53 protein-coding genes, 2 tRNA genes and 3 pseudogenes (2 of these 58 running past the window's edge) are annotated in these 56608 nt (G+C 69.7%); 30 read left to right on the forward strand and 28 right to left on the reverse strand.

The window, feature by feature from the left end; all coding sequences use genetic code 11:
- From AB0H86_RS20655 to AB0H86_RS20685, 7 genes are all read left to right on the forward strand, one after another.
- Window positions 1-464 carry the 3' end of a LacI family DNA-binding transcriptional regulator gene (locus AB0H86_RS20655; RefSeq protein ID WP_362440331.1) on the forward strand. The gene continues 553 nt to the left of window position 1, outside the view, so 464 of the gene's 1017 nt are visible here — the last part of the coding sequence; its start codon lies beyond the left edge, outside the window; it ends in the stop codon at window positions 462-464.
- Window positions 461-1471 carry a 2-hydroxyacid dehydrogenase gene (locus tag AB0H86_RS20660; RefSeq protein ID WP_362440334.1) on the forward strand — a complete coding sequence of 337 codons (1011 nt, stop codon included), beginning with the start codon at window positions 461-463 and terminating at the stop codon, window positions 1469-1471. The genes AB0H86_RS20655 and AB0H86_RS20660 overlap by 4 nt, the downstream gene beginning before the upstream one ends.
- Window positions 1468-2697 (forward strand): D-mannonate dehydratase ManD, encoded by a 1230-nt coding sequence (manD, locus tag AB0H86_RS20665; protein WP_362440337.1) that lies wholly within the window; start codon window positions 1468-1470, stop codon window positions 2695-2697. Before AB0H86_RS20660 ends, manD begins: the two co-directional genes overlap by 4 nt.
- A gap of 1 nt (window position 2698) precedes the next feature.
- Window positions 2699-4222 carry a mannitol dehydrogenase family protein gene (locus AB0H86_RS20670; RefSeq protein ID WP_362440340.1) on the forward strand — a complete coding sequence of 508 codons (1524 nt, stop codon included), beginning with the start codon at window positions 2699-2701 and terminating at the stop codon, window positions 4220-4222.
- 35 nt (window positions 4223-4257) lie between these two features.
- The gene (locus AB0H86_RS20675; RefSeq protein WP_362440343.1) at window positions 4258-4923 is read left to right on the forward strand and encodes an alcohol dehydrogenase catalytic domain-containing protein; all 666 of its coding nucleotides are present in this window, start codon (window positions 4258-4260) and stop codon (window positions 4921-4923) included.
- On the forward strand, window positions 4924-5307 hold the full coding sequence (locus AB0H86_RS20680; RefSeq protein WP_362440346.1) for a hypothetical protein: 384 nt from the start codon (window positions 4924-4926) through the stop codon (window positions 5305-5307).
- Window positions 5308-5459: 152 nt separating this feature from the next.
- On the forward strand, window positions 5460-6284 hold the full coding sequence (locus AB0H86_RS20685) for a hypothetical protein (protein ID WP_362440349.1): 825 nt from the start codon (window positions 5460-5462) through the stop codon (window positions 6282-6284).
- Between the two features lie 129 nt (window positions 6285-6413).
- Here AB0H86_RS20685 and AB0H86_RS20690 read toward each other — a convergent pair whose 3' ends face one another.
- Window positions 6414-7571 carry a nuclear transport factor 2 family protein gene (locus AB0H86_RS20690; protein ID WP_362440352.1) on the reverse strand — a complete coding sequence of 386 codons (1158 nt, stop codon included), beginning with the start codon at window positions 7569-7571 and terminating at the stop codon, window positions 6414-6416.
- A gap of 95 nt (window positions 7572-7666) precedes the next feature.
- Between AB0H86_RS20690 and AB0H86_RS20695 the strand changes: the two are divergent.
- Window positions 7667-8627: pseudogene (locus AB0H86_RS20695) on the forward strand (LysR family transcriptional regulator).
- A gap of 102 nt (window positions 8628-8729) precedes the next feature.
- Window positions 8730-9053 (forward strand): annotated as a pseudogene (locus tag AB0H86_RS20700) (LysR family transcriptional regulator); the annotation flags it as partial.
- Window positions 9054-9190: 137 nt separating this feature from the next.
- Here the strand turns inward: AB0H86_RS20700 and AB0H86_RS20705 are convergent.
- From AB0H86_RS20705 to galU, 7 genes are all read right to left on the reverse strand, one after another.
- A tRNA-Ala gene (locus tag AB0H86_RS20705) sits at window positions 9191-9264 on the reverse strand.
- A gap of 103 nt (window positions 9265-9367) precedes the next feature.
- Entirely contained in the window at window positions 9368-10657 is a 1290-nt protein-coding gene (gene glpR, locus AB0H86_RS20710) for a gephyrin-like molybdotransferase receptor GlpR (RefSeq protein WP_362440355.1), read from the reverse strand.
- A gap of 248 nt (window positions 10658-10905) precedes the next feature.
- Window positions 10906-11544, reverse strand: a complete 639-nt coding sequence (locus tag AB0H86_RS20715; RefSeq protein WP_362440681.1) for a GNAT family protein — start codon at window positions 11542-11544, stop codon at window positions 10906-10908.
- A complete protein-coding gene (locus tag AB0H86_RS20720) occupies window positions 11541-12047 on the reverse strand; it encodes a MogA/MoaB family molybdenum cofactor biosynthesis protein (protein WP_362440358.1) in 507 nt (168 codons plus the stop codon). Before AB0H86_RS20720 ends, AB0H86_RS20715 begins: the two co-directional genes overlap by 4 nt.
- Entirely contained in the window at window positions 12044-12556 is a 513-nt protein-coding gene (gene moaC, locus AB0H86_RS20725; RefSeq protein WP_362440361.1) for a cyclic pyranopterin monophosphate synthase MoaC, read from the reverse strand. Before moaC ends, AB0H86_RS20720 begins: the two co-directional genes overlap by 4 nt.
- 97 nt (window positions 12557-12653) lie before the next feature.
- Window positions 12654-13976, reverse strand: coding sequence for a gephyrin-like molybdotransferase Glp (gene glp, locus AB0H86_RS20730; protein WP_362440364.1), 1323 nt, complete (start codon window positions 13974-13976; stop codon window positions 12654-12656).
- A gap of 5 nt (window positions 13977-13981) precedes the next feature.
- Window positions 13982-14884 (reverse strand): UTP--glucose-1-phosphate uridylyltransferase GalU, encoded by a 903-nt coding sequence (gene galU / locus AB0H86_RS20735; RefSeq protein WP_362440367.1) that lies wholly within the window; start codon window positions 14882-14884, stop codon window positions 13982-13984.
- Between the two features lie 92 nt (window positions 14885-14976).
- Between galU and AB0H86_RS20740 the strand changes: the two genes are divergently transcribed.
- On the forward strand, window positions 14977-15597 hold the full coding sequence (locus AB0H86_RS20740; protein ID WP_362440370.1) for a 5-formyltetrahydrofolate cyclo-ligase: 621 nt from the start codon (window positions 14977-14979) through the stop codon (window positions 15595-15597).
- A gap of 94 nt (window positions 15598-15691) precedes the next feature.
- Here AB0H86_RS20740 and AB0H86_RS20745 read toward each other — a convergent pair whose 3' ends face one another.
- The gene (locus AB0H86_RS20745; protein WP_362440373.1) at window positions 15692-18493 is read right to left on the reverse strand and encodes a penicillin acylase family protein; all 2802 of its coding nucleotides are present in this window, start codon (window positions 18491-18493) and stop codon (window positions 15692-15694) included.
- A gap of 269 nt (window positions 18494-18762) precedes the next feature.
- Here AB0H86_RS20745 and AB0H86_RS20750 point away from each other — a divergent pair, with 269 nt between their 5' ends.
- From AB0H86_RS20750 to mscL, 6 genes are all read left to right on the forward strand, one after another.
- On the forward strand, window positions 18763-20271 hold the full coding sequence (locus tag AB0H86_RS20750) for a potassium/proton antiporter (RefSeq protein ID WP_362440684.1): 1509 nt from the start codon (window positions 18763-18765) through the stop codon (window positions 20269-20271).
- A 273-nt stretch (window positions 20272-20544) separates the two neighbouring features.
- On the forward strand, window positions 20545-21807 hold the full coding sequence (locus AB0H86_RS20755; RefSeq protein ID WP_362440376.1) for an MFS transporter: 1263 nt from the start codon (window positions 20545-20547) through the stop codon (window positions 21805-21807).
- Between the two features lie 68 nt (window positions 21808-21875).
- Window positions 21876-22232, forward strand: a complete 357-nt coding sequence (locus AB0H86_RS20760) for an FmdB family zinc ribbon protein (RefSeq protein ID WP_362440379.1) — start codon at window positions 21876-21878, stop codon at window positions 22230-22232.
- A gap of 101 nt (window positions 22233-22333) precedes the next feature.
- Window positions 22334-23176, forward strand: coding sequence for an S-methyl-5'-thioadenosine phosphorylase (locus AB0H86_RS20765; RefSeq protein ID WP_362440382.1), 843 nt, complete (start codon window positions 22334-22336; stop codon window positions 23174-23176).
- A 203-nt stretch (window positions 23177-23379) separates the two neighbouring features.
- Window positions 23380-23970 (forward strand): hypothetical protein, encoded by a 591-nt coding sequence (locus tag AB0H86_RS20770; RefSeq protein ID WP_362440385.1) that lies wholly within the window; start codon window positions 23380-23382, stop codon window positions 23968-23970.
- A gap of 153 nt (window positions 23971-24123) precedes the next feature.
- On the forward strand, window positions 24124-24606 hold the full coding sequence (mscL, locus tag AB0H86_RS20775) for a large conductance mechanosensitive channel protein MscL (RefSeq protein WP_362440388.1): 483 nt from the start codon (window positions 24124-24126) through the stop codon (window positions 24604-24606).
- Window positions 24607-24634: 28 nt separating this feature from the next.
- Here the strand turns inward: mscL and AB0H86_RS20780 are convergent, their stop codons facing one another.
- Window positions 24635-24817 (reverse strand): hypothetical protein, encoded by a 183-nt coding sequence (locus tag AB0H86_RS20780; protein ID WP_362440391.1) that lies wholly within the window; start codon window positions 24815-24817, stop codon window positions 24635-24637.
- Window positions 24818-24903: 86 nt separating this feature from the next.
- Between AB0H86_RS20780 and AB0H86_RS20785 the strand changes: the two genes are divergently transcribed.
- From AB0H86_RS20785 to AB0H86_RS20800, 4 genes are all read left to right on the forward strand, one after another.
- Window positions 24904-26160, forward strand: a complete 1257-nt coding sequence (locus tag AB0H86_RS20785; protein ID WP_362440394.1) for a low temperature requirement protein A — start codon at window positions 24904-24906, stop codon at window positions 26158-26160.
- Window positions 26161-26363: 203 nt separating this feature from the next.
- Window positions 26364-27392, forward strand: a complete 1029-nt coding sequence (locus AB0H86_RS20790; protein WP_362440397.1) for a P1 family peptidase — start codon at window positions 26364-26366, stop codon at window positions 27390-27392.
- Window positions 27393-27567: 175 nt separating this feature from the next.
- A complete protein-coding gene (locus AB0H86_RS20795; protein ID WP_362440400.1) occupies window positions 27568-28779 on the forward strand; it encodes an Ig-like domain-containing protein in 1212 nt (403 codons plus the stop codon).
- 187 nt (window positions 28780-28966) lie between these two features.
- Entirely contained in the window at window positions 28967-29713 is a 747-nt protein-coding gene (locus AB0H86_RS20800; protein WP_362440403.1) for a DUF6227 family protein, read from the forward strand.
- A 73-nt stretch (window positions 29714-29786) separates the two neighbouring features.
- On the opposite strand, the gene AB0H86_RS20805 is transcribed toward AB0H86_RS20800, so the two are convergent.
- From AB0H86_RS20805 to AB0H86_RS20825, 5 genes are all read right to left on the reverse strand, one after another.
- Window positions 29787-30038: a hypothetical protein gene (locus tag AB0H86_RS20805; RefSeq protein WP_362440406.1), complete on the reverse strand. Its 252-nt coding sequence runs from the start codon at window positions 30036-30038 to the stop codon at window positions 29787-29789.
- Between the two features lie 123 nt (window positions 30039-30161).
- Window positions 30162-32261, reverse strand: coding sequence for a fructose-specific PTS transporter subunit EIIC (locus AB0H86_RS20810; RefSeq protein WP_362440409.1), 2100 nt, complete (start codon window positions 32259-32261; stop codon window positions 30162-30164).
- A 301-nt stretch (window positions 32262-32562) separates the two neighbouring features.
- Window positions 32563-33510: a 1-phosphofructokinase gene (gene pfkB / locus AB0H86_RS20815; RefSeq protein ID WP_362440412.1), complete on the reverse strand. Its 948-nt coding sequence runs from the start codon at window positions 33508-33510 to the stop codon at window positions 32563-32565.
- Window positions 33507-34268, reverse strand: coding sequence for a DeoR/GlpR family DNA-binding transcription regulator (locus AB0H86_RS20820; RefSeq protein ID WP_362440414.1), 762 nt, complete (start codon window positions 34266-34268; stop codon window positions 33507-33509). The genes pfkB and AB0H86_RS20820 overlap by 4 nt, the downstream gene beginning before the upstream one ends.
- 252 nt (window positions 34269-34520) lie before the next feature.
- Window positions 34521-36029, reverse strand: a complete 1509-nt coding sequence (locus AB0H86_RS20825) for an MFS transporter (RefSeq protein ID WP_362440417.1) — start codon at window positions 36027-36029, stop codon at window positions 34521-34523.
- 63 nt (window positions 36030-36092) lie between these two features.
- On the opposite strand from AB0H86_RS20825, the gene AB0H86_RS20830 reads away from it, so the two are divergent.
- Window positions 36093-37097 carry a YafY family protein gene (locus tag AB0H86_RS20830; protein ID WP_362440420.1) on the forward strand — a complete coding sequence of 335 codons (1005 nt, stop codon included), beginning with the start codon at window positions 36093-36095 and terminating at the stop codon, window positions 37095-37097.
- 75 nt (window positions 37098-37172) lie between these two features.
- On the opposite strand, the gene AB0H86_RS20835 is transcribed toward AB0H86_RS20830, so the two are convergent.
- Together AB0H86_RS20835 and AB0H86_RS20840 are read right to left on the reverse strand one after the other, a co-directional pair.
- Entirely contained in the window at window positions 37173-37301 is a 129-nt protein-coding gene (locus tag AB0H86_RS20835; protein ID WP_362440423.1) for a hypothetical protein, read from the reverse strand.
- A 410-nt stretch (window positions 37302-37711) separates the two neighbouring features.
- Window positions 37712-38707 carry a sigma-70 family RNA polymerase sigma factor gene (locus tag AB0H86_RS20840; RefSeq protein WP_362440426.1) on the reverse strand — a complete coding sequence of 332 codons (996 nt, stop codon included), beginning with the start codon at window positions 38705-38707 and terminating at the stop codon, window positions 37712-37714.
- A 170-nt stretch (window positions 38708-38877) separates the two neighbouring features.
- Here AB0H86_RS20840 and AB0H86_RS20845 point away from each other — a divergent pair, with 170 nt between their 5' ends.
- Window positions 38878-39408 carry an N-acetyltransferase family protein gene (locus AB0H86_RS20845; protein WP_362440429.1) on the forward strand — a complete coding sequence of 177 codons (531 nt, stop codon included), beginning with the start codon at window positions 38878-38880 and terminating at the stop codon, window positions 39406-39408.
- A gap of 13 nt (window positions 39409-39421) precedes the next feature.
- Here AB0H86_RS20845 and AB0H86_RS20850 read toward each other — a convergent pair whose 3' ends face one another.
- Window positions 39422-40237 (reverse strand): class III extradiol ring-cleavage dioxygenase, encoded by an 816-nt coding sequence (locus AB0H86_RS20850; protein ID WP_362440432.1) that lies wholly within the window; start codon window positions 40235-40237, stop codon window positions 39422-39424.
- A 111-nt stretch (window positions 40238-40348) separates the two neighbouring features.
- Here AB0H86_RS20850 and AB0H86_RS20855 point away from each other — a divergent pair, with 111 nt between their 5' ends.
- The gene (locus tag AB0H86_RS20855) at window positions 40349-40864 is read left to right on the forward strand and encodes a MarR family transcriptional regulator (RefSeq protein ID WP_362440434.1); all 516 of its coding nucleotides are present in this window, start codon (window positions 40349-40351) and stop codon (window positions 40862-40864) included.
- Between the two features lie 91 nt (window positions 40865-40955).
- On the opposite strand, the gene AB0H86_RS20860 is transcribed toward AB0H86_RS20855, so the two are convergent.
- Window positions 40956-42485 (reverse strand): MFS transporter, encoded by a 1530-nt coding sequence (locus AB0H86_RS20860; RefSeq protein ID WP_362440437.1) that lies wholly within the window; start codon window positions 42483-42485, stop codon window positions 40956-40958.
- Window positions 42486-42705: 220 nt separating this feature from the next.
- Window positions 42706-43350 carry a helix-turn-helix domain-containing protein gene (locus tag AB0H86_RS20865; RefSeq protein WP_362440440.1) on the reverse strand — a complete coding sequence of 215 codons (645 nt, stop codon included), beginning with the start codon at window positions 43348-43350 and terminating at the stop codon, window positions 42706-42708.
- 428 nt (window positions 43351-43778) lie between these two features.
- On the opposite strand from AB0H86_RS20865, the gene AB0H86_RS20870 reads away from it, so the two are divergent.
- A complete protein-coding gene (locus AB0H86_RS20870) occupies window positions 43779-45023 on the forward strand; it encodes a M6 family metalloprotease domain-containing protein (protein WP_362440443.1) in 1245 nt (414 codons plus the stop codon).
- A 167-nt stretch (window positions 45024-45190) separates the two neighbouring features.
- Window positions 45191-46891: an IclR family transcriptional regulator C-terminal domain-containing protein gene (locus AB0H86_RS20875; RefSeq protein ID WP_362440446.1), complete on the forward strand. Its 1701-nt coding sequence runs from the start codon at window positions 45191-45193 to the stop codon at window positions 46889-46891.
- Window positions 46892-46948: 57 nt separating this feature from the next.
- On the opposite strand, the gene AB0H86_RS20880 is transcribed toward AB0H86_RS20875, so the two are convergent.
- On the reverse strand, window positions 46949-47560 hold the full coding sequence (locus AB0H86_RS20880) for an NAD(P)H-dependent oxidoreductase (RefSeq protein ID WP_362440449.1): 612 nt from the start codon (window positions 47558-47560) through the stop codon (window positions 46949-46951).
- Window positions 47561-47604: 44 nt separating this feature from the next.
- Window positions 47605-48438 carry a trimeric intracellular cation channel family protein gene (locus tag AB0H86_RS20885; protein WP_362440452.1) on the reverse strand — a complete coding sequence of 278 codons (834 nt, stop codon included), beginning with the start codon at window positions 48436-48438 and terminating at the stop codon, window positions 47605-47607.
- A gap of 693 nt (window positions 48439-49131) precedes the next feature.
- On the opposite strand from AB0H86_RS20885, the gene AB0H86_RS20890 reads away from it, so the two are divergent.
- Window positions 49132-49207: transfer RNA gene (locus AB0H86_RS20890), tRNA-Arg, on the forward strand.
- A gap of 68 nt (window positions 49208-49275) precedes the next feature.
- Here the strand turns inward: AB0H86_RS20890 and AB0H86_RS20895 are convergent.
- Window positions 49276-50028 (reverse strand): class I SAM-dependent methyltransferase, encoded by a 753-nt coding sequence (locus AB0H86_RS20895; protein ID WP_362440456.1) that lies wholly within the window; start codon window positions 50026-50028, stop codon window positions 49276-49278.
- Window positions 50025-50426 carry a hypothetical protein gene (locus AB0H86_RS20900; protein WP_362440459.1) on the reverse strand — a complete coding sequence of 134 codons (402 nt, stop codon included), beginning with the start codon at window positions 50424-50426 and terminating at the stop codon, window positions 50025-50027. The genes AB0H86_RS20895 and AB0H86_RS20900 overlap by 4 nt, the downstream gene beginning before the upstream one ends.
- 32 nt (window positions 50427-50458) lie before the next feature.
- Between AB0H86_RS20900 and AB0H86_RS20905 the strand changes: the two genes are divergently transcribed.
- The 3 genes and pseudogenes from AB0H86_RS20905 to AB0H86_RS20915 all read left to right on the forward strand — a co-directional run.
- On the forward strand, window positions 50459-50683 hold the full coding sequence (locus tag AB0H86_RS20905) for a cold shock domain-containing protein (RefSeq protein WP_362440462.1): 225 nt from the start codon (window positions 50459-50461) through the stop codon (window positions 50681-50683).
- 573 nt (window positions 50684-51256) lie between these two features.
- On the forward strand, window positions 51257-51589 hold the full coding sequence (locus AB0H86_RS20910) for a hypothetical protein (RefSeq protein WP_362440464.1): 333 nt from the start codon (window positions 51257-51259) through the stop codon (window positions 51587-51589).
- 39 nt (window positions 51590-51628) lie between these two features.
- A pseudogene (locus AB0H86_RS20915) lies at window positions 51629-51849 on the forward strand (transposase); the annotation flags it as partial.
- A gap of 994 nt (window positions 51850-52843) precedes the next feature.
- On the opposite strand, the gene AB0H86_RS20920 reads toward AB0H86_RS20915, so the two are convergent.
- The 4 genes from AB0H86_RS20920 to AB0H86_RS20935 form a co-directional block, all read right to left on the reverse strand.
- Window positions 52844-53254 (reverse strand): hypothetical protein, encoded by a 411-nt coding sequence (locus AB0H86_RS20920; RefSeq protein ID WP_362440467.1) that lies wholly within the window; start codon window positions 53252-53254, stop codon window positions 52844-52846.
- A 96-nt stretch (window positions 53255-53350) separates the two neighbouring features.
- Entirely contained in the window at window positions 53351-53923 is a 573-nt protein-coding gene (locus AB0H86_RS20925; protein WP_362440471.1) for a hypothetical protein, read from the reverse strand.
- A gap of 64 nt (window positions 53924-53987) precedes the next feature.
- Window positions 53988-54545, reverse strand: coding sequence for a hypothetical protein (locus AB0H86_RS20930; RefSeq protein WP_362440474.1), 558 nt, complete (start codon window positions 54543-54545; stop codon window positions 53988-53990).
- A 227-nt stretch (window positions 54546-54772) separates the two neighbouring features.
- Entirely contained in the window at window positions 54773-56056 is a 1284-nt protein-coding gene (locus AB0H86_RS20935) for a DNA sulfur modification protein DndB (protein WP_362440477.1), read from the reverse strand.
- A gap of 312 nt (window positions 56057-56368) precedes the next feature.
- On the opposite strand from AB0H86_RS20935, the gene AB0H86_RS20940 reads away from it, so the two are divergent.
- A protein-coding gene (locus AB0H86_RS20940) for an N-6 DNA methylase (protein ID WP_362440480.1) crosses the window boundary here: on the forward strand, window positions 56369-56608 show its 5' portion. It continues 1998 nt past the right edge of the window; the window shows 240 of its 2238 coding nt (coding positions 1-240); its start codon is at window positions 56369-56371; the stop codon falls past the right edge of the window.

Raw genomic sequence — 56608 nt, forward strand, 5'->3', positions numbered from 1 at the left:
CCTGGTCCAACAGTCACCGCGTCGACCTGGCCCGGGCGCAGGCCGAGGGGTCGGGGGTGCGACTCGACGTCCTGGGCTGGCAGTCCGAGACGGTGGCCGGCGGTACCGCGGCCGCGGCCGGTGTGATCGCCTCCGGCGCGTCCGCCGTCATCGCGCACAACGACCTCGTGGCGCTCGGGGTGATCGCCGGAGCGCGTCAGCTCGGGGTACGGGTGCCGGACGACCTCAGTGTCATGGGCATCGATGACATGCCGCTCGCCGCGACCGCGCACCCGTCCTTGACCACCATCGCGGTCCCGATGGACCGAGCCGGCTCACTCAGCCTGGAACTGCTCACCCAGTCCATGTCCGGCGAGCGCCAGGAACCGCGCACGCTGCGGCTGCCCACCCAACTCGTCGTCCGCGGATCCACCGGCCCGGTCGTCGGCCACGCCCGTTCCGTCGCGAGGGAGCAGCACGCATGACCGACCAGAACCCAGTGATCGAGACCGCGAACACCGACGGCCTGACCGTGGTCGTCAGCGATCCTCATCTCCTCAGGTTCCGCGAGCAGTTCGAGGCCGCTCTGCCGGCCGAAACCACCGTGCGCTGGCTCGCCGCCGGGGACCGCGACACCCTCGTGGCCGCCCTCGGCGACGCCGATGTGCTGGTGTCGGGGGCCTGTCCCGCGGAGGTGGCCGCCGCCGGGAAGAGCCTGCGACTCGTGCACGCCGCCGGTGCGGGCATCGACGGGATCGATGTCGCCGCTCTGCCGCCGGGCACCCTCGTCGCCAACACCTTCCACCACGAGGACGCGATCGCCGAGTACATCGTGGCCTCCGCGGTGCTGCTGCGCCGCGGCTTGCTGCGCCAGGACACGGCCCTGCGCAAGGGCGTGTGGGAGCCGCCGGCGTACCCCGGACTCCTCGGCGAGGCCGTCGTGGGCTTCGTCGGCTTCGGACACATCGGTTCCCGGGCCTGGCAGCTGTTGCGCGCGTTCGGCGCGCGCGGCGTGGCCGTCACCCGCCGCGGCAGCGTGGACGCCGTGGCGGAGCGGCTGATCTGGGCCGGGGCCCTCGACGACCTGGATGCCCTGTTGGAGATGGCGGACGTCATCGTGGTGTCAGTACCTCTCACCGAACAGACCACCGGACTGATCGGCGCGGTGGAACTGGCCTCGATGGGGGAATCGAGTGTGCTGATCAACGTGGGCCGCGGCCCGGTCGTCGACGAGGACGCGCTGTTCGCGGCGCTGCGGGACGGTGTGATCGGGGGCGCGGCCCTTGATGTCTGGTACGACTACCCGTCAGGTGGTCGCACCGGCAGGCCCAGCCGGCACCCCTTCCACTCGTTGCCCGATGTGCTGATGACGCCCCACTCATCCGGGCTGTCCCGGAGCACCTTCGCCCGGCGTTCGGACGACATCACCACCAACATCCGTCGACTCGCCGCCGGTCAGGGGCTCGACAACATCGTGGCGGTGGCGCGATGAGCAAGCCGGACACCATCGTCGCCGCGGACGTCATCGTCACGAGCCCCGGCCGCAATTTCGTGGCTCTCAAGATCACCACCGAACAGGGGCTGACCGGCTGGGGCGACGCCACCCTCAACGGCCGTGAACTCGCCGTCGCCTCCTACCTGCGTGACCATGTCGCGCCGCTCCTCGTGGGCCGGGACCCCGCACGGATCGAGGACACCTGGCAGTACCTGTACCGCGGTGTCTACTGGCGGCGCGGCCCGGTCACCATGACCGCCGTCGGCGCGGTGGACCTGGCCCTCTGGGACATCAAGGGCAAGGTCACCGGGCAGCCCGTGCACCAGCTCCTCGGCGGCCCGGTCCGTGACCGCGTCCTGACGTACACGCACGCCACCGGTTGGGACGTGCCGGAACTGCTGGAGTCCGTGGACGCACAGCGCGAGCGCGGCTTCCTGGCGGTCCGGGCGCAGTCGGGCGTGCCCGGTCTGGACACGGTCTACGGGGTGAACAGGACGGCCGTGGGGGCGAGTTACGAACCCGCCGGGCGGGGCGCCACGCCGAGCGTGGAGGTCTGGGACACGGCCGCCTACCTGCGACACGCGCCCGCCGCGCTCACCGCGGTCCGGGAGCACGTCGGCCCCGAACTGCACCTTCTCCACGACGCCCACCACCGGCTCACCCCGAACGAGGCCGCGCGCCTCGGGAAGGCGCTGGAGGAGGTGGACCTGTTCTGGCTCGAGGACGTCACTCCGGCGGAGAACCAGGAAGTGCTGCGGCACACCCGCCGGCACACCACGACTCCGCTCGCGATCGGCGAGGTGTTCAACACCGTCTGGGAATGCCAGTCGCTCATCACCGAGCAGCTGATCGACTACGTACGGACGTGTGTCACACACGCCGGCGGGATCAGCCATCTGCGGCGCATCGCCGCGCTGGCCGAGGTCTGGCAGGTCAAACTCGGGCCGCACGGGCCCTCCGACGTCTCCCCGGTGGCGCTCGCGGCGTCACTGCACGTCGGCCTGTCCACGCCCAACTTCGCCATTCAGGAGTACATGGGTTACGACCCTCTGGTGCACGAGGTGTTCCGGCACGACTGGAGGTACGCCGACGGGTATCTGCATCCGGGCGACGCCCCCGGCCTCGGCGTCGAGGTCGACGAGGCCCTGGCCGCGCGCTTCCCGTACGAACCCGCCTACCTGCCGGTGGCCCGCCGCCGCGACGGCTCGATGACGGACTGGTGAGATGACGACCACGACCTCGCTGCCCCGCCTGGGATCCGGCACCGTCCCGGAGCACGCGCTGCTTCACCGTCGCGCGGTCACCGAGACCGGCATCGTGCACCTCGGGCTGGGCAACTTCCATCGCGCTCATCAGGCCGTCTACACCGCCGCCGCGTTGGCACACACCGACGGCCCCTGGGGAATCCTCGGCGTGGCGAGCCGTTCCGCCGCCGTCGCCGACGCGCTGCGCGCACAGGCCCACCGTTACTCCGTGGTCGAGATATCCCCGGAAGGAGAGCGGCTCACCGTACCGGCCGTGCACACCGGCGTGCTCGTCGCGGCGCACGACCCGGACGCCGTCGTCACCGCCATCGCGGCCCCGCGCACCCGGATCGTCTCCCTCACGGTGACCGAGCACGGCTACACCTTCTCGCCGCGCACCGGACACCTCGATCTCGACCACGACGGCGTACGGGCCGATCTGCGCGGTGACGCTTCCCCGCGCACCCCGATCGGCCAGGTGGTCCGCGGCCTGCAACGCCGCCTGCGCTCGTCCACGGCCCCAGTGACCGTGCTGAGCTGCGACAACCTGGCAGCCAACGGTTCCCAGGTCGCGCGGCTGGTAAGGGAGTTCGTCCAGGAACTGCCTCCGGCCGAGCGGGACGAGCTGGCCCCGTGGCTGGACGAGAGCGTGGCGTTCCCGAACACCATGGTGGACCGGATCGTGCCGGCCACCACGGACACCTACCGGGCTACGGTCGCCGAGCGGTTCGGGGTACGGGACGAGGTCCCCGTCCCCGCCGAGCCGTTCAGCATGTGGGTCATGCAGGACCGTTTCGCCGCGGGACGGCCCGGCTGGGAGCACGGCGGGGCTCTCTTCGCCGACGACGTCGAGCCGTACGAGCTGCTCAAGCTCCGCCTGCTGAACGGCACCCACTCGCTCATCGCCTACCTCGGCGCGCTCGACGGCAGGGCGACCATCCCCGAGGCGATCGCGCGGCCCCATATCTCCGAGGCCGCGCACCGGGTGCTGCACGGCGAGTACCTCCCCAGCCTGACCGTCCCCGACGACATCGACCTCGACGCGTATGTCGCGCAGCTCTTCGGCCGCTGGGCCAACTCGGCGCTGGGCCATCGCACCCGGCAGGTGGGCTCCGACGGCTCCGTCAAGCTCCGCCAGCGCGTTCCGGAACCGGCACTCCTCCATCTGCGGGCCGGGCGGATGCCTCATCACCTCGCCCTGACCGTCGCCGCGTATCTGTGCTGCATGGCCCCACCACCGGGTCTCGACGCGGGGCCGCAGTCCGCCGCCATGGCGGACCCGGCTCGCGGCCGTCTCCAGGAGATCACCGAAAGCAGCGCATCCGTCCCCGACTTCGTGACCGCTGTGATCGACACCGGTCTGCTGGGGGACGGTCTCGCCGAACACCCCGTCTTCGCCGAGCGGGTCGCCGAGCTCATCGGTGTCCTCGTACGGCATGGGACGGTCGCGGCGGCGGGCGCCGCGGCAGAAGCCACGGACTCGGATCCGCCGCCAGGCGTCTGAGCCCGCCCCACCTCCCCTCACAAGAATGTGAGACCGTGTCAGTTTCCGCTCCCCACACGACCGGATCGACCAGAGCCGCCGTTCTCCACGCCCCGCAGGACCTGCGTGTCGAGGAGATACCGCTGCGGAATCCGGGCCTGGGCGAAGTCCTCGTGGAGATCGATGCCGTAGGCGTCTGCGGCTCGGACATGCACTACTTCGCCGGCGGCAGGAACGGCCAGAACACCCTGCGCGGGCCGACCGTGCTGGGCCACGAGGCCTCCGGGATCGTCACCGAAGCCGGGCCCGGCACCGACATGAGGCCCGGCACGCCGGTCGCGATCGAACCGGCCGTCGGCTGCGGGGCCTGCGCGACCTGCCGCGCGGGCCGGTACAACCTCTGTCCGGCCGGCACCTGCTTCGGGTCACCGCCGACACACGGACTGATGGCCGGACAGGTCATCGTCCCCGTCCGCGCCGTCCATCCGCTGCCCTGCGGGCTCCCTCTCGAACTCGGCGCGCTGATAGAGCCGTTGGCCGTCGCCGTATGGGCCGTACGCCGGGCCCGGATCGCCTTCGGCCACCGGGTACTGGTGACGGGAGCCGGACCGATCGGCATCCTCGTCGCCCAGGTGGCGCGTGCCGCCGGTGCCGTCGAGGTGATCGTGACCGATGTCAACGACGCCAGGCTGGCGCAGGCACGCGACCTTGGTGCCACGTAGGTGGTGAACACCGCCGACGAGGAGCTCCAACTCTCCGGTCTGGACCGGCTGGTGGAGTGCTCGGCTCATCCCGCCGCGCTCTGGCAGGGCATCCAGGCCCTGCGACCCGCCGCCCGTGCGACCGTCGTCGGCCAGGCCGCCCCGTCGGTGGACGGCCTGCCCCTGGCGCATCTGCAGCGCTGGGAGATCGACCTCGTCACCGCGTTCCGCTACGCGCACGCCTTCCCCACCGCGCTCGCCCTGGCCGCCGACGGCCGGGTCGACCTCGCTCCCCTGCTCACCGGGCGTTTCTCCCTCGACGGCGCCACCGACGCGCTGCGCGCACCGGTCACGGACCCGACCCACCTCAAGGTCGTCGTCCGTCCCAGCGGCACGACCGCCTGAACCACGGCCCCACAACGGCCGGACCCACAGGGAATCGCGAGGCCGGAGACATCACTCTCCGGTACCGCTCCGCTGTTCCTCTTCTCCCCTCTCAGAGCCGCACCTCGACGTCCCCCGCCGTTCTGAGGCCATCCCCATCCAAGGAGGCATGGATGATGGACACTCCCACCGAATCCCTGACAAACGATCCGACTCCGCCCTCGGCACCCACCAAGAGCGTCACCGCGGACCCCGGCGCAGTCCGCCGGGCCGCCTGGGCCGGGCTCGTCGGCACCGCCCTCGAGCAGTACGTGCCGAAGTCACCGGTCGGCGAGGTCTTCCGGCACGGCCGCAAGCCCATGCTGCTCGTCCTGTTCATGAACGTCGGAATCAGCGCGCAGTCGTACACCTACCAGGTCTTCATGGCCTCGTACCTGGTCTCCACGGTCGGCGTGGACGCCTCGTTCGTGCCGAAGGTACTCATGATCGGCGCTGCCTGCGGCGGTCTGGGTGCGATCGGATTCGGCATCCTCTCCGATCGCGTCGGGCGCAGGCCCGTGTACTCCGCGATCCTCGCGGCGCTGGTGCTGCTGCCAGGTCCGTCGTTCATCGCGCTCAACACCGGGTCGCCGATCGCCATCACGGTGACGATGATCTTGGGCTTCGTCCTGGCCGCACAGGGCGCCGTCGGCGTGCAGATGAGCTACTTCCCCGAACTCTTCGGCAGCCGCTACCGGTACGCCGGCGTCACCCTGGGCCGCGAGTTCTCCTCTGTCCTCGGCGGCGGCGTCGCCCCGCTGATCTGCGCCTCCTTGCTCACCGCCTTCTCCGGATCATGGATCCCCGTCGCGGCCTACATGACCCTGATGATGGTCATCAGCCTGGTCGCCGCACGTCTGGCGCCGGAGACCCGCAACCGCGACCTGCTCTGTGTCACGGACGCGACGTCCCGGCCGTCGGCCACCACCTCGGTCACCACCGAATCGAGTACGTCATGAACATCGCCGCCCCTGACGCACCGAGTGCGCCGTTCTGAAACGACGAGATCCCGCCCAACTCGATGAGCTGGACGGGATCTCGTGATCCGCATGGTGATCGTTCCCGGGGACAAGGATCGGTTCCCGATCTCAGGAGTGGCGGTGATATGCCTTGTTGGCGATGCGCCAGCCGTCGTCGGCGCGGATCAGCAGGAAGATGTCCGTGAACGTGTCTGCGCCGTGCGAGAGCGTCATGGTGGCGGTCGCAACGGTGCCGTGGACGTCGATGGTGTCGATGCGGCGGGTACGGGTCGGTTCGTCCGGGGCCGGCTGGCCCTGGAAGAGGGTGCAGTAGTCGTCCACGGGCCAGGAGACGAATGCGCCGTCTCGGATCCCTTCTATGCGGGCGGTGGGAAGGAACGCGTCGCGGAAGTGGGTGGGGTCGCCGGTGGAGTGTCCGCGGATGTAGGCGCGGAGCGGTTTGAGCACGGCCTTCTCCACGTCGGGGACCGTGGCGGCGACGGCGATGTCGGCCTCGGGGGCGGCAGGAGTGTCGACCAGGCCGGCCGCACTCCGCAAAGGGGTGTCCGACGCGGCGGCCAGCAGCGCCATGTCCTTGACCAACGCACCGATCGTGAATTCGGCCATGGCAGCGGTTGGCTCATCGAGGAGGAAGTGTCGCTTTCGGGCCACGAGCCCTCCGAGCTGGCCGAGTTCGAGGATGTCCAGCGTCTGGGTTCGGGGCAGGCCGAGGGCGTCGGCCTGCCGCAGTGAGTCACGCAGTGCGAGGACGGCGCCGGCGAGGCTGTTGTTGGCGATCAGCTTGAGCGCGGCGGCGGTGGAGGCGTCGTCCGCGCGCCGGACGGTGCCCAGCGTTTCCAGAACCGGTCGGACTCGGTCGAGTGCGTTCTGGTCTGCGGCGGCGAGGATCTGCAGGGTGCCGGCGACTGCAGCCGGCACCGAGCCGAGCAGGGGCGCGTGGACGTAGGACGGGCCGAGTTGCCGGTCCAGTATCGATGCTTCGGCGGGGGCGATGGTGCTGGTGTTGAGCACGATCGTGTCCGTTCGCAGTGAGTCACGGACGTCGTCGAGGACTTGCCGGCAGGCCGGGCCGTCGAACAGTGCCAGGAGTACGAGGTCGGCCTGCGCCACGGCCTCGTTCGGGTCGCCGGTCATCTTGACGGTGCTCGATGTGCGCCCCGAGCGGGTCCAGCCGACGACGTCCCAGTCCTGGGCGGCCAGGCGTGTCGCGATGGCGCCGCCCATGCGCCCCAGACCGAGGACGGCGATCGTGTGCGGTGTGGTCATGCGCGCCACAGTGGTGCACCTCGATGGGAGCGACAAGCGCAGATCTCGCATGCCCGCCCTGCGGGGCCCGCATACCGACTGGGCATACTGCCGCCATGGATCTGACCGTGTGGCGGGCCTTCGTGACTGTGTGCCGGGTCGGATCGCTGTCGGCGGCGGCAGCCGAGCTCAATCACACGCAGTCGGCGGTCTCCCGGCAGATCGCCGGGCTGGAGCGGCAGCTCGGCGTGCCTCTGGTGGAGCGCCATGCGCGTGGTGTGCGTCCGACGCCGGCCGGTGAGGTGTTCCGGCGCCATGCCCTGGCCACGCTCAATGAGGCCGACCGCGCCGTTCGCGCTGTACGAGACGTTCGCGACGGGGTGTGTGATCGTCCCCTGGCCATCGCCGTCTCTCGCCGCGGGGATCGTCCCTGAGGCCGTCCGGGGCCTGCTGAGGCAGGCCGGATCCATCCGGTGGAGCCTGCTCCCCGGTCTGAGCGCACAGCTGCACGGCCGCGTGATCGCGGGCGATCTCGACATCGCCGTCGTCACCGACGCTCCGCCGGGGCTGGCCGTCGCCCCGCGGGTCGAACGCCGGTTCCTCGGGCTGGACGAGATGGTCGTCGTCATGCCGGTCGGCCATCCGCAGGCCGGGCACGGGCCGGTCCGCATTCAGGGTCTGGCCGACCAGACCTGGGCCGAGGACAACGACGGCTCGGCGGCGCTCCTTCGCCAGCACGCCGCCCGCGCCGGGGTCAGCGCCCGCATCGACCTCACCGCGGCTGATCTTCCCGGCAAGCTGGCCCTGGTCGCCACTGGTCATGCCATCGCGTTGATCCCCGGAGTACTGACGAGCGCGCTGCGGGCCGATGTCACCGCAGTCGGCCTTGTGGATCCCCCGACCCGCGGTATCTACACGATCACACCGCGCCGCGATGCCCACCCCTGCGCAGCGTCTCTGCACGACCAGCTCGCCATGGCGTTCGCCGCGTCCCGTCCAGCTCAAGCCGCCCACCAGCCGACCGGGACGGGCACCCACCATCCCCACGCGCCCGCTGGCCAACCCCCCACGGAGTAAAATCCCGCACCCCCCGATATCCGCACCCGGACTTCCGGACCAGTCAAGAAGCGCGGGCATCACCAGCCCGGAAAGCATCAACTGATGTGAGTCCAAAGCGACTTGGCCGCCGAACGCTATCTGGTCGTCCAGTCCGCCCTAAGCCACCAAGTCGCCCGCCTCGAAAAGGAACTGGGCGCGAGACTCTTCGAACGCACCAGCCGCCGGGTACGGTTGACGCCGGCCGGTGCGGCCTTCCTTCCCGCAGCCCGGGAGTGTCTGGACGCCGCCGAGCGCGCGGCCAACGAAGTCGCCGCGGCTGTCGGCGAGGTACGCGGACGGCTCGCCGTGGGCGTCATCCCGTCCGTCGCCGCAGTCGACATCCCTGACGCCCTGCGCGACTTCCACCAGCAGTACCCGAACGTGCGCATCAGCCTGAGCGTGGGCGTGTGCGGGCTCACGCCAGGGGGGTGAGCGCGTCCTCCAACGCCGCCCGCGCGCCGCGAGTTGCTGTACTTCGCTGCTGTACGGCACGCAAAAGCCCCTGCCGGATCTCCCCGGCAGGGGCTTCGAGTTGCGATGTGTGGACCTGTGGGGATTTGAACCCCAGACCCCCTCGATGCGAACGAGGTGCGCTACCAGACTGCGCCACAGGCCCTTGCAACGAGTGAAACTCTAGCATCCCCGTCCGGGTGCTTGGAAATCCGTTCCCCGGCTGGTCAGGGAGGGCACTGTGACCACACGTGCCCGGCCCTCGGAGCTCACTCGTTGGCGGCCCGGGGCCGGTCACCGTCCTCGTACTGGTCGAAGAGCGGGGTGCGGCCGCGTTCGCGGGCGCGGCGGGCGGAGGCGGCGCGGCGGGCGTCACTGCGACCGTCCGCCGACCTGTCGTCCGCGTCGGCGGGGTCCTCCTCCGATCCACCGTCCCGGGCGACGGGCTCCGCCTCCTGGTCGGGCGTGACGGTGCTGGAGCGCGCCGAGCTCCACGCGTCCGGCGCGCCCAGGTCCACGTCGGAGGTGGCCCGGGGGGCGACGGGGGCGGTCACGTATGTCGGCAACGGCACCGGTACCGGGTCCCAGCTGTCCCCCTGGCCCGGGCGCTGCTGCCGCTCACGCTGCTGGTCGACCCACTCGGCGTGGTCGGTCTGCTCGACGAGCGCACGCCGGTCCGCGGCGAGCGCCGACATTCCGTGGTCGGACGCCGGCTCCGGGCCTTCCTCCGGCACGTCGGAGTCGACGCCCTCTTCGACGGCTGCCCGCCGACGCGGCTGGCGGGCGCGCTCACGCAGTCGCTGCGCGGCGGCCTCGGCCGTGCGCCGGTCCATCTGGTAGGCGAAGCGCCGCCGTTCCTGGGAACGCAGGTACGCGATGTACGTGCTGAGCAGTACGGCGGGAACACCGGGCGCCCACAGGTACTTGAGCCCTCCGACCGCGGCGACGACCGCGCCCAGCGTGAAGGCGAGGAAGAGCATGACCGTGGTACGCCGACGTCGCGCGAGCGCCTTCGTACGCTGGGCGCGCGCCGCGGCCGCCTCCGCGGCGGGCGTACGCCGGGGGGCCGGCACTCGCTTGGGCGCCGAGGCGACCGATTCCTCCCGTACGGAATCGGGCCCGGATTCGCGGACGGGCTCCCGAACGGGTTCACGGACAGGTTCCCGTACGGGCTCCCGCACCGGTTCTCGTGCCGGTTCTCGTGCCGATTCCCGCACCGATTCGCGCGCTTGTTCCGCGCGCCCCGGGCTCTGCGCCTGGACCACCGCCTGCGCCTGCGGGCGGGCCGGAGGCATGGCGAAGGCACGGACGTCCACCGAGTCGGTGGCGACGCCCGCGCCGACGGCGCCTGGCTCCCCCTCCTCGGTGGAGCGCGCCCGCAGGTCCTTGGCGTATCGGCGCTCCATCCCCGCCCGTCCGGACAGCAACCGGATGGCTGTGCTGAAGCGTTCCGTCGGACGGGCCTCGTTCAGCTCGTCCTGCCTACGGAGCCACATCGGCACCAAGTAGGCGGCCCAGGCCCCGACAATGACTGCGTAGATGAGGCCGCTGCTGCTCACGCCTCACACGGTAGAGGGGTTTGCGTGAGGCCATCCGCCAATTGAGTCGGTGTGTCGCACGATCTGGCTGATATTTCGAGCTTTTTTTGTGAACGATGCGATCAGTAGGCCACCGAGGTAGCGAAATCAACGCCCCAAGGCGGTCATCCACCGATCATTTTCGAACATATATTCAATTTCCCGGGATATGGACCTCTGCGCATTAGGTACGGACCACTGGTCGGCGACCAGCGACTCGCGACCAGCGACTACGCGGGATTGTCGTGGGGCGTGCTCCTGGAGCGTGCCCGCTGCCAGCGCCTGAGCAAACCGTCCGGCACCTCTTCCGAGGTGAGCGCGAACACGAGATGGTCGCGCCACGCGCCGTCGATGTGGAGATAGCGCGGGCGCAGCCCCTCATCGCGGAATCCGAGTTTCTCCACCACCCGGCGACTGGGCACGTTCTCGGGGCGAATGCAGACCTCGATGCGGTGCAGACCCACGGCCCGGAAACAGTGGTCCACGACGAGCGCCACGGAGGTCGGCATCACCCCGCGGCCGGCCACCGACTCGTCCACCCAGTACCCGATGTGTCCCGAGCACATCGAGCCCCAGGTGATTCCGGCGACCGTCAACTGCCCGACCAGCCGCCCCTGGTACTCGATGACGAACGGCAGCATCCGTCCGGCGTGCGCCTCGGCCCGCAGATGCCGGACCATCTGCCGATAGGTCGGCCGGTGCGCGATCGGGCCGCTCGGAGTGGGCGGCGGAATGGTCGCCTCCCACGGCCGCAGCCAGTCCCGGTTGCGCCGGTTGACCTCGCGCCAGGCCCGCTGGTCGCGCATTCTTATCGGCCGGAGGACGACATCGCCGTCCGCCAGTACGACGGGCCAGGATGGGCTGTTCAGCTCGCACCCCCACTGCCGGAGCCGGGTCTTGGGTGGTCCCCGCCGCGGATCTGGTCGACGGCGTGCGTCAACAGGGGCTCCAGGACGGCGAGACCGTCCTTCACCCCGCCGGAGGAACCCGGCAGATTGACGATCAGTGTCCGTCCCGCCACTCCCGCCAGGCCACGGGAGAGCGCCGCCGTCGGTACCTTCTCCCGGCCGAAGGCCCTGATGGCCTCCGCGATGCCCGGTACCTCGTGGTCGATCACCCGGCGGGTCGCCTCGGGTGTGCGGTCGGTGGGCGAGATGCCGGTGCCGCCGGTGGTGACGACCACGTCGTACCCGGCGTCGACGGCGGCGCGCAGGACGGCTTCCACGGGGTCGCCGTCAGGGACGACCTGGGGTCCGTCGACGGCGAAGCCGAAGCTCCGCAGGCCGTCGGCGATCAGCGGGCCGCCCTTGTCCTCGTACACCCCGGCCGCGGCCCGGTTGGAGGCGGTGACCACAAGAGCTCGATACGTCATGCCCGGCTCCAGTCGCCCGACTTGCCGCCCGTCTTCTCCTCGACCCGTACGTCCGTGATGACCGCTCCTTTGTCGACCGCCTTGATCATGTCGATCACGGTGAGGGCGGCGACGGAGACCGCGGTGAGGGCCTCCATCTCGACGCCCGTGCGGTCCGTCGTCTTCACCGTGGCCAGGATCTCCACGGCGTCGTCCGCGACCTTCAGGTCCAGTTTCACACCGGACACCGACAACGGGTGGCACAGCGGGATGAGGTCCGGGGTGCGTTTGGCGCCCATGATGCCCGCGATCCGCGCGGTGGCGAGGGCGTCGCCCTTGGGAACGCCCTCGCCCCGCAGCAGCTCGATCACGCGGGGCGAGACCAGGACGCGGCCGCTGGCGCTGGCGGTGCGCGCGGTCACGTCCTTCGCGGAGACATCGACCATGCGGGCCGCGCCCGCCTCGTCGATGTGGGTCAGTCGGTCCTGCGCTGAGGGTCCGGGGGTCTCCCCCCGGGAAGGCGTTGTCATGCTGTGTGGCGCTCCCGGTCCGGGCCCGGCGCGCGGGCCTGCTGTGCGCGACACGGTACCGCCAAGTCGAACCGTCGAGCGGCGCGGACCCCGCGGCTCAGCCGAGCAGCACGACCTCGACCTCGGTGCCCGGCTCGACGGACTCCACGTCCTCGGGGACGACGATCAGCGCGTCCGCGTGTGCCAGGGCCGCGACCAGGTGCGATCCGGCGCCGCCGACCAGGGTCACCGCGCCGTCGGCGTACATGCCGCGCAGGAACTGCCGACGGCCCTTCGGCGAGGTCAGCGCCTTGTCGGCGGTCAGCTTCGCGCGGGTGCGCGGCCGGTGCACGTCGTCGAGGCCCATCAGGGTGCGGATCGCGGGGCGCACGAACAGCTCGAAGGAGACGTACGACGACACGGGGTTGCCGGGCAGCGCGAGCAGCGGGGTGTGGTCGGGGCCGATGGAGCCGAAGCCCTGGGGCTTGCCGGGCTGCATGGCGAGCTTGCGGAAGTCGATGCCGCTGCCGGCCTCGTCCTCGTCGCCGACGTACGACAGGGCCTCCTTGACGACGTCGTACGCCCCGACGCTGACCCCGCCCGTGGTGACCATGAGGTCGGCGCGCACGAGCTGGTCCTCGATGGTGGAGCGGAGTGTCTCGGCGTCGTCGGCGACGGCGCCCACCCGGTAGGAGATGGCACCGGCGTCGCGGGCGGCGGCGGTGAGGGCGAAGCTGTTGGAGTCGTAGATCTCACCGCTGCCGAGTGCCTCGCCGGGCTGGACGAGTTCGCTGCCGGTGGACATGATCACCACGCGCGGACGGGGGCGCACCCGGACGGTGGCGCGCCCGATGGCGGCGAGCAGGGCGATCTGCGGCGGCCCGAGGACGGTGCCCGCCTCCAGGGCGCGGTCTCCGGCCTTCACGTCACTGCCCTTGGCGCGCACATGAGCGCGTGCCTCGGCTGGGCGGTACACGTGTACGTGTCCCTCGGCGCCCTGGGGGGCCAGGGCGCGGGCGCGCATCGCGGTCACCGGGCCCTCGCCGAGGCCGCCGTCGGTCCACTCGACGGGGACGACGGTCTCGGCGCCGGGCGGCAGCGGGGCGCCGGTCATGATCCGGGCGGTCTGGCCGGGGCCGACGTGGAGCAGCGCGGCCTGGCCCGCGGCCACGTCCCCGATGACCTCGAGGACGGCCGGATACTCCTCGCTCGCACCCGCGACATCCGCGACCCGCACCGCGTACCCGTCCATGGAGCTGTTGTCGAACGGCGGCAGGGACACCGGCACCGTGACGTCCTCGACCAGGACGCAGCCCTGGGCGTCGAGGAGTTGCAGCTCGATGGGTTCGAGGGGGCGGACGGTCGCGAGGATGTCCTCCAGGTGCTCGTCCACCGACCAGAGGTGGTCAGGGCCGGCGGTGCGGGGGGCGGCGCTGCTCAACGTTGCTACATCTCCTCGGCTACGTAACTGCGAAGCCAGGTCCGGAAGTCCGGGCCCAGGTCTTCACGTTCGCACGCGAGTCTGACAATGGCACGCAGGTAGTCGCCGCGGTCGCCGGTGTCATAGCGGCGGCCCTTGAAGACGACGCCGTGCACCGGGCCGCCGATCTTCTCGTCCGAGGCGAGCTGCTGGAGGGCGTCGGTGAGCTGGATCTCGCCACCACGACCGGGCTCGGTCTTGCGCAGAATGTCGAAGACGTGCGGGTCGAGGACATAGCGGCCGATCACCGCGTAGTTCGACGGGGCGTCCGCCGGGTCCGGCTTCTCCACCAGGCCGGTGACCTTGACGGTGTCGGCGTCGTTGGTGGGCTCGACGGCCGCGCTGCCATAGAGGTGGATCTGCTCGGGCGCGACCTCCATGAGCGCGATGACGCTGCCGCCGCGCTGCTCCTGGACCTCGACCATCCGCTTGAGCAGCGGGTCGCGCGGGTCGATCAGGTCGTCGCCGAGGAGGACCGCGAAGGGCTCCTGGCCCACGTGGGGGGCGGCGCACAGGACGGCGTGACCGAGGCCCCTGGGGTCGCCCTGGCGAACGTAGTGCATGGTCGCGAGGTCGCTGGACTCCTGCACCCTGGCGAGGCGACTCGCGTCACCCTTCTTCTGAAGGGCCGATTCCAGCTCGTAGTTGCGGTCGAAGTGGTCCTCCAGGGGGCGCTTGTTGCGGCCTGTGATCATGAGGACGTCGTCCAGGCCGGCGGACACGGCCTCCTCGACCACGTACTGGATCGCGGGCTTGTCGACGACCGGCAGCATCTCCTTGGGAGTGGCCTTGGTGGCCGGCAGGAACCGGGTGCCGAGACCTGCTGCTGGGATGACAGCCTTGCTGATCCGAGGGTGCGACTGAGTCATGCGGCAACCTTATCCGGTGCCTTAGATCGGAATCTGAGGCTCCGGTGAATTAGCTCTCATATGAGCACATTGAAAGGGTACGGGTGCAGCCTTTGAGCCACAGCGGACGTCCGGCCGAGCCTGACAAGCGAACGTTGCGGCAGGAGTTCCTCACGGTGAGGAACAGGTTGACGGCCGATGACGTGCGGGAAGCGGCCACCGCGCTGGCCGGCAGGGCACTGGACCTGCCCGAGTTGGCGGGGGCGCGCACGGTGGCGGCGTACGTCTCCGTGGGTAGCGAACCCGGCACGCTCACGCTGCTGGACGCGCTGCGCGCGCGGGGCGTGCGAGTCCTGCTCCCGGCGCTGCTGCCCGACAATGACCTCGACTGGGGCGCGTACACCGGTGAGGGTTCACTCCAACGCGTCCGACACGGCGGGCGGATGGCCCTGTTCGAGCCCGCCGGGGAGTATCTGGGCCCGGACGCCGTGACCGGCGCCGACGTGGTACTGCTGCCGGGGCTGGCGGTCGACGCGCGCGGGATGCGTCTGGGGCGCGGCGGGGGCTCGTACGACCGCGTCCTCGCCCGTCTGGAGCGCGCGGGCGCGCACCCCGCGCTGGTGGTGCTGCTGTACGACTCCGAGGTCGTGGAGCGCGTGCCGGCCGAGGCACACGACCAACCGGTGCGGGCGGTGGTGACGCCGTCGGGCGTGCGCCGCTTCCCGTCGGACTGATCGGACTGAGAGGCCCGGCTCCGAAAGGGGCCGGGCCTTCGACAGCTCAGGGTTTCGACAGCTCGCCGCTGCGGCGGCTCACGGCCTCAGCGGCTCACGGCCTCAGCACCAGCGAGTCGCTCGTGCTGTCGTCGACCGCCTTGTCGGAGTAGGACCAGTCCAGCAGCTCACCATCGGCCCACTTGCCCGTCTGGTCGGTGTAGTGGGCGCTGAAGGCGTGCCCGGAGGCGCCGGTGAGGTTGATCCACTTCGACTTGTCGAGGTCGTCGAGGTTGACCACCATCCGCATCGACGGCACCCACACGACCTCGTATCCACCGGCGGCGTTCCAGCCGGTGGCGTTGACCGCCGCCTCGCCGCCGCTGAGCTTCCACGGGCCGCGGTTGAGCATGTACTTGAGGAAACCGGGGCCATCGGTGCCGAGGGTCTGGTTCTTCAGGAACAGGCGGTGCAGCCGGCCCCAGCTCCAGGTGTCGATGTCCTTGCCGAGCTTGGCGGTCAGTTCCCAACGGGCGTCGATCAGGGCGCGCCTGAACAGTTGGTCGCGGTTGTTCGCCTCGGGGCGGGTGCCCGACTTGGGCGTCTTCCACCAGTCGCTGTTCTCGTCGTCCATGAGGTTGCGCACCACCTCGAACCACCGGTCGCCGCCGTCCGGCTGGGCCTGGTCGGCGTCGCGCTCGCCGCACTCGCGGACCTTCTCGGTCTCGTCGACGGGCCCGGTGGTGTTGACCGGGTCCACCCACAGGCACTGGCCCTCGACCCGCAGCTCCTTGGGCAGCTTGTTGCCGAAGGAGAGCTTGAGGATGTTGCGCCAGACCGAGTTGAAGTAGGCGGCCGCCGCCGAGTCGGCGTCCTGGGTGTAGTCCCAGCCCTCCAGGAGCTCCTGGGCCTCGCGGACGTTCTTGTCGCCGACGTCGATCTTCAGCAGCTTGGGCACGAGCAGCTTGGCGATCTCACTGCTGTTGTCCAGCTGCATCTGCCGCATGTCGTCGGTGGAGATCTTGCCGCCGCCCTTGATCTTCTGCTCGATCAGGTCGGTGATCCGCTGGCTGCGCGTGCCGTAGCCCCAGTCCGTGGTGAGCGTGTAGGGGTACTTGTCCTTGTCGACCACGGCCTGGTTGGCGGTGACGATGTAGCCGCGTTCCGGGTTGTACTCGTAGGGCAGCTCGTCCTTCTTGATGTAGCCGGTCCACTTGTACTTGGGGTCCCAGCCGGGCGCCGGGATGGAGCCGTCGTCGCCCTTCGCGCGCGTGGGGATCTTCCCGGGCAGCGTGTAGCCGATGTTGTCCTTGGTGTCGGCGTAGACCAGGTTCTGCGACGGCACGTCGAACAGCGCGCCGGCCTCGCGGAACTCGTTCCAGTCGGTGGCTCTGTCCATTGCGAAGACGGCGTCCATGGAGGTGCCCGGGTCCAGCGCGGTCCAGCGCAGGGCGATGCCGTAGCCTTCGCCGCGGTCGGGGGCCGCGGTGTCGACCGTAGCCTTCTTGCCTACCTTCACCAGCTCGTTGTCACGGTCGGACAGCAAGGGCATTCCGTCGCTGGTCTGCCGGACGACGATCTTCTTGGAAGAGCCGCCCGCGACCTTGATGGTCTCCTCGCGTGTGGTGAAGGGCTTCACCTTGCCGCCGTAGAGGTAGCCGTCGCCGGAGAGCTTCTCCAGGTAGAGGTCGGTGACGTCGACGCCGGAGTTGGTCATGCCCCAGGCGATGTTCTGGTTGTGGCCGATGACCACGCCGGGCATGCCCGCGAAGGTGTAGCCGGTGGCGTCGTACTGACACTTGCTGGAGATCGCGCGGCAGTGCAGGCCCATCTGGTACCAGACGGACGGCAAGGAGGCGGACAGGTGCGGGTCGTTGGCGAGCAGCGGCTTGCCGTTGATGGTGTGCTCCCCGCGCACCACCCAGGAGTTCGAGCCGATGCCGTTGCCGTTCACGCCGACGGCCGTGGGGACGTCGTCCAGGACGTTCTGGAGGCCCGTCAGCTGACCTTGCAGGGCGGAACCGGCCGTCCCCGAGGTGCCGCTCGTGCCGCCCGTGCCCGTGCCGGTACTGGTGCCGGTACCCGTGCCGGTGCCGGTCCCCGTGCCCGTCCCGGACGCGTCGTCGTCGCCGCCGTCGAACGTGCCGGTGAGCTCGTCGTACTGGCCCTGCTGGACGATCGTCTGGTTGCGGCTGTAGGGGTACTGCGGGTACAGGTCGGCGATCTGCTTGGGGCCGAGGCGGCTGGTCATCAGGGCGCGGTCGATCTCGTCCTGCATGTTCCCGCGCAGGTCCCAGGCCATCGCCTTCAGCCATGCGACGGAGTCGACCGGGGTCCACTTCGCGGGCTTGTAGTCGTTGGTGAAGCCGAGCGCCGCGTACTCCAGGGAGATGTCCTCGCCGCTCTTGCCCTGGAGGTAGGCGTTGACCCCCTTGGCGTAGGCCTGGAGGTACTTCTTCGTGGAGGCCGACAGGGTCTTGTCGTACTCCTGCTTCGCCACCCGGTCCCAGCCCAGCGTGCGCAGGAACTCGTCGTTGTCGACCTGGTCCTTGCCGAACATCTCCGAGAGCCGCCCGGAGGTCATGTGCCGGCGCACGTCCATCTCGTAGAACCGGTCCTGCGCCTGGACGTAGCCCTGCGCCATGAACAGGTCCGCGTCGGAGGAGGCGTAGATCTGCGGGATGCCGTACCCGTCCCGCTTGACGTCGACGGGTCCGGACAGGCCGTCCAGGGTACTCGAGCCCTTGGTCTGCGGGAACGAGGCGCGAACCGTACTGACGGACCAGTACGCCCCGTAGGCCACGCCTCCGATGATGGCCAGCACGAGGACAAAGCCGAGCAAACGGGCTTTGCGCCCCTTCTTCCTGCCGGACTTGCCGGGCTTCTGACCCGATGAGGCGGTGGTGTTGGGGGGCATCGCTGTCCTTGCTGTCCTAACGCGAGCGGCAGGCGGGCGTATCCATTTGACTGAGCGCTGGAGCAACCATAGGCGCAGGGCCCGGTGCCACTTGACGCGGAGTCGGGAACTCGGAAGCACACGCGTTCGATCTCGCCACTCCGAGTGTCAAGAAATCGTCAAGAGTTAGGTAAGGTAACGAAGTACTTGGATGCGAAACGATTCTCCTTCGTGTCCGATGTACGTGAGCCCGCGAGAATGACGCCGCGGGCCAGGGAAGGGAACGGCCGCTGACTGTCCACCACCTCAACCAGCTCCTGCTCGTCTGCTCGCTCGTTCTGCTCGTCGCCGTGGCAGCGGTTCGGATCTCCTCGCGCAGCGGGCTCCCCAGCCTGCTCGTTTACCTGGGGATCGGCGTCGCCATGGGCCAGGACGGCGTCGGCGACATCCACTTCGACAGCGCCGCGATGACCCAGGTCATCGGATACGCGGCCCTCGTCGTGATCCTGGCCGAGGGTGGCCTCGGCACGAAGTGGAAGGAGATCAAGCCGGCCCTGCCCGCCGCCTCCACGCTGGCGCTGGCCGGGGTCGCGGTGAGCGTCGGGGTGACGGCGACGGCCGCGCACTACCTGGTCGGGCTGGAGTGGCGGCAGGCGCTCATCATCGGAGCGGTGGTGTCCTCGACGGACGCGGCGGCGGTCTTCTCGGTGCTGCGCAAGATCCCTCTCCCCGCGCGCGTGACGGGCACGCTGGAGGCCGAGTCAGGCTTCAACGACGCCCCGGTGGTCATCCTGGTGGCCTCCTTCTCCACCGCGGGCCCGTTCGAACACTGGTACGTGCTGCTCGGGAAGATCGCTCTGGAGCTGGCCATCGGCGCCGCCATCGGCATCGCGGTGGGCTGGCTGGGCTCCTGGGGCCTCAGGCACGTCGCCCTGCCCGCCTCCGGCCTCTACCCGATCGCCGTGATGGCGATCGCCGTCACGGCGTACGCCGCGGGCGCGATGGCCCACGGCAGCGGCTTCCTCGCGGTCTATCTCGCCTCGATGGTGCTGGGCAACGCGAGGCTGCCGCACTGGCCCGCCACCCGCGGGTTCGCCGACGGGCTCGGCTGGATCGCCCAGATCGGCATGTTCGTCCTGCTCGGCCTGCTGGTCACCCCGCACGAACTGGGCGACGACATCTGGCCGGCGCTCATCATCGGGCTGGTGCTGACGATGGTGGCCCGCCCGCTGAGCATCGCGCTCTGCCTGACGCCGTTCCGGGTGCCCTGGCAGGAGCAGACCCTCATGTCCTGGGCCGGACTGCGCGGAGCGGTGCCCATCATCCTGGCGACCATCCCGATGGTGCAGGGCGTCGACGCCAGCCGCCGCATCTTCAACATCGTCTTCGTCCTGGTCGTCGTCTACACCCTGGTCCAGGGACCGACCCTGCCCTGGCTCGCCGGCAAGCTGCGCCTGGGCGGCGACCCGGACGCCGCCGCCGACCTGGGCATCGAGTCGGCGCCCCTGGAGCGGCTGCGCGGGCACCTGCTGTCCGTGGAGATCCCCAAGGGCTCGAAGATGCACGGCGTCGAGGTCAACGAGCTGCGCCTGCCGACCGGGGCCGCGGTCACCCTGGTCGTCCGCGAGGGAAAATCGTTCGTACCGCTGCCCACGACGGTGCTGCGGCACGGGGACGAGCTCCTCGTGGTCGCCACCAACCCCGTCCGGGACGCCGCGGAACGGCGGCTGCGCGCGGTCGGCCACGGCGGCAAGCTGGCCGGATGGCTGGGCACGGACGGCATCGACACAGGCCGTTAAGGTCGTGTTTCATACGGTTCACACCCCAGGCAATCACAGGCACACGACCCCATGGTGCTCGTTTTCACAGGCCCGCCAGCCTTGATCCCTGTAAGCTGAAGGCGCACTTTGATCGAACCAACTCTGCCTGACGCAGAGCTGGCGCGACCGTATGGCGGCCGGGACGCTCCTGACAGCGGGCTTTGGCATCTACCGCAGTCCGCGCAAGAGGACAGCTCTCGGCGCCTCGCCCCCCAGGGGGCCACGCCACCAGGCGGCAGAAAGGCACGGGCCGTGGCATCCACGGTCACCTCCCGCCCCGGATACGGACAGCTGCTGCGCACCCGCGGCGCCTGGACGTTCCTGCTTCCCGGCTTCGCGGCACGCCAGCCGTTCGCGATGCTCACCGTCTCCATCGTGCTGCTCGTGCAGCACACCACCGGCTCGTACGGGGCGGCGGGCGCCGCCGCGGCCGTCACCGGTGTCTCCATGGCCCTGTTCGCGCCCTACGGCGGTCGCCTCGCCGACCGCCACGGACAGCGCGCGGTGCTCATCCCGGGCGTCGTGGTTCACGCGCTGTCGGGCCTGACCCTGACCGCGCTCGCGCTGTCCCACGCCCCCCTGTGGGCGCTGCTCTCGGCAGCCGTGCCGACGGGCGCCTCGACGCCCCAGATCGGCCCCATGGTGCGGGCCCGCTGGGCCGCGAAGCTCCAGGACTCGCCCCTGATGTCCACCGCGGCGGCCTTCGAGTCGGTCACGGACGAACTGACCTTCGTCGTCGGCCCGCTGCTGGCCACCGCGCTGTGCACGGCGGTGGATCCCGCCGCGGGCCTGGTGACGGAGGCCTCACTGACGCTGCTGGGCGGCCTCCTGTTCGCCGCGCAGAAGAGCACCCAGCCCACTGTCGCCGCCGACGGGCACGCGCGCGTGGAGCACATCTCGGCCCTGCGCATCCCCGGAGTGCGGGTCCTGATCGTGGCGTTCCTCGGCATCGGCTCCGTCTTCGGCGGCATGCAGGTCTCGCTGGCCGCGTTCAGCGAGTCGATCGGCGAACCCGGTCTGAACGGCGCCCTGTACGGCGTCTTCGCCGCCGGCAACATGCTCTCCGGCCTGGTCTGCGGCGCCATCGCATGGAAGGTGGCCCCGCGCCGCCGTCTGCTCGTCGGGTACGCCGCCCTCGCGCTGACCGCGTCCGGCCTGTGGGCCGCGCACTCGGTGCCCGTACTGGCCGGCTTGGGCCTGCTCGTCGGCATGTGCATCGCGCCCGCTCTGATCACCGGCTACACCCTGGTCGAGGAGCTGGTCCCGGCCGGCGCCCGCACCGAGGCGTTCACCTGGCTGACCGGGGCGGTCGCACTCGGCCAGGCGGCGGCCGTCACGATCGCCGGACAGCTGGAGGACCGCTTCTGGGGCGGCGCCGGATTCCTGGTCCCGACGGGCGGCACGCTGCTCGCCCTCGCGACCCTGCTGGCACTGCGTTCACGACTCGCGGCACGGCCCCACAGCCGGACCGTGGCACGTGGCGTGGGTCACCGAGTGCCGGTGGCAGTGGACTGATCCTCAGGAATACGCCACTATGGACCATCGTTAGCACTCATTGACTGAGAGTGCCAGGAGGAAGACAAGTGCCGACCTACCAGTACCAGTGCACCGAATGTGGCGAGGGCCTCGAGGCGGTGCAGAAGTTCACCGACGACGCACTCACCGAGTGCCCCAACTGCCAGGGCCGCCTCAAGAAGGTGTTCTCCGCGGTCGGCATCGTCTTCAAGGGCTCCGGCTTCTACCGCAACGACAGCCGCAGCTCCTCGTCGAGCAGCGCGCCGTCGTCCTCGAAGTCGGCGGCGTCCGCTTCGTCGTCGGAGTCGAAGTCCTCCGACTCGAAGTCGTCCTCGGACTCGAAGTCCTCGGAGTCGAAGTCCTCGAGCTCGAAGTCCTCGAGCTCAAGCACGGGCAGCTCGTCCAGCAGCAGCTCCGCCGCGTAGGACCAAGCCCTCCCCGCCGCGTAGGACCCTTTTCTTACGGGACCCTGTCGTCTTATGACGGCGGGGTCTTCGGCGTTTCCGGGGGCGGTTAGGGTGCGGGCATGGCGAACAAGGCGAACGCGGAAATCGGTGTGATCGGCGGCTCCGGCTTCTACTCGTTCCTCGACGACGTGACCGAGATCCAGGTGGACACCCCCTACGGGCCGCCCAGCGACTCCCTCTTCCTCGGCGAGGTCGCCGGCCGACAGGTCGCCTTCCTGCCCCGGCACGGACGCGGCCACCATCTTCCGCCGCACCGCATCAACTACCGGGCCAACCTCTGGGCACTGCGGTCCGTCGGTGCCCGCCAGGTCCTCGGCCCGTGCGCGGTGGGCGGCCTGCGCCCCGAGTACGGGCCCGGCACGCTGCTGGTGCCGGACCAACTGGCCGACCGTACGAAGTCCCGGACGGGCACGTACTTCGACGGGCTGCCGCTGCCGGGCGGCGCGGTGCCGAACGTGGTGCACGTGTCCCTGGCCGATCCCTACTGCCCGGTCGGGCGGGCGGCCGCGCTGAAGGCGGCACACGGGCGGGACTGGGAAGCGGTGGACGGCGGCACGCTGGTCGTGATCGAGGGGCCGCGTTTCTCGACCCGCGCCGAATCGGTGTGGCACCAGGCGCAGGGCTGGTCGGTGGTCGGCATGACCGGACACCCCGAGGCGGCGCTCGCCCGTGAACTGGAGCTCTGCTACACCTCGTTGGCCCTGGTCACCGATCTCGACGCGGGCGCCGAGACGGGCGAGGGCGTCTCCCACGACGAGGTGCTGCGGGTGTTCGCGGCGAACGTGGACCGGATGCGAGGCGTGCTGTTCGACGCCGTGGCCGCGCTGCCCCCGACCGAGGAGCGGGACTGCCTGTGCGCGAACGCGCTGGGCGGGATGGATCCGGGGTTCGCGCTGCCGTAGGGGTTCTGGCCCGCCTCACCGTTGTGGGGGGGGGGGCGGCGGGGGCGGTGAGGCGGGCGGGGGCTGGGCCGGCGGGGCGGAACGTCCCGTTCGGGTGAGGGAGTTGTCCACAACTCGGCAGTAGCCCACTGGCCTCAACAGGAATCGGCGCGAAGCCGCATCGTGGCATCGCAAGCCGATCCCTCGTCGCAGGTGGTGGTCCCATGTCCTTCACACCCTCGCCCTCGCCCTCGCCCTCGTCTTCCCTCTCCCCTTCCCCCGCTCCCGTTTTCCCACGGCCGCTCGGCGTGGAAGCTCCCCCGACCTGCGAGGTGCCGCACTTCGCCCCCGTGCGCATCCGCGGCGGGCGTTATCAACTGCAGCGACTCGTACGGCATCGACGGCGCGCAGTGGCGGTCGGCCTCTCCGTCACGGCGGCCGCGGTCCTGGCCGCGGGACCCACGGGCCCCCAGGAAACGGAACGGCCCCGGGGGCTTCCCGCGGCAGATCCCGTACGGGAACACCGTGCCGTCCAGCTCGTGACGGCACCGGTGCGGATCGCCGACGCGGCCACGGTCCGGCTGTTGCGGCCCGGTGACCGGGTGGACGTCATCGCCGCCGAGCAGACGGCGGCAGGCGGTGACGCCCATGTGATCGCGCGCGGAGCACGGGTGACGAAGGTGCCGGAGGCGCTGGAGACACCGGGCGGCGCGGCCGAGGGCGGGGCGCTCGTCGTGCTGTCGGTACCGCGCTCAACCGCCGCGCGTCTCGCCGGCGCGAGCACGACGGCACGGCTGGCGGTGACACTGTGCTGACCCACACGATGCGCACCCCGCGCACACACGTCCCACCACTACAGCCGTCACGTCCCTCGTTGGAGCCACCCACATGGACAGGGTCGCCTCGTCCTCGCGTAGGTTGCGGAGCTGTTTGTTCCATTACCGGTTCGTATGAGGAGTGTCCCCGAGTTGAGCGAGAAGAAGCCAAGCGTCTTGCAGGGGTTCAAGGCCTTCCTGATGCGCGGGAACGTCGTCGACCTGGCGGTGGCGGTAGTCATCGGCGCCGCCTTCACCAACATCGTCAACTCCGTGGTGAAGGGCCTGATCAACCCGCTGGTGGGAGCGGTCGGCACCAAGAACCTCGACAGCTACAGCTCTTGCCTCCAAGCCCCCTGCAAGGTGGCCGCGGACGGCACGGTGCTGCGCGGTATCCCGATCATGTGGGGCACCGTCCTCGGCGCCGCCCTGACCTTCGTGATCACCGCGGCCGTCGTCTACTTCCTGATGGTCCTGCCGATGTCGAAGTACCTGGCCCGGCAGGAGGCCCGCAGGAAGGCGAAGGAGGGCACCCACGAGGTCATCGAGGTGAGCGAGCTGGAGGTGCTCAAGGAGATACGCGACGCGCTGGTCGCACAGCGGCGGCAGGACGGCTCAGGCTACGACAAGCGGTAGCGACCGCGGTCCGCGATGCCCGGCGGGTTCAGAGGTGGTGGGGCGGCTTCTCGTCGAGGAAGCGCTTCAGGTCGGCCGCGCTGTCGGCCGCGCCACCGGGCCGCTCGCCCCATCCCCGGTCCGTGTCGTCCGAGGACTGCTGGTCCAGCGGGTCGTCGAAGATCAGCGCGTGCTTCGGCTCACGCGGCTCGGGATCGGGGGCGGTGGTCATGCCTCCAGAGTACGGCCCTGCAGCCGACCCACCGCTGGTGAAGTCATCCACAAGCGATTCCGGTGCCGATCTGCTGTGCTGGACCCATGACGTCCGGTTCTCCTCCCGCGCCCTCCCCCAAGGCCGCACCCGAAGGCAGCGGACCGCTGCGAAGGCTCACCGCTCGTGGCCGCGACGAGACCCACCGAGTGGCCTCGCCGCTGGAGCTCCTGTTCGACCTGTGTTTCGTCGTGGCGATCGCCCAGGCAGGCATCCAGCTGGTGCACGCCGTGGCCGAGGCGCACGCGGGCGAGGGCATCCTCAACTACGCGATGGTCTTCTTCGCCATCTGGTGGGCCTGGATGAACTTCACCTGGTTCGCCTCGGCGTACAACAACGACGACGCCCTCTACCGGGTCGTCACCCTGGTACAGATCGCCGGCGTCCTGGTCCTGGCGGCCGGGATCTCCCGGGCGTTCGCGGACCACGAGTTCCTGGCCGTCTGGCTGGGCTACGTGATCATGCGGCTCGCCATGACGGCGCAGTGGCTGCGGGTGGCGCTGTCGAGCGAGGGCCCGGAGCGGACGATGGCCCTGCGGTATGCCGGCGGCGTACTGCTCTGCCAGGTCGGCTGGCTGGGTCTGTTGGTCCTGCCCGAGGGCGCCCGGCCCTGGGTGTTCCTGGTGATGGCGTTGCTGGAGATGTGTGTGCCGCCGTACGCCGAGAAGGTCCACCCCACGTCCTGGCATCCGCACCACATCGCGGAGCGGTACGGACTGTTCACGATCATCGTGCTCGGCGAAACGATCGCCGCGGCCACGGTCGCCGTGAAGTCGGGCATCGACGAGAACGACGCGCTGGACGAGCTGCTGCCGATCGCCGCGGGTGGTCTGCTGATCATCTTCGCCGCCTGGTGGATCTACTTCGTGGTGCCGATCCACGGGCATCTGCGCTCCAACAAGCAGGCGTTCTTGTGGGGGTATGGCCACTACGTGGTCTTCGCGTCGGCCGCGGCGATCGGCGCGGGGCTGGAGGTAGCGGTCGAGCAGGCGGTCGGCAAGGCGCACATCTCCACGCTGGCCGCGGCGGCCGCGGTGACCCTTCCGACGGCGCTCTATCTGCTCACCGTGTGGGTGCTGCACTCCCGGTACTACAAGGTGGGCATCGCCCAGCAACTGGTGCTGCCGTCCACGGCACTTCTGGTGATCGCCAGTTCCTTCCTGGGCGCATGGGCGGTGTTCGTGGCGGGCATCGTGGCGGCGCTGGCGGTGGTGGTCGGCACGACGCTCACGGCACGTACGACCGCCCGGGAGGCCGGCGCGGCTCGGGCTGCGCGGGAGGCTGGGGACGCGCGGGTCGTCTGATCGTCCTCGGGCGTCCGACCGGCGTGGGGCGTCCGACCGGCGTGGGGCGTCCGAGCACGCGGAGGGGGCTTGCCCGGCACGGGATGCCTCATGGCGTCGGTGGACGGGGCAGCGGGACGGGTGTCGGTGGACGTAGCAGCCAAACGGACGTCGGCGGGCGCGGGAGCGCTGGGGCCCCTGGTGGCTGGACGAGACTGAGGTCCATGACTGTTGACGCATTGACGGACATCGCCGGTGTACGGGTGGGGCACGCCACGCGTGCCGGCAGGGGCTGGCTCACCGGCACCACGGTCGTGCTCGCGCCGGAGGGCGGGGCCGTGGCCGCCGTGGACGTGCGCGGCGGCGGGCCCGGCACCAAGGAGACCGACGCCCTGGACCCGCGCAACCTCGTGCAGAAGGTCGACGCGATCGTGCTGACCGGTGGCAGCGCGTACGGCCTCGACGCGGCGTCCGGGGTGATGGCCTGGCTGGAGGAGCAGGGGCGAGGCGTACCGGTCGGGGTGGACCCGGCGCAGGTCGTGCCGGTGGTGCCCGCGGCCTGTGTCTTCGACCTGGGCCGGGGCGGCGACTTCCGGGCCAGGCCGGACGCGGCCATGGGGCGCGCCGCGGTCGAGGCGGCCGCGGCGAGCGAGCTCGGCGCACGGGTGCCGGAGGGATGTGTGGGCGCGGGTACGGGCGCCACGGTCGGGCCGCTCAAGGGCGGTGTCGGCACCGCGAGTACGGTGCTCGGCTCGGGCATCACGGTGGCCGCGCTGGTGGTGGCCAACGCGGCGGGATCGGTGACGGATCCGGAAACGGGGGTTCTGTACGGGGAGTTGTTCCAGGGACGGGTGGAGTACCCGGAGGCAGGCGTCCATGACCATGCCCTCCGTCGCCTCGCCGACGTCGCGGAGAAGAACCCGCAGCCCCCGCTCAACACCGTGCTCGCGGTGGTCGCCACCGACGCCGACCTGTCGAAGGCCCAGGCGCAGAAGCTGGCCGGCTCCGCGCACGACGGCATCGCCCGCGCCGTGCGACCGGCGCATCTGCTCCACGACGGCGACACGGTGTTCGCGCTGGCGACCGGCGCCCGCCCGCTCGGCACCGATCACCCCCGCGCACTCAACGACATCCTCGCGGCGGGTGCGGACGCGGTGACCCGCGCGATCGTCCGCGCCGTGCACGCCGCCACGTCGGTGCACGCGCCGGGCGGGACGTGGCCGTCGTACGGGGAGTTGTACGGGGAGTCATAGGTGGGCGTGCAGCGGGCCGGACGGGAGCCGCCGGCCGGTAAATGGCGCGTGATTGTCCCGGTTGTGTCACGCGATGGCGTTCATCGCGACCGGAGGGAACCCGACCGGTCCGCGATCCCTTCTTTCTTCACACACTGGAGCGGATCACCCACCGCACAAGAACCTGGAGCAGCCCGTGAAAACGCCGGACACAGCGAAGCGGCGCGCACTCGGGGCCTGTGCCGCCTTGATGGTCGGCGCCCTCACCCTCACCGCCTGCGGCAGCGACGCCAAGAACGACGACAAGGGGAGCGACGGCTCCGGCAAGACGTCGTCCGCGAAGATACTCATCTCGGCCAAGAACGGCTCGACCGAAGCGTCGATCAACTCGACCGGCGTGCGGGTCAGCGACGGCACACTGACCGACGTGAAGATGACGGTGGCGGGGGCGGGGACGGCCGTACCGGGAACGATCTCCGTGAACGGCAGCGCCTGGAAGCCGAAGGAGCAGCTGGAGCGCGGGACGAAGTACGAGATATCGGCGACCGCGAAGGACACGAACGGCAAGTCCACCGCCGCCGAGTCGGCGTTCACGACCGTCTCCAAGGCGAACAGCTTCATCGGGACGTACACGCCGGACGACGGGTCGACCGTCGGTGTCGGGATGCCGGTGTCGTTCAACTTCGACAAGGCCATCAGCGACAAGAAGGCCGTGCAGTCGCACATCACGGTGACGTCGAGCGGTGGGCAGAAGGTGGTCGGGCACTGGTTCGACGCCCAGCGGCTCGACTTCCGGCCCGAGGAGTACTGGAAGGCCGGCACCAAGGTCACGATGAAGATCGACCTGGACGGGGTCGAGGGCGCGAACGGCGTCCAGGGTGTGCAGAAGAAGACCGTCAGCTTCACGATCGGGCGCTCGCAGGTGTCCACGGTCGACGTCAGCACGCAGACCATGACGGTCGTCCGGGACGGCAGCACGTTGAAGTCGGTGCCGATCTCGGCGGGCAGCCCCGAGTTCACCACGTACAACGGGCAGATGGTGATCTCCGAGAAGTACCGGAAGATCCGGATGGACAGCAGGACGGTCGACCTCGCCAACGCCTACGACATCTCTGACGTGCCGGACGCGATGCGGCTGACCACGTCGGGCACCTTCATCCACGGCAACTACTGGTACAACAAGGCCGATCCGCCCTTCGGCCGCCAGGGCACCAGCCACGGCTGTGTGGGCCTCCAGGACGTGCGGGGCGCGCAGGGCGACACCCCTGCCAAGTGGTTCTTCGACAACTCGCTCATCGGGGACGTCGTGATCGTCAAGCACTCCCCCGACAAGTCGGTGGCCCCCGACAACGGGTTGAACGGCTGGAATGTGCCGTGGAGCGAGTGGGTCGCGGGCAGCGCCACGTGATCACTGCCAGCGTGCGTAAGTAGCCTCTGAACTGCGGTTTTTGACGATTCATCGGGCCGCTTGGGAACTTTCCCCGCGGCTCGGGCGTTTTCCGGGCGTACGTTTTCTCGGTTCCCGGACATGATGTCCGACCGAGGGGCTACGGTATGCACCCACAAGGTGACATGCAGCAACGCCGGGAGAAACCTTGAGCGTTCCGTACGAGACGGCAGCGTACGAACCACCCGAGTCGCCCGAGTCTCCGGAGGAGCATCTCGCGCGGCTCCTCGGCCGTGCCCTGAACTCCTTCGAGCTGCCGGACGAGACGATACAGCGACTGGACTGCGCGCTGGCGCACGACAGTTCACTGCACTCCGCGCACCACAGCGCGGGGCTGCACCGTGAGACGTATCGGCACACCTGGCTGCTCGACGACGGCTCGGCGCTCACACTGTGGGAGCTCGTCCACAACACGGCGCTGGGCAGCGTCCCGCAGCACGAGGTGTATGTCGACGAGGAGGAGCTGCGCACGGCGACCGCGCGGCTGCCGCTGCCGCCGGACGCACCAGACTTCGAACTGCCGGTGACGGTGCAGGTGTCGCCGGTCCCCGCGCCCCTGCACGCGTACGCGCAGGACGACTCGGCGGACCACGCGCGGCGGCTGCTGCGGCGGGCGGAGAACGCGGACCGGCCGGACACCGAGGCGGCCGCGTTGCTGGCCACGGCATGCGCCCACCAGATCACGCAGGCCTTCGGGCGCCCGGGCCGGGCGGGCCGTGCCGGGTTGTGCTTCTCGCTCTACGAGCACGCGTTCCTGCTGCGCGACGGCGAGGAGGTCTCCCTCTGGGAGGTCGAGCACACCGCCACACCGGACGGCCGGCACATGTGCGAGGTGTATGCGAGCGAGGACGCGGCCAGGGACGCGATGGAGCGCCGGGCGGCGCAGGTCTTCTGAGCCTTGCGTCAACGGTCGGCGGTGTCAGCGGCCGGCGGTGTCAGCGGCCGGCCCTATCAGCTGCTCAGCCGCGTCAGTGGTCGGCGCTGAGTCGTCGTACCAGGCCCGCGAACTCGTCCTGTTCCACCGGGGTCAGTTCGACCGCTTCACGCTGCGGGCCGACCTGCGGCTGATGGGGCGGCTCGGACCGGGCCTGCGCGCGCAACATGGCGGCCTCGTCGCGACCGCGGCGCAGCATCACGGCCAGCCCGATCCCCCAGGCGACGGTCACCAGGACGAGGAAGGTCATACCGAGCAACTGGTAGACGGAGACGTGCTGAGGCATGCGCTCCAGTAGACACCACGGTCCGGGACCGAGGTCCCGGACCGTGATGTATCTCGCATGTGCCGTGAACAACTCACAGCGTCCCAAAGGGACAGAGCGCGGAGCGGCGAGGGGCAGGGCTGGTTACGCCGCCACCGGCTGCTTCCGCTCCGCCGACGCCGCGGCCGTCTCCGCCGTGTCCGGAGCCACGGCACCCGGCGCCGACTTGCGCAGGCTCTTCAGTACGACGACCAGGGCGGTCGTGACACCCACGCCGGCCGCGATGGCCACCAGGTAGAGGAACGGGTTGCCGATCAGCGGGACCACGAAGATGCCGCCGTGCGGGGCCCGCAGGGTGGCGCCGAAGGCCATCGACAGGGCGCCGGTGACCGCGCCGCCCACCATCGAGGACGGGATGACCCGCAGCGGGTCGGCCGCGGCGAACGGGATCGCGCCCTCCGAGATGAAGGAGGCGCCCAGCACCCAGGCGGCCTTGCCGTTCTCGCGCTCGGTCTCGGTGAAGAGCTTGCCGCGCACGGTCGTGGCCAGCGCCATCGCGAGCGGCGGGACCATACCGGCCGCCATCACGGCCGCCATGATCTTCATCGCGGAGTCGCTGGGGCTCGAGACCGCGATACCGGCGGTGGCGAAGGTGTACGCGACCTTGTTGACCGGGCCGCCGAGGTCGAAGCACATCATCAGGCCGAGCAGCAGGCCGAGCAGGACGGCGTTGGTGCCGGTGAGACCGTTGAGCCAGTCGGTCATGCCCTTCTGCGCGGACGCGATGGGCTTGCCGATCACGACGAACATCAGGAACCCGACGATCGCCGAGGAGATCAGCGGGATCACCACCACCGGCATGATGCCGCGCATGGCCGCCGGGATGTTGACCTTCTGGATGGCCAGCACCACGCCACCGGCGATCAGACCGGCCACCAGACCGCCGAGGAAGCCCGCGTTGATGGTCAGCGAGATCGCGCCGCCGACAAAGCCGGGCACGATACCGGGACGGTCCGCCATGCCGTAGGCGATGTAGCCGGCCAGGACCGGGACGAGGAAGCCGAAGGCGACGCCGCCGATCTGGAAGAGCAGGGCGCCCCAGCTGTCCGCCTGGGTCCACACGAAGTGGTCCATGACCGACGGCGCACTGTTGATCTTGTATCCGCCGATCGCGAACCCGAGGGCGATCAGCAGACCGCCCGCCGCGACGAACGGGACCATGTAACTGACGCCGGACATCAGCCACTTGCGCAGCTTGGTGCCGTAGCCCTCGGAGGAGTCGCCGCCCCGCTCGACGGGGGCCCCGGGAGCGGAGCCCGCGGTGACCTCACCGCGCTCGGCCTTCCCGCGTACCTCGGTGATGAGCGCGCCGGGCCTGTTGATGCCCGCCTTCACACCGACGTCCACGGTGGGCTTGCCGGCGAAACGGTCCTTTTCCCGTACGGGCACGTCGTGGGCGAAGATCACGGCGTCCGCCGCCGCGATCACCGCCGGGTCGAGCCGGGTGAAGCCGGCCGAGCCCTGGGGCTCGACGACGATTTCGACGCCCGCCGCGCGGCCCGCCTTCTCCAGTGACTCGGCCGCCATGTACGTGTGGGCGATACCGGTCGGACAGGAGGTGACGGCGACGATACGGAAGGGACGCTCCTCGGAAGCCGCCACGGCTCCGTCAGTCCCGGCAACCCCGTCAGTCCCGTCAGTCCCGGCGTCGGCGGTGTCAGTTGTACCCGTGGCGGCGCCGGCGGAGGCCGCCGTCGGCGCCGCCACGGAGTCTTCGGAGACGCTCTCGGCGGCAGCCGCGGGCTCGTCCCCGCGGATCAGCGCCGCCGCGGCCTCCGCGTCGCCCGCCGAGCGCAGTGCGTCGGTGAACTCGGCGTTCATCAACTGCCGGGCCAGCGAGGACAGGATCGTCAGGTGGGCGTCGTCCGCGCCAGCCGGCGCGGCGATCAGGAAGATCAGGTCGGCGGGGCCGTCCGCCGCGCCGAAGTCGACGCCTGCGGCGCTGCGTCCGAAGGCGAGCGTCGGCTCGGTGACGTGTTCGCTGCGGCAGTGCGGGATGCCTATGCCGCCGTCGAGGCCGGTCGGCATCTGTGCCTCTCGGGCCGCCACGTCTGCCAGGAAGCCCTCCAGGTCGGTCACCCGGCCCAGGGTCACCATGCGCTCGGCGAGGGCACGGGCCGCCGCTTCCTTGGACTGGGCGGACAGGTCGAGGTCGACCAGGTCCGCGGTGATCATCTCGCTCATCGCGGGCTCCTTCGCACGCGTATCGCCCGGGGGGTGGAGTGGGCGGGGGTGGGAACGGGGGTGCAGTGGGGGTGTGTGGGGCTGGGGGCGGAGAGGGGGCTGGGGAGCAGACCCCGCCTCCGGTCGTCGACCGCGGCGAGTAACGGGGAGTCCCGCCGTTCGAGGGCCGGTCGGGTGAGGGCCGGTCGGGTGAGGGGCGGTCGGGTGAGGGGCGGTCGGGTGAGGGGCGGTCCGGGGAAGACCGGTCCGGTGCGGACCCGTCCAGCGGGGGCACACCAAGTGGCCGTAGCGGTAAGGGCGTTCATGACACCGGCTCCTTCAGTACACGATCCACCGGCACCTCGGCCGTGACGGTCACCGCCGCCGGGTCCAGGTCGCCCGGTGTCGGCATCACACTGCCGGGCAGCTGCACCGCGGCCGCCCCGTGGGCGACCGCCGAGGCGAGGGCCTCCGGTCCGCTGCCGCCGGCGATCAGGAAGCCGGCGAGGGAGGAGTCACCGGCGCCCACATTGCTGCGTACGGCCTCGACGTGTGCGCTGCCGAACCAGGTGCCGGCGCTGTTGACGAGCAGCTGCCCGTCGGCGCCCAGGCTGGCGAGCACGGCGCCCGCGCCCATCGCACGCAGCTCCTCGGCCGCCTTCACCGCGTCGCCCACCGTGGACAGGGGGCGCCCGACGGCCTCCGAGAGCTCTTCGGCGTTCGGCTTCACCACGTCGGGCCGCTCACGCAGCGCGGCGAGCAGCGCGGGCCCGGAGGTGTCCAGGGCGATACGCGCACCGACGGCGTGCGCCCGCGCGACCAGCTCGGCGTACCACTCCGGCGCGAGTCCCCGCGGCAGGCTTCCGCAGCAGGCGATCCAGTCCGCGTCGCGCGACTGGACGCGCACCGTCTCCAGGAGCAGCTCCCGCTCCTGAGCCGACAGTTCGGGGCCCGGTGCGTTGATCTTCGTGAGGACGCCGTCGGACTCCGCGAGCGCGATGTTCGAGCGGGTGGCTCCGGCGACCGGGACCGGCGCGACCTCGATGCCCTGCGCGTCCAGCAGGTCGGCGACGAGCGCGCCCGGCGCACCACCAAGGGGTAGCACGGCGACCGTGCGCTGCCCGGCGGCCGAGACGGCGCGCGAGACGTTCACGCCCTTGCCACCCGGGTCCATGCGCTCGCCGGTGGCGCGGATGACCTCGCCACGGTCCAGCGAGGGGACCTCATAGGTGCGGTCCAGGGACGGGTTCGGAGTGACGGTGAGGATCATGCGCGCACTACTTCCGTGCCGCCGCGCTCGATCGCGGTGGCGTCTTCGGGGCTCAGCCCGCTGTCGGTGATCAGCAGGTCCACATCGCTCAGGGCGCCGAAACGGGCGAAGTGCTCCTCGCCGTGCTTGGCGGAGTCGGCGAGCAGCACCACACGGCGGGCCGCGGCCATCGCCGCCCGCTTCACCGCGGCCTCGGCGAGATCGGGGGTGGTCAGGCCATGGTCGGCGGAGAAGCCGTTGGCCGCCACGAGAAGGACATCGGCCCGGATCTCGCCGTACGCCCGCAGCGCCCAGGCGTCCACGGCGGCGCGCGTACGGTGCCGTACGCGCCCCCCGACGAGGTGGAGTTGGATGCCGGGGTGGTCCGCGAGGCGGGCCGCGATCGGCAGGCTGTGCGTGACGACGGTGAGCGAGACCTCCAGCGGGATGGCGGCGGCCACGCGGGCGATCGTCGTCCCGGCGTCGAGGACCATCGTGCCCTCGGTCGGCAACTCCGCGAGGGCGGCCTTGGCGATGCGGTCCTTCTCGTCGGCCGCCGTCGTCTCGCGCTCGGCGAGGTCCGGCTCGAAGTCGAGACGGCCGGCCGGGATGGCGCCGCCGTGCACCCGGCGCAGGAGGCCGGCCCGGTCGAGGGCCTTCAGATCCCGGCGGATCGTCTCCGCCGTGACCTGGAACTCCTCGGCCAGTGACACCACGTCCACCCGCCCGCCGTCACGGGCGAGCCGGAGAATCTCCTGCTGCCGTTCCGGTGCGTACATGTCCGTTCGCCTCCGACCTATGCCCGAACTTGTGGTTTCGCTCGGGAGGCTACGCCCAGATTTCCGGAAAGTAAACAGGTTCGGACGTTATTCGGGCATGAACGGACTTCGGACGCGAACGGACATCGAGCGTGAACGGACGTCGGGCATGACCGGACGTCGAGCGTGAACGCACGTCGCCTGTCTCCGAGCGCGGGCGCAACACAAGGGCCCGGCACCTCCCCAGGCGCCGGGCCCTTTTCCCACCGCCGCTCAGGACACGAGCTCGGGCTCCTTCTCGTCCATCGCCCCGAGCTCCGGTCCGGCCCCCTCCACATGCTGGGCGGGCCGCTTCGGCAGGGCGAACATCAGCAGGAAGATGACGCCCATCACCGCGGCCACCCACCACAGCGCGTTCTGGAAACCCTCCACGAAGGCCGGGCCCACCTGGGTCTGCCGCAGATCGTCGGCGATCACTCCGAAGAAGACCACGGAGACCAGGCCGAGCCCCAGCGCGTTACCCATCTGCTGCACGGTGTTGATGAGTCCCGAGGCCGAACCGGCGTGCTCGCGCGGCACCTCCGACAGCACCGCGTCCGTCAGCGGGGCGACGATCAGGCCCATGCCGACGCCCATCACGATCAGCGGCAGCGCCATCTGCCAGGACGCGATGCCGAGGCCGTACCGCTCGGACTCCCAGATGTAGAGGAGGACGCCCAGCCCCATCACCAGCGCGCCCGCCTGGAGCACCTTGCGGCCGAAGCGCGGGACGAGTTGCTGCACGGACAGACCCGCCGCCGTCGACACGGCGATCGAGAACGGGACGCCGGTCAGGCCGGCCCGCAGCGGGGTCCAGCCGAGCCCCGTCTGCATGTACAGGGTCCACACCAGGAAGAAGATGCCGAGGCCGACACCGAAGACGGTCTGCACGGCGATGCCGGCGGCGAAGCTCTTGACGCGGAACAGGGAGAGCTCGATCAGCGGGGAACCGTCCCGCGCCGTCTTGCGCCGCTCGTACGCCACCAGCGCGCCGAGCACCACGAGCGAGCCGCCCATCGACACGTATCCCCACAGCGGCCAGCCCAGCTCCTCGCCGCGGGTGAGCGGGTAGACCAGCATCAGCAGGCCCAGCGTCACCAGCGCGACGCCCACCAGGTCCAGCTTCAGCGCCTTCGGGGCCTTGGACTCGGTGATGAAACGGCTGCCGAGAATCAGGCCCGCGATGCCGACCGGCAGGTTGATGAGGAAGATGGGCCGCCATTCGAGCCCGAAGAGGTTCCACTCGGTGAGCAGTGCGCCCAGCAGCGGGCCGGAGACCGCGCCCAGGCCGACGATCGCGCCGAAGAGCCCGAAGACCTTGCCCCGCTCGTGCGCCGGGAAGGTGGCGTGCACGATCGACAGGACCTGAGGCACCATCAGCGCCGCCATGCCGCCCTGCAGGATGCGGGAGGCGACCAGCATCTCCGGGTTCGCGGCGAAGCCGCACAGCGCGGAGGCGACGGTGAAGCCGCCTATGCCGATCAGGAACAGCCGCTTGCGCCCGTGGATGTCGCCGAGCCGCCCGCCGGTGATCAGGCCTGCGGCGAAGGCCAGCGCGTATCCGGCGGTGATCCACTGGATCTGGCTGAAGGAGGCGCCGGCGTCCGCCTGGATCGACGGGATGGCGATGTTGACGATCGTGACGTCGACAAGGTCCATGAAGGCCGCGGTCATCACGATGGCGAGGGCGAACCAGCGACGCCGGTCGCCCGCCGCCCTGGGGGTGGGCTCGGTGGAGGTCATGTCCTACAAGCTATGGCCGCATTAGGCCAGATCGTGTCCTAGTTCTGCGGCATCCTCGGATTCATGACGACGGACACTCCGGCCCGGCTCCTCCACCTCCTCTCCCTCCTCCAGACGCCCCGCGAATGGCCCGGCGGCGAGCTCTCCGAGCGCCTCGGTGTGTCCCGGCGTACGGTCCGGCGGGACATCGACCGGCTGCGCGAGCTCGGCTATCCCGTGCAGGCGAACAAGGGCGCCGACGGCGGCTACCGGCTCGTCGCGGGCAAGGCGATGCCGCCGCTCGTGCTCGACGACGAGGAGGCGGTGGCGATCGCGGTGGGACTGCGGGCCGGTGCCGGGCACGCGCTGGAAGGCGTGGACGAGGCGTCCGTGCGGGCGCTGGCCAAGCTGGAACAGGTGTTGCCGTCCCGGCTGCGGCATCGCGTCGCCACACTCCAGGCGGCGACGACTCCGCTCACCAGCGGGGACGGAGCGAGCATCGCACCCGAGACCCTGACCGTGATGGCCTCCACGGTGGCCGGGCGGGAGCGGCTGCGGTTCGCCTACCGCGCGCGGGACGGCGCGGACTCGCGCCGCATGGTCGAGCCGTACCGGCTGGTCTCCACCGGGCGCCGCTGGTACCTCGTCGCCTACGACCTCGATCGCGCCGACTGGCGTACGTTCCGCGTCGACCGGGTCGGTTCCCCCTTCGCCACCGGCGCCCGCTTCACACCGCGGGAGCTGCCGACGGGCGACGCGGCTGAGTACCTCCGGCAGTCGATGCGCGGGCGCCAGGAGATGTACGACTTCACGGTGACGTTCGACGCGCCGGCCGAGGCGGTCGCCGCCCGGCTGCCGGGGTGGCTCGAGGCCCTCCCGGAGGTGATCGACGGGGAGCGGTGCCGCCTGCGCGGGTCCGCGGGCGACGCGGTGGAGTGGCTGGCGGTGCGGTTGGCGATGCTCGGCTTCGACTTCACCGTGCAGGAGCCGGAGGAACTGGTGCGGTGCGTACGGGAGTTGGGTGGGCGGTTGGTTCGGGCGGGGGGTACGGGGAGGCTGGTGCCGGGGGTGAGTGAAGGGAGCGCGTGAGCGGGTGGGCTTCGCCGGGTGCCCGGTTCGGTGGACCCGCCGCCCTACCCCGCACCTCACGTCACCCCAGCCGCCTCACCCCGCCGCCCCGCCCGGGGAGATGTCTGCCGCCGCTCGGGCGATCTCCATCCAGGTCTCGGCCGTGTGCCGTTCCATGAGGGAGACGGATGCCGCCGCAGGAGACGGCTGGGTGGGGCTGCCCACGTTCGGCACGCTATGCCCATGTGACAGAATCTGCCCTCCGGCGGGCCACCCCGGGGTTCAGGTTCGGGGTGTCCCGCCGGTCCGGTATGCCGGGGGCGGAGCGGCATGAAGAGAGCCGGACCCCGGCGCCCGGGGGGAGGGCGCCGAAGCCCGGCTCGGGGAGAGTCCCGGCGCCGGGGGGAGTGCGACGGGACTTGGCTCGGGAGTCCGGGACACCTGGTCCCCGACTCGAACTCCTGGACCCTGAAGTCTTGTTCCCGGGGTCCAGCAGGTTGAAGCGGCGTTACACGCCATGTTTACGCCGACTTTCGCCACCCGGCGCGCGCCGGGTCACGAGTGCCGTACGCCAGGCGTCACGGGTGCTGCGCGGGAGGCGCCACTGGTGGTGCCCCCGCGAGCCGCGAGAGGCGTCACGCCGCCGCGTCGAAGCCTGTGCCCCGCGCCAGCTTCTTCAGCTCCAGCAGGGCGTGCTTCTCGATCTGGCGGATCCGCTCTCGCGTCAGGCCGTGCTCCTTGCCGACCTCGGTCAGCGTGCGTTCCCGGCCGTCGACGATGCCGTACCGCATCTTGATGATGGAGGCCGTGCGCTGGTCGAGGCGGCCGATGAGGTCGTCCAACTCCTCGCTGCGCAGCAGGGTCAGGACGGACTGCTCCGGGGAGACCGCCGACGTGTCCTCCAGGAGGTCGCCGAACTGGGTGTCTCCGTCGTCGTCCACCGGCATGTTCAGGGAGACCGGGTCGCGGGCCCAGTCCAGGACGTCCACCACGCGGTTCGGGTTGGACCCGAGCTCGGCGGCGATCTCCGCGGGCTCCGGGTCGCGGCCGTGCTCGCGGTTGAACTCGCGCTGCACACGCCGGATCCGGCCCAGCTCCTCGACCAGGTGGACGGGCAGCCGGATGGTGCGCGACTGGTCCGCTATGGAGCGGGTGATCGCCTGACGGATCCACCAGGTCGCGTACGTCGAGAACTTGAAGCCCTTGCGGTAGTCGAACTTCTCGACCGCGCGCACCAGGCCGGCGTTGCCCTCCTGGATCAGGTCGAGGAGAGGCAGCCCACTGCGGGGGTAGCGGCGGGCCACCGCGACGACCAGACGGAGGTTGGAGCGGATGAAGACGTCCTTGGCACGCTCACTCTCGTCGACCAGGGCCTGAAGCTCCTCACGGGAGGCTTCCGCCTTGGCGTCCTCGAATCCGTCGAGGACCTGTCGCGCGAACACACCCGCCTCGATGATCTGAGACAGCTCGACTTCCTTGGCGGCGTCGAGCAGCGGAGTGCGCGCGATCTCGTCGAGGTACATGCCGACCAGGTCGCGGTCGGCGATCTCGCCGCCATGGGCGCGAACACTGCTTGCCGCGTCGGTCCGGCCGGAGGCGGACTGACGACGGGCGACGGCACGGGTTGCCATGCGTGCTCCCTTGCGATGGTGAGTCAGCTGGTGGTCCTTAGACGCTCGGCACTCTCCTCGGGTGCCCAGCATCCGATGGAAACAACGACTGGAATCCGGACAGAATTCCCAGCCCACCCCTCCATTTTTCTGATCATGCAGTATCCTGCCCGGCCACAGGGGGAGGTCCGATGTCGTCGGAACGTACAGAGGTGCAGGTCAGGCCGGGAGTCGAGAGTGACCTCGATGCCCTCACCGATCTCTACAACCACTATGTACGTGAGACTCCCATCACATTCGACACCTCGATCTTCACTCCGGAGGAGCGCCGCCCCTGGCTGCTCTCCCACCCTGAAGACGGCCCGCACCGGTTGATGGTTGCCACGGAGACGGGTTCCCAAGGAACCTCACAGGAGATCCTCGGCTACGTCACATCCAGCGCGTTCCGCCCCAAGCCCGCGTACGCGACCTCGGTGGAGGTCACCGTCTACCTCGCTCCCCGCGCGCGCGGGCGCGGGGTCGGCACGCTGCTCTACAAGTCCCTGTTCGCGGCCCTCGCCCACGAGGACGTACATCGCGCCTACGCGGGCATCGCCCTGCCCAACGAGGCGTCCACACGTCTGCACGAGCGCTTCGGCTTCCGGCATGTGGGCACGTACCGCGAGGTGGGCCGCAAGTTCGGCCGCTACTGGGACGTGGCCTGGTTCGAGAAGGAGTTGTAGTCCCGTACGCGGGTCAGCCGAACTGCACCGACCGCTTGGCCATGCCCATCCAGAAGCCGTCGATCACGGACTTCTGCGCGTCGAGCTCGCCGACGACGTCCGCCGCGCCCATGGTCACGAAGAGGGGGGCGAAGTGCTCGGTGCGCGGGTGGGCGTAGCGGCCGGCCGGGGCCTTGTGGAGGAAGTCCAGCAGGGCGTCCCAGTCGCGGGACTCCAGGGCGTGGCGGCCCCAGTCGTCGAACTCCGAGGACCAGGTGGGCACTCCCGGCCCCGTGTGCCGCAGCGCGGCCAGGTTGTGGGTGAAGAAGCCGGAGCCGACGATCAGTACGCCCTCCTCGCGCAGCGGCGCGAGCTTGCGGCCGATCTCCATGAGCCTCACCGGATCGAGGGTCGGCATGGAGATCTGCAGGACGGGGATGTCGGCCTTGGGGAACATCTCGACCAGCGGGACGTACGCGCCGTGGTCGAGGCCGCGGTCCGGGATGTCCTGCACGGGTATGCCGGGCGCCCGCAGCAGCTTGCGTACGGACTCGGCGAGTTCGGGGGCGCCGGGGGCGTCGTAGGTCACCCGGTAGTAGTGCTCGGGAAAGCCCCAGAAGTCGTAGACCAGGGGCACCGGCTGGACGGCTCCGAGGGCGAGCGGGGCCTCTTCCCAGTGGGCGGAGACCATGAGGATCGCCTTGGGGCGGGGCAGGCCGGCGGACCAGGCGGCGAGTTCGCCGGGCCAGATCGGGTCGTCCGCGAGCGGCGGGGCGCCATGACTGAGATAGAGGGCCGGCATGCGCTGCCCAGGGACGGCGGAGGTGCTCTCCTCGATGGCGGCGGACATGACTGCGACTCCCTCCGGAAGAGCAGAAGCTTGAAACCTCAAGCTGTGACTTTGATAAGTGTACGCCTCACTTGTTTAACATTCAAGGAGACTTCTCGTACAGTGGAGTACATGAACACGGCATCCACATCCGCGCACGCTGACGAGCCCCGCTGGCTCACCGACGAGGAGCAGCGCGTCTGGCGTGCCTATGTGCACGCCACCACTCTTCTCGAAGACCACATGGACCGCCAGCTCCAACGGGACGCCGGCATGCCGCACGTCTACTACGGCCTTCTCGTCAAACTCGCCGAGGCTCCGCAGCGGCGGCTGCGCATGACCGAGCTGGCCATGGACGCGAAGATCACCCGCTCCCGCCTCTCGCACGCCATCGCCCGTCTGGAGAAGAACGGCTGGGTGCGCCGCGAGGACTGCCCCGACGACAAGCGGGGCCAGTTCGCGGTCCTCACGGACCAGGGCCGACAGATGCTGGGCGAGGCCGCGCCGGGCCATGTGACGGTCGTACGGAACGCGGTGTTCGACCGGCTCACCCCGGACCAGCAGAAGTCCCTCGGCGAGATCATGGAGATCATCGCCGAGGGACTCCAGCCGAACGAAGCGGGTGCGGACCTGCCCTGGCTGCGCTGAGCGCGACCAGGGCAGGTCCTGTGGGGCGTACGGGGCGTCCCCTTCCCCGTACGTACCCATGATCCGAAGGGGTACCAGGTGACGGGCGCCGTCAGTGCGCGACCACCGGCACCGGCAGCTCGTCCTCGGCACCCTCGTCGGAGCCGGTCACCGAAGTGGCCTCCGGGCGGCCGGTGTTGATGAAGGTGGCGGCGATCGTGGCGGCGGCCACGAGGATGCCCACGGCGAACCAGATCGCGTTGGTGTAGCCGTGCACCTGGCCCTCCAGCAGGACCAGCTGCTGCTGGGCCTTGGAACCGGCGCCGCCGATGTGGTCCTTGATGTACGAGGTCGTCGCCGAGGCGGCGATCGTGTTCAGCAGGGCGGTACCGATCGCGCCGCCCACCTGCTGCGAGGTGTTGACCATCGCGGAGGCGACACCGGAGTCACGCGGCTCGACACCGAGGGTGGCCAGGGACATGGCCGGCATGAACGCCGTACCCATGCCGAGGCCGAGCAGCACCATCGCCGGCAGGATCGTGCTGGCGTAGGAGGAACCGATCTCCAGCCGGGTCAGGATCAGCATGCCGAGGCCGGCGACCAGGAAGCCCGGAGCCATCAGCAGACGCGGGGCGACCCGGGTCATCAGGCGGGTGCCGATCTGCGTGGAGCCCACCATCATGCCGCCGATCATCGGCAGGAAGGCGAAGCCGGTCTTGACCGGCGAGTAGCCCTTCACGATCTGCAGGTAGTAGGTCAGGAAGAGGAACAGGCCGAACATCGCGATGATCGCGAGGCCGAGGGAGAGGTAGACGCCTCCGCGGTTGCGCTCGGTGATGACGCGCAGCGGCAGCAGCGGGGCCTTGACCTTGGACTCGGTGATGACGAACGCGGCGAGCAGCACCGCCGAGGCGATGAAGAGGCCGATCGTCACGGAGTCGCCCCAGCCTTCGGACTCGGCACGGGTGAAGGCGTAGACCAGCGTGACCAGACCGAGGACGGAGAGGATGACGCCGGGGATGTCGAGCGGCGAGCGGTTGCGGCCGCCGGCCGGCTCACGGATGACGAAGTACGCGCCCGCGGCCGCGATGATCGCGAACGGGATGTTGACGAAGAACGTCCAGCGCCAGTCGAGGTACTCGGTGAGCACGCCGCCGAGGATGAAGCCCACGGCGCCGCCGCCACCGGCGATCGCGCCGTAGATGCCGAACGCCTTGGCGCGCTCCTTGGGCTCCGTGAACATCACGGCGAGCAGGGAGAGCGCGGCGGGCGCGAGCAGCGCGCCGAACGCGCCTTGCAGGGCGCGAGCGCCGAGCATCATCGCCTCGTTGGTGGCCGCGCCACCGAGCGCGGAGGCGCCGGCGAAACCGATCAGACCGGCGACGAAGGTGCGCTTACGGCCCCACAGGTCGGCGATACGACCGCCGAAGAGCAGCAGACCGCCGAAGGCGAGGGCGTAGGCCGTGATGACCCACTGCCGGTTGCCGTCGGATATGCCCAGGTCCTGCTGGGCGGACGGCAGGGCGATGTTCACGATGGTCGCGTCGAGGACGACCATCAGCTGGGCGAGCGCGATGAACGTCAGCGCTTTCCAGCGGTTGGCGTCCGGACCGCTGGGAGCCTTTACGGCTGTTTCAGACATGGGGGTACCCACTTCGGGACTTCGGGACGGAAAAAGGTGTCGTAAGGGACGGCTCGTCGGTGGCGACTGCCGGAATCTGTAAGGCGACTACCGGTCTGTACGTGTGACTGCCGGAGTCTGTAAACGAGTTGCTGGAGTCTGTAGGCGAGTTGCCGGATCTGTAGGCGAGTTGCCGGACGGGTTGCGTGTAGTGACTGGCTCTGAGGTCAGAACTGATCGGTCAGGCTTGGCGGAGGTCCTCCATGGTCACGGCCGTGCCCGGCAGGTCGGAGCGGGCCGGAGTCCGCAGTCCGTCCAGGAACAGCTGCAGATGACGGTGTACGTAGCGGTCGGCGTTGACGCACCCGGTCCCGGCCGGGGGCCGGCTGAGCTGGGCCACGGCGACCATCAGATCGCCGACACCCACGTCGGTGCGCATCTGTCCGGCCGCCTTGGCGCGGTCCATGAGCTCGTCGACGATCTGCTCGAGTCGCTCGCGTGCCGCCTCCAGGTCGGGGTGGTTCTGGTCGAAGGTGCTGAGGACCATCGGGCACAGCGCGCTGATCCGCTCGTCGGCGGAGACGTGCACGAAACGCTCCAGCGCCCCGAAGGCGTCGGCGAGTTCCGCGAGCGCCAGCTCGGCCGCTTCCGAGGTGCGGTCCATGACCGAGCAGACGACCTCGCGGACGAGGGCGTCCCGGTCCGGGAAGTTGCGGTACACCGTGGCGTTGCCGACGCCGGCCCGGCGGGCGATCTCATCGAGCGGCGCGTCGGGGCCGAACTCGGTGAACATCTCCCGGGCGGCGCTGACGATCCGCTCCCGGTTGCGCAGGGCGTCGGCACGCGGCCGGGTCGCCTTGTGCTGCACGGGGGGCGCGGTCTGCACGGTGCTCTCCTCAGGTTGGACAAGTGACGTTATGTGACGACTGTGACGAACGGGTAAAGATCCGGGGACAGAGTCCCCGTTTCGCTCGAACACATGGCTAAACGGGGAAGTGGTCCCCGGTTATTTCCCGCCTCGACGTCGATTTACTGTGACCTGAGTCACATCCAGCCCTGGAGCTGATCCCAGCCGCCTCGGGGCCCCGCCTCGAAGCCGATCCCAGCTGGTCGCGAGGCGAGAAACCCACGTTCGGTCTCCTCCAGCGCGCGCCCGCGAACCCCTCACCACAGGGTGATCGAAAGGGCGCAGCCTTCAGTTCGGCGGCTGCCGAGGACCGAAGGGGCCACGCGATGCAGCCGCTGCCTGGGAGACGGCAGGGAGGGACGGGCACGTCTCCGAAGCCGCTCCGGCGCCGGATACGCCCGTACCGCGTGGCCGCCCTGGTCTCCGTGACCGCGCTGACCCTCGCCGTCAGCACCTCGGCCGGCACCGGACACCTCCCCACGAGCCCCACGACGGCCGGGGCCGGCCCGAGCACCCTTACCCGCTCGGCCGCCCAGGGCCCCTGCATGATCAGCGGCAGCCCGACGGTCCAGATGTCGGAGGGCATCCCGACCCCGAGCGGCTACTCCCGCTCCCTCGGCACCGTCCACGCCCTCACCCTGATGGTCGACTTCTCCGACGCACCCGGCTCGGGCAGCGCGCGGAGCCGGTTCCAGGAGTTCTTCCCGAAGACCCAGGAATGGTTTCGCACCAGCTCCTACGGCCGCCTCGACTACCGAACCGAGACACCGATCCCCGACTGGCTGCGCATGCCGAAGTCGTTCCGGTCCTACGGCATAGAGCGCGGCGCGCCCTTCGACCCCGGCTACCAACAGCTGGTCCAGGACATCGTGACCGCGGCCGATCCCAGCGTGGACTTCCGGTCGTACGACTTCCTGAACGTGCTGATGACGCCCAACGCCGGGCCCTCCGCACTGGACACGGTCCTGTCGGTCACCTTCGCCGGCAACACGGAGGCCCCCGTCGCCGACGGCGTCCCGGTGGCGAACGCCTCCTTCGTGTACTCCCGTCAGGACGACGGCTCCGGCTCCTACGACAAGAACGGCTACCGCGTCCTCCCGCACGAGAACGGCCATGTCTTCGGCCTGCCCGACCTGTACACCCAGGAGGGCGGGGGCGCGGTCGGCCACTGGGACATCATGAGCGAGGACTGGGGGGCCAACAACGACCTGCTGGGCTGGCACAAGTGGAAGCTCGGCTGGCTGGACGCCGCCCAGATGAGCTGCGTGACGACACCGGGCACGACCGAGCACACCCTCACGCCGCTGGCCCGGACCGGCGGCGCCAAGCTGCTCTTCGTCCCGCTCGGCAGCCACACCGGGTACGCCGTCGAACTGCGCACCCGCGAGGGCAACGACGAGACCGTGTGCCGGCCGGGCGTACTGATCTACAAGGTCGACGCGGACGTGGACACCGGCCAGGGCCCTGTCAGGGTGCGCGACTCCCACCGCGGCAGCGGCGGCTGCACCCGCAGCCCGAACGTCCACGCCGAACTCTCCGACGCGCCGTACTCCCCCGGCGAGGACTTCCGGGACCCGAGGAGAGGCATCCGGATCTCGGTGGCGGGGGCGGACCTCTCCGGCAACTACCGATTGCTGGTGACGCGGCGTTGAGCACCGAGGAGACGGTCCCGGGGGTAACGGGCCCGCGGGGACCGCGGGTGACGCGGCCGTCGCGCGGACGGCACCGCCGGGAATGACCGGCTCCTGGTGACCCGCCATCGCGCGCGGAGGCCCCCGGATTACGGTAGGCCTGCCGCGACCGCCGTACCGGAGAACCGATGCCCGCTGAGACACCTGCCGAGCCCCCCGTCGAAACCGACACGGGGGCGCGCGCCAAGACGGCCACGGGGGCGCGCACCGAGACGTCCACGGATGGCACCCCGGTACCGGCCGAGGCGGTCGCGCCGCTGATCCGGGGCATCGGCCTGCTGCGTCAACTCACCGAAGCCGGGGGGACGTTGAGCCCGAGCGGGCTCGAACGTGCCACCGGTCTCGCCCGCTCCACGGTGGACCGGATCACCTCCACCCTCGCGCGCATGGAGTACGTCCGTCTCGACGGCCGGGACGTGGTCCTCGCCCCGCGTCTCATGGAACTGGGCAACGCCTACCTGGCCGCCCTGCGGCTGCCCGCCCTCCTGGACGCCCGCGCGGACGCGCTCGCCGACGAACTGGACGAGTCGGTGTCGCTGGCGGTCGGCGACCGCGACGGCATCCGCTTCATCCACCAGGCCACCCGCCGCCGCGCCATGTCCCTGAGCTTCCGCATCGGCGACCTGCTCCCGGCCGAACGCACCGCCCCCGGCCCGCTGTTCGCGTCGGAATGGACGACGCGGCAGTGGCAGGAGTGGCGGGCACGCCGGGCCGCGGACCCGCAGGACCGGGGCTTCTCGGCCGTACCGCCGCGCGAACACGCCTCACCGGACGGCGACTTCGAACGCCGGGCCGCCCGTACCCGGCAGGACGGCTGGGCGTTGGACGACCAGTTGATCGAACCGGGACTGGTCGCGGTCTCGGTACCCGTACGGGATCCGGGTACGGGCCGGATCGCCTGCGTGGCGAGCGTGGTGAGCCACACCAGCCGGCACACGGCGACCCACCTGCACGACACGCTGCTCCCCCGGCTGCGTACGGCGGTGGCGGAGATGGAGGGTGCGCTGCGGGAGGCTGCGGCGGCTTCCACCTCCGCTTCGGGGTCGGCGCCAGCAGCGGTTTCAGCTTCAGCTTCGGCCCACCTCCTCCGGGCGTCGAAGCAGGAGCTGGGCCGGGAGTTCATCGAGTCGCTGGCCCGCGGGCTGACCGTACTGACGGCGTTCGGCGAGGACAGAACGGCGTTGACCCTGACGGAGGTGGCGAAGGCGACCGGCCTGGCGCGCGCGACCGCACGCCGGGCGCTGATCACGTACGAACACCTGGGCCTGGTGACCGCGGGCCCGCACCGCACGTTCGCCCTCACCCCCCGCGTCCTGTCCCTCGGCTTCCCACCCCTCTCCCGCACCTCCCTCCCCCGCATCGCGGGCCCCCACCTGGCGGACCTGGCCGCCCGGCTCCACGAATCCACGTCGCTGGCGGTCCTCTCCCCGACGGGCGAGGAGATCCAGTACACGGCCCGGGCAGCCGCGCACCGGGTGATGAGCGTGGACATCACGGTCGGCACGCGGCTGCCGGCGCCGGCGACGTCGCTGGGCCAGGTACTGCTGGCGCAGCGGGGGCCGGCGCCTTCCGGGGTGCTGGAGGAAGTCCGCCGACAGGGCTACGCCCTCCTCGACGAGGAGTGGGAGGAGGGCCTGCGCTCGATCGCGGTACCGGTCCACGACCGCACGGGAACCGTGGTCGCCGCCGCCAACGTGGCCCTGCACGCGGCCCGCCGCACGGCGCGGGAATGCGTCGAGGACATCCTTCCCGAGCTGAGGGCCACGGCGAAGCGGATCGAAGGGGAGCTGGGGGTGGCGGGGAGGTTCGTGCGGGTGGCGTTGCACTGAGGGGTGGTTGCGGTGGTTGCGGTGGTTACGGCGAGGGAGGACACCCCGCCTCCCTGCTCACCCCACGTAGGGCCGGGCGGCACGCCCCTCCCGAAGGGTGAGCCCCCACCAGGCGAGCTGATCCAGCAGCACGGTGGCGGCCTTGCCCGCCCCGTCCTCGTCCAGCGGCCGCCCGCGATCGTCGAACCTCTCCCAGGCCATGTGGAAGCTGACGGTGTCCCTGAGGGTGACGGCATGCAACTCGGCGAAGACCTGCCGTAGTTGCTCCACCGCCCGCTGGCCGCCGGCCATTCCCCCGTACGAGACGAACCCGACCGGCTTGGCCCGCCACTCGCTGTACACGTAGTCGATGGCCAGCTTCAGGGACGCCGGGTACCCGTGGTTGTACTCGGGGGTGACGACCACGAACCCGTCGAGCCCCTCGATACGCCGAGCAAGCCTCGGTACGTCACCGGGGCGGTCGTCGGGGCGATCACCGGACTGCTCGAAACTCAGCCTCAGTTCGTCGACGAGGGCGGGCTCGGCCAGATCGATCACATGGATCTCCATGTCCTGACGCCCACCGGCCTCGGCAACGAACCAGTCGGCGACCTTGTCGGCGAACCTCCCGGCCCGGACACTGCCGATGAGGACGCCGATCTTGAGCGGATGTGCGCGGTGTGTAGGCATGCGAGGACCATAGAAACTCAACCAAACTTGAGGTCAACCCCGGTCTACTGGTCCCGTTCCTTCTGGTCGCGGCGCGCCGGCTGGCGGAGGAGAAGCCGCGGGTCCGGGACGGTGCGCGGGCTCGGCAGCATGACCGTGTCGGCTTCCATGAACGATGCCGGTGCCGGTGCCGGTGCGGAGTCCGGGGCCGGTTTCGCCGTCGGCGGCTGTTGCCGCAGGCCCGCGAACGGATTGCGCCAGAAGTGGGAACGCGGGGTTCGCCAGTTGTAGCGCAGGGCGAGAAGCCGTAGCCCGAAGGCGAACAGCGAGGTGCCGATGGCGGTGCCGACGTTCAGGAGTCCGGTGTCGTACAGAAGAGCGGCCGAGGTCGCGCCGGCGAGGGCGGGCAGTGCGTACAGATCGCGGTTCCAGCGGAGCAGCGTGGGCTGTTCGAGGGCGAGGAGATGGGCGAGCACGCCGCCGCCGACGGCACTGGCGCTGCCGAGCGTGACGGCGGCGGGAAGGTTGAAGCCGTGGGAGAGCGCCTTGATCGTGCCGGTGACGCTGAAGAGTCCGAGCGCCGCCGCGTCGGGGACATCGAACAGCCTGCCCTCGTGCACTTTGTCGTCGTGGCGCAGCCGGTGGCCGAAATACACGATCACCGCCGCGGCGCAGGGCGTGAAGAAGTAGCCGCGATCGGTGAAGGCGACGGGGGTGACCTGGAGCACCAGATCACGGAAGAGGCCGCCGCCGAGGCCGGCCGCCTCGCTGAGGATGACCGTCCCGAAGATGTCGTAGTCCTTGCGTACCGCGAGGAACGCTCCTGAGAGGGCGAAGGCGAAGATCCCTAAGAGATCCATCACGTACTGGACAGCGCCGCTCAGTTCCTCGATTGGCATCGGTGCAGGCCTCCCTGAAAGCTGGTGAGCACGCGCGCCATCGAAGGCTGTTGGGCACGCGAACGATGTTTCGAAGGTGCCGTCCACATGGACGGTTCGGTGAGAGCGGCTCCCGATCCGTCGGGCGGCCTCCACATGAGCGGACTACACGGCTCCGTAGCCTGCTGCACACCGGGAATCACCTTGCACCATGCGCCGCCATCGCCGCAGCGTATCCACTCATACGGTTCATATGGCCTCGTTTCCTGTCCTTTGCCGAATGACCTCTGCTCTCCTTGGACCGGGCGGACGTCGGCTGCGAGGAACGCAACCGTGCGGCGGATCCGGGCTCGTCGCCGTCGAGGTACGGCGTGGACGGCGTGGACGGTACCCGCGCAGTAGGCGTCGAGAGCACGGAGAAGAAGCTGGCGCTTGTCACCAAAGGCGCCGTACAGGCTGCGCGGCTGAGCCGCCCGGTCGCTTCGAGCAGGTCGAAGCGTTCCGCAGGCCCGCCGCCCCACCCACTCCCCTACCGACGACCCACACAGCCGCGCATCCGCTAGGCTGTCCCTGGTCGGTCGTGGTACGTCGCGCTGTCTGCTCATGTAACACTGGGAAGCCTTCGCACCATGTCTGACCAGCGGGCTTGTACTCCTCTACGCCTCGTCGAAGATCCACACCCTGGATTTTCAACAAGGTCTTCCACAAGCCCCTGCCTTCGTAGCTCAGGGGATAGAGCACCGCTCTCCTAAAGCGGGTGTCGCAGGTTCGAATCCTGCCGGGGGCACCAGGCAAAAGGCCCCGGACCGATCATGGTCCGGGGCCTTTGACATGCACAATTGACATCAACGAGGGCGGTCACTGAGCCCGGTATCGGGCAACCGTGTAGGCGCCTGGGCCCGTCAGGGAACCGGTGGCGGATTCGTCGGTGATCTCAACAACATCGAAGCCGACAAGCGCGGCGTGCAACTCCAGTTCGCGTGGGCCGAGGACGCGGCGGCGGATCACGTCGTGGGCCTCCTCGCCCGAGTCGAAGGTCCAGTGGCGGTGCGTGCTGTTGATCTGCGTCAGCAGATCCCACTCGTAGCTGATGGTCACTGTGGCAGTCCCCTGTCCAGTCTCGACGCGGGCCGACTGCGGACGCGGGCGCTCAATCGGGGCCACCGGGGAGCACAGGACGAGGATGGTCCCTGGACGCGAGTGCGCGGCGAAGGTCTGGAATGCGGCCCGGACGTCGTGGTTGTCGTGCGCATAGGCGAGCGAGTTGCCCAGGCACACCAGGACGTCGGCGGTACGGCCGAGTCGGACGGTGCGCATGTCACCGAGCCGGACGTCGAGCTCGGGCCGCGTCCGGTGTGCGTAGTCGATCAGGCCTGGCTGGAGATCCACACCGATGCAGTCGAAGTGCTTGGCCAGCAGCTCCAAGTCCCTCCCGGTGCCGCAGCCGAAGTCCAGCAGGGTTCGGGCGTCCGGACTGTGCCTGCCGATCAGTGCCCGGCAGACGTCGGCACTGTCGCTGTCGGACTGCACGCTGTCGTACAGCGCCGGGTCCCGGTAGAAGAGGTTCGACTCTTCCAGGAGTTCGGGTCCGGCGATGTCCGGGCTGTTCATGCAAGGCTCCGCAGTCCGACTTCCAGGGCGAGGGTGTCGCACAGCAGGTCGGGCACCACGGGTGCGCGCTCGGCGTGGTCGCGGGCCCGAGCCAGGGCGTCGGGGTCAACGTAACCGAGGTCGACCAGCAGTGACTCGCGCAGCATGCCGTCCAGGAGGGGTAATCCGTAGGTGCGTAGGCCGGTTTCCATGACCGCGCGGAAGTTCTCGGGCTCGGTCGGGGCAGCGACGGACTCGGGAAGCCCGGCGCGCCGCAGGCGATCGCGGAACATTGCCTTGACGCGTTTGTGCTCATGAGGCAGCTGTTCCATGAAGCGGACCACTTTGGGATGCACGAGTGGGGCGACGGGCCAGATTCCGAGCCGCAGGTAGGCAGGATTGTGCAGGCCGAAGGCCACGTCGGCGCAGCCGGCACTCGTATAGTCGCTGCATGGTGACTGCGACTGTCCGTGAGTGGTACGACGAGGAAGGGTGGGGGGTACTCGACTCTCCCGAGACACCCGGCGGTTGCTGGGGCCACTACGCCGACATCCAGACAAAGGGCTTCCATACGCTGTCGCCCGGGCAACGTGTGGATCTCCAATGGGAAGCCCCTGGCTTCAAGCAAGACGGCTATGCCTACCGGGCAGTGAACATAGTGCCCCGGCCAGCCTGACATCCACATCTGACATCAACAACGGCAGACAGCAGCGGCTACGAGCGGCCCCTGACGACCATGCCTTCCAGGCATCCGAAGCTCCTGAAGCCCCGTTGATCGAACTCCTGGAGCGGGTGTCGCAGGTTCGAATCCTGCCGGGGACACAGGAAAAGGGCCGGCTCAGGAGGGGTTTCCTCCCAGGCTGGCCCTTCGTCGTGTTCGGGGCGTGCCACTAGAGTCCACGCGGAGTCCACATCCCCTTGGGTAGAGAGTCGGTGTCTCTCGCTGTTGGATATGGACGTGCCGAAGAGCGATCACTACGCGAGAACCAGCATGCGACTGGTCCTATGGGGCTGCCTTGCCGGGTTGGCCGTGGCCTTGGCTATCCCGGTGTACATAGTGGTGGCCGTGCTCCTGGGCGGGATGCCGACCCCTTGAAAGCTATCGGCCGCTCAATTGCACGCCCTCTTGCGGTGCAGGTGGCGGATGGAGCGGCCTGCGCAGTCGTTGTCTCAATGCGTGCTCGTGAGCTGCACTTGCACAACAAATGATCTATGCGAAGCTTCGGCGTCCGAGGCCGAAGGAGGGGTCATGGGGATTGAGCTGGAACTGCACTTGGGGCGACCCACTCGAAAGGGGGCGTCGAAGGACACCTTGCTTCGGGGCTCTTACGAGCACGGTGAAGCGCTGGCGAGGGTGCTGAGCACCCTCGACCGGCATGGCTCGGGCAAGCTCGGCTGGGTAGATCCCTACGGCGACACGCTGTTCAACGAGCAGGAAGCTCAAGTCGCCCGTCAGGAAGTCGTCGCCCTGACACGGGGGTGTACTGACGACCAGCAGAAAGCGGCTCTGCTCGACCTTGCCGAGATCCTCGAAGCGTGTGCGGCGACGCCGGGCAGCTACTTGTGGTTTATGGGTGACTAGCCATACCTGATCATTGCTCTTGTGGTTGGCCGGGGTGAGTTGACGGATGTGGCGTGGGAGCGGACAGGACCGCTACTGCCGCGTGTTGATGGTCGTGGGCGGCCGTGGCGGGATCAACGCCAAGTGGTGAACGGCGTGCTCCGGCGGTTGCGGACAGGGGCACCTGGCGTGATCTGCCCGAGCGATATGGCCCGTGGCAGACCGTCTACGAGCGCTTCGCCCACTGGGAGACGGACGGAACCTGGGCGAAGCTGCTGGAGCATGTGCAAGTCGCGCGAATTCAGCGCGCCTTCGTCACGACAACCCAATGCCACGAACGCATTTCATGCCGGGTGTCGAACTCAGCGAAGGTCGTCCAGCCTCTCCGCCACCGACCTCCTCCGTGGTACTTAGCCCGGCAGGAGCATGTGCAGAGCGGTCCCTGCGCGTTCTTGCAGCTTGAGGTACAAGCCTCGTAGGGGTTGAACTCGCGGCCGACCATGATCTGCTCATTCCTGGCCAGCAGCTCACCAGCCAGCCGCAGGAAGTGCTGGTTGGGCACAGTCCAGCATCCTCGCTTCTCCTGCCAGAGGGGACGGGTACTGGTAGGCATGTAGACCCCGATCCTCTGTTGCTGTTGCCAGCTGGTGTGTTGGGGAAGCCAGACGCCGAGCAGTCCCTCGGCTGGGAGCGCGAGCGAGGCTAGATGGTTGTCACGCCATGCCGGGAGCCACTCCGGGGGCTCGAGGAAGTTCTGCGGGGGGAGCGTGAACCGCTCTGCGCGCTTGGGTTGGGGCCCGCTTTTGCCGAGGTTCGTGGTCACTTCGCTGGCTGGCTTGCCGGATGCGTAGCACTGGAACGGGCTGAAGTGGGCCCGACGGTGGGAATCCACGTTGCCGGTCGCGTCGACGTGCACGGTCTGCCCACAGTTACGGCATATGACTTCAACGCCCACTCTGGCAGTTGTCCTTCAAGTAAGGAATCGGAGGGTGAAAACCACGCAGCAGGTCGTGACCGGGGCGGCGCGGAGGCTGCGGAGCATCGCCTCGCCGCCGCACTCGAAGGCGTCCTGACCCGCTCGGGCAGCCAGTCAGCCGGCGTTGGTGTCCGTCCACTTGCCGCTGAAGAATGAGCTGCCGCCGCGCCACCGTCACCTCCCTGAGCGGGAAGGTACGGATTTTCAGACGGTGCCGGACCTTGGGGGCTGCAATTCACCCGGACACGACGGGCCCCGCTCGCGGCTGTGCGCGGGGCGTCCTCCTCGGCGCGGGCTGGTCAGTATGCGCCGCTGCCCCGTAGCTCACTCACGACCTGCTCCCGCAGCTCCGGGCAGTACGCCTTCACGCCCATCAACAGCAGTTCGTTCGCCTCTTGCTTCTGCGTGCCCCAGTCCGGCCCGTACGGGTACAGACCGCCCTCGTCGAACATCCACTTCGCGCTGTGCCCCGCGCCCAGAGCGTCGCACCACTCCTGTGGAAAGTCGATGAGGTCACCGTCGGATGGCTGTCGCTCGGCCCAGCTGCGCCACGACTCAAGGTGCACGGCGTCGAGGAACGTGACTTCCTTGCTGACACTCGGCGACGCCTTCGGCTTGGCAGGCGTCTTGTCGTCGCTGGTATTGCCACAGGCAGCAAGCGAAGCGAGCACGGCAGCGGCCAGTAGCACGGTATTGGTGATGCGGCGCATCGTGTTCCCCAGGGTGTGTGAAGTCGGTACGGGGCGTGCACGGTTGAACGAACCAAGGCCCACCGTCACGGGTCGGTGGGGGCTTGGTCGAAGAGATCAGTAGTTGGCGTTGGCGATGAGGTCGCCATCCTGGCCGTAGACGCTGACGAGCCCGTTCTTGGACTCGTAGCAGGACGTGAACGCAGAGGCGATGAGCTTCGCGTCCCCCTGGTTGTCGCTCATAAGCCCGCCAGTGAAGTCGGTGTAGACCTCAGCCGAGTCCAGGATGTCGTTTCGCTTGTCCGCGCCGGTCACCTTCGTCACGTGCTGGACGGCCTTCTTCTCCGTGGCCGTACCGGACTTGGCAACGCAGGCCTTGAACTGCTCCGCCTGCGTCTTCGTCTTCTGCGCGGGCGTCGCCTCGGCCTTGTCGGACTCCGGCGTGCGGCCGGCGGCGACGGCCTTGTCCTTGGCGCCGGTGTCGGTGGAGTCGCCGTTTCCGCCGCCGGCCTCGGCGACGATGCCGATCAGAACGAAGAGGGCAACGACGCCGAGGCAGCCGAAGCCGACGATCTTCCCTGCGTTCGACTTCTTCGGCGGCTGCGGCTGGAACGGCGGAGTGCCGTAGCCCTGCTGCTGCGGGCCGCCCCAACCGGGCTGGGGCTGCTGCGGGTACTGCTGCTGGCTCATGGTCCCCCCAGGGGATGTAGATGCACCTTGCGGGTGCGTGTGACGTGTGAAACTGGAATGTGCGTCAGGCGGCCCAGGCGGCGAGGGCGCCTGTAGCCCACAGCGGGACCAGGCGCGGGAGTTCGGTGCGCGGGACGGTGCCGCGCACGCAGCGCAGGCCAAGTTTGGCCAGGGAGTCGGCGGCCTCGTTGAGGGGGTGACCGGCGTGGGCCTTCTCGTGGACGAAGGTCAAGTGAGGGGTGTACTCGGCGAGCAACTGCAGCTTGACCAGGGTGGGCTGGCGGCCCTGGGCGCGCAGGTGGGTGTCGTAGCCCTCGGGCATGTTCGTCCCACCCTGCTGCCAGCTGTGCAGGTGCCGCAGCGCCTGCAGGTTGTCCACGCGGACCTCGATGGGTCGGCCGGGGTGTGCGTGGAGGACCGTCTTGAGGCCCCAGTACACGGCGCGCAGTTCGGTGACGACCACGCCGGAGCGGGGTCGTACGAGGTGCTTCGGGTAGAGGTGGGCGCGCAGACCGGTGGGGCCGGTGGTGGCGAGGTAGCCGGAGGCCACCCGGTCCGGGCCGACCGAGGCGTCCGTGGCCAGCACGATCGGCCCGGCGACGGCCTTGACCCTTTCGTTCACGCACACCTGGCGGCAAGCAAACGTGGCGGGGCGCGGTGCGTGGGCGAGGGGAGAACGACGACCCATGACAGTTGTTGCCTCCTTGACTTCGCGACGGGACAGCGGGAAAGAGGGCGAGCAGCGCGTGACGCCCGTCGAACTGGTCGTGTGGGTCAGGCGCCATCAATGCGTTGCAATGCCCCCTGGAATCCGCCAGATCGCGGAGGAGCTCCGGTGCTGCTGGTGGGTCAGATAGCAGCCGGGGCCTTCTTGTACCAGTCCGTGATCACCTTGGTCAGGTGCACGACGTTCTGCTGACGCATGATCGGGGCGGAGGCATTCGGCTCGAAGTCCTCGTTCGCGTCCGTGGTGCGCCAGATGCTGTCCTCGGTGACGGGGGCGGTCATGTGCCGGTCGAGCCGCTTGAAGAACTCCTGGATGTCACCGTCCTCGGCTCCGTCCTCCTTCAGGTTGCGGTAGACGCCGCCCAGGACGCGGAGCATGCCCACCGAGCCCAGAAGCGAGGACTCTCGCAGCCTCATGGCCTTGGTGGGGGGAGCCGGCGGCTCGTTCTTCTTCTTGACGGAGAGCGAGGGATCGTAGTTGTCCACGTCCTCCTCAGTGATCTCCGCGAGCGCGGTGAAAGCAATGGAGATGACATCCAAGAAGCCGCGGACGCTCTCGATAACCTCGTTGTCGGTCAGCGACTCGACCTTCTTGCTGACACGGCCACCGGGACCGGCGATGACGGCCCGCGTGATGTCGGCGACGTGCTTGGCGCCCATCAGGTTGCGGTTGATCAGCGTCATCCGGTCCCGCTCGATGTCGACCTTGCCCAGGAAGAGGGGGTGGACGACGATGTCGCTGAGCGTGCGGTTGGCGATGCGCGAGGTGTCGAAGCGGGCCCGGACGGCACCGGAGATCCCCTTGGCGTTGTCCGCGACGTCGACGAACATCTGCTGGCCGCTGACGCCGTCGGGCTCCACGTAGATGTCGATGCCGACGAACTCGTCCTTGAGTCGCTGCATTCGGCCGATCAGCGCCTCGCGGTCCTGCTCCAGCTTCGCCTTCTTGGCCTCGTTGGCGCGGTGGATCTCCCGGTCGATGCGGGAGACCTCGTCCGTGATGCGCTTCTTCTCCAGGTGGACCCCGAGGATGCGGTGCTGGCCGTCGATCGTGATCAGGCGTCCGATGCCGCCGATGGACCACGGGACAGTGAGGTAGCCGACCGAGCCGTCTTCGCTGATCGGCTCGAAGCGGCAGCCGCCGGTGTCGCGGATGAGGAGGGCCGGAGCCACCCACCTGGGGTTGTCGGCGAGGTACTGGCCGAAGCCCTTGGCGTGAGTGATGTCCACCTTGCGGTTGTCCGGGTCCGGCTTGGCGGGGTCCGGGATGGTGAGGACGACCGAGAGGTCGGCGAGCGGAATGCGCGTCGTGTAGACGGTCCGGCCGCCCTGGCTGGTGCGGATCGCCAGGTAAGTGGACTCCTCACGCACCAGGGAGAGGCGCGAGGAGTCGACAGTGATGGTCATGGCTGACTTCCTTTCCGAGCAGGTAGCCCTCGGGGGCAGTGGGAGAGGCAGGCGGCGCGTGACGCCCGCTGGGATCGGCAGGGATCTGAAGAGATCGGATGCGCGGCACGGACTCAGCAGAGCGCCTCGGGCCGCCGCTTCCACTCGGAAGCAGGACTAGATAAGCATGACACTGAAAGCATCGTCAAACAACTTGCCGGACTTGACGACCGCTGTAATGTGTTAACCGTCCACTATCCGACTGGCCCGAGAGGTGCGGAACCCCACGCCATGCCCCAGCAGCCACCAGCCCAACTTGCGCCCTCCGCGCACGTGACAGCCGCCGAGATCTCCCGCATCGCAGGGGTCACGCGCGCCACCGTCAGCAACTGGCGCCGCCGCCACGACGACTTCCCGGCCCCCAGCGGAGGCACGGAAACCAGCCCGCTCTACGACCTGCCGGCCGTCCAGGCATGGCTGCGGGGACGTGGGCACACCTCCACCGCCTCGCCGACCGAGGAGTTGCGTACGGCGCTACGGCTACTGGGACCCGGCTCGGGTGTGGCCGCGCGA

Origin of the sequence: Streptomyces sp. NPDC050997 (genome assembly GCF_040660135.1) — a bacterium.
Lineage (GTDB): Bacteria > Actinomycetota > Actinomycetes > Streptomycetales > Streptomycetaceae > Streptomyces.

Coding starts and splice junctions, on each gene's coding strand:
- AB0H86_RS20660 (WP_362440334.1), top strand. CDS start 461: ATGACCGACCAGAACCCAGTGATCGAGACCGCGAACACCGACGGCCTG.
- manD (WP_362440337.1), top strand. CDS start 1,468: ATGAGCAAGCCGGACACCATCGTCGCCGCGGACGTCATCGTCACGAGC.
- AB0H86_RS20670 (WP_362440340.1), top strand. CDS start 2,699: ATGACGACCACGACCTCGCTGCCCCGCCTGGGATCCGGCACCGTCCCG.
- AB0H86_RS20685 (WP_362440349.1), top strand. CDS start 5,460: ATGATGGACACTCCCACCGAATCCCTGACAAACGATCCGACTCCGCCC.
- AB0H86_RS20690 (WP_362440352.1), bottom strand. CDS start 7,571: ATGACCACACCGCACACGATCGCCGTCCTCGGTCTGGGGCGCATGGGC.
- AB0H86_RS20720 (WP_362440358.1), bottom strand. CDS start 12,047: ATGACGTATCGAGCTCTTGTGGTCACCGCCTCCAACCGGGCCGCGGCC.
- moaC (WP_362440361.1), bottom strand. CDS start 12,556: ATGACAACGCCTTCCCGGGGGGAGACCCCCGGACCCTCAGCGCAGGAC.
- galU (WP_362440367.1), bottom strand. CDS start 14,884: ATGACTCAGTCGCACCCTCGGATCAGCAAGGCTGTCATCCCAGCAGCA.
- AB0H86_RS20745 (WP_362440373.1), bottom strand. CDS start 18,493: ATGCCCCCCAACACCACCGCCTCATCGGGTCAGAAGCCCGGCAAGTCC.
- AB0H86_RS20765 (WP_362440382.1), top strand. CDS start 22,334: ATGGCGAACAAGGCGAACGCGGAAATCGGTGTGATCGGCGGCTCCGGC.
- AB0H86_RS20770 (WP_362440385.1), top strand. CDS start 23,380: ATGTCCTTCACACCCTCGCCCTCGCCCTCGCCCTCGTCTTCCCTCTCC.
- AB0H86_RS20780 (WP_362440391.1), bottom strand. CDS start 24,817: ATGACCACCGCCCCCGATCCCGAGCCGCGTGAGCCGAAGCACGCGCTG.
- AB0H86_RS20785 (WP_362440394.1), top strand. CDS start 24,904: ATGACGTCCGGTTCTCCTCCCGCGCCCTCCCCCAAGGCCGCACCCGAA.
- AB0H86_RS20790 (WP_362440397.1), top strand. CDS start 26,364: ATGACTGTTGACGCATTGACGGACATCGCCGGTGTACGGGTGGGGCAC.
- AB0H86_RS20805 (WP_362440406.1), bottom strand. CDS start 30,038: ATGCCTCAGCACGTCTCCGTCTACCAGTTGCTCGGTATGACCTTCCTC.
- AB0H86_RS20810 (WP_362440409.1), bottom strand. CDS start 32,261: ATGAGCGAGATGATCACCGCGGACCTGGTCGACCTCGACCTGTCCGCC.
- pfkB (WP_362440412.1), bottom strand. CDS start 33,510: ATGATCCTCACCGTCACTCCGAACCCGTCCCTGGACCGCACCTATGAG.
- AB0H86_RS20820 (WP_362440414.1), bottom strand. CDS start 34,268: ATGTACGCACCGGAACGGCAGCAGGAGATTCTCCGGCTCGCCCGTGAC.
- AB0H86_RS20825 (WP_362440417.1), bottom strand. CDS start 36,029: ATGACCTCCACCGAGCCCACCCCCAGGGCGGCGGGCGACCGGCGTCGC.
- AB0H86_RS20830 (WP_362440420.1), top strand. CDS start 36,093: ATGACGACGGACACTCCGGCCCGGCTCCTCCACCTCCTCTCCCTCCTC.
- AB0H86_RS20840 (WP_362440426.1), bottom strand. CDS start 38,707: ATGGCAACCCGTGCCGTCGCCCGTCGTCAGTCCGCCTCCGGCCGGACC.
- AB0H86_RS20845 (WP_362440429.1), top strand. CDS start 38,878: ATGTCGTCGGAACGTACAGAGGTGCAGGTCAGGCCGGGAGTCGAGAGT.
- AB0H86_RS20850 (WP_362440432.1), bottom strand. CDS start 40,237: ATGTCCGCCGCCATCGAGGAGAGCACCTCCGCCGTCCCTGGGCAGCGC.
- AB0H86_RS20855 (WP_362440434.1), top strand. CDS start 40,349: ATGAACACGGCATCCACATCCGCGCACGCTGACGAGCCCCGCTGGCTC.
- AB0H86_RS20860 (WP_362440437.1), bottom strand. CDS start 42,485: ATGTCTGAAACAGCCGTAAAGGCTCCCAGCGGTCCGGACGCCAACCGC.
- AB0H86_RS20875 (WP_362440446.1), top strand. CDS start 45,191: ATGCCCGCTGAGACACCTGCCGAGCCCCCCGTCGAAACCGACACGGGG.
- AB0H86_RS20880 (WP_362440449.1), bottom strand. CDS start 47,560: ATGCCTACACACCGCGCACATCCGCTCAAGATCGGCGTCCTCATCGGC.
- AB0H86_RS20885 (WP_362440452.1), bottom strand. CDS start 48,438: ATGCCAATCGAGGAACTGAGCGGCGCTGTCCAGTACGTGATGGATCTC.
- AB0H86_RS20895 (WP_362440456.1), bottom strand. CDS start 50,028: ATGAACAGCCCGGACATCGCCGGACCCGAACTCCTGGAAGAGTCGAAC.
- AB0H86_RS20905 (WP_362440462.1), top strand. CDS start 50,459: ATGGTGACTGCGACTGTCCGTGAGTGGTACGACGAGGAAGGGTGGGGG.
- AB0H86_RS20910 (WP_362440464.1), top strand. CDS start 51,257: ATGGGGATTGAGCTGGAACTGCACTTGGGGCGACCCACTCGAAAGGGG.
- AB0H86_RS20920 (WP_362440467.1), bottom strand. CDS start 53,254: ATGCGCCGCATCACCAATACCGTGCTACTGGCCGCTGCCGTGCTCGCT.
- AB0H86_RS20925 (WP_362440471.1), bottom strand. CDS start 53,923: ATGAGCCAGCAGCAGTACCCGCAGCAGCCCCAGCCCGGTTGGGGCGGC.
- AB0H86_RS20935 (WP_362440477.1), bottom strand. CDS start 56,056: ATGACCATCACTGTCGACTCCTCGCGCCTCTCCCTGGTGCGTGAGGAG.